This is a genomic window from Streptomyces scabichelini (genome assembly GCF_011045015.1).
Taxonomy (GTDB): Bacteria; Actinomycetota; Actinomycetes; order Streptomycetales; family Streptomycetaceae; genus Streptomyces; species Streptomyces scabichelini.
On record NZ_JAAKZY010000046.1, the window covers coordinates 1 to 56,078 of the forward strand.

Sequence of the window (56,078 nt, forward strand, 5' to 3'; positions counted from 1 at the left end):
CGCCCTCTTCACCGAGGGTCACAGCTCCGCAGACCGCGCTTCCCGTGCCGACCCGGCCGCACCCCTCGAAGGCGGCCGGTACGCCGAGCCGGAAGCCGAAAGTGTTGAAGCGGGCGGCGCAGACCCCGCAGCCCGTCACGCACCGGGCGTACCAGGCCCCGCCGCGCAGAGCGAAACGCGACGGGATGCCGTTGATGACCCTGGCCCTGCTCCTCATGGCTCCGGCGGTACTGGCCGCGGCGGCCCTGCGCACACGTTCCTCGTCCCGGGGCGGCGGGTCCGGCCGTTAGACGCCCACCCGGGTCGCGCCCCCTCACCACCGCCACGGATTGAGACGCAGCGACCGGACCAGGCCCCGACTGCAAGTCCCAAACCCCCAAAGCCCCAAAGCCCCAAAGTCCCAAAGTTCCACCGACCCTGCCGCTTTACGGAGGCTCCATGTCGCAATGGCTGGTCCTGGTTCTGGTGATGGCCTCGGCCTGCGTGGTGGTTGTGGCCATCACCGTGTTCAGGCACCGGCGTATCGGTGACGACGACGATCCCAGCGAGACCCCCGACGTCATCGAGTACATGACCATGATGATCGGTGTTGTCTACGCGATCGTGCTCGGACTGGCCATCGCCGGTGGCTGGGAGGCTCGCAGTGCCGCGCAGGACAGCGTACGCGTCGAGGCCCAGGCCCTGCACGAGGTCAACGAGCGTGCTCAGGCGTACCCGGCGGCCGTACGGGACCGCATCAAGAAGGACATCGACGCCTACGTGCACCACGTGGTCGACGAGGAGTGGCAGGTCATGGCCGATCACGGCGAACTGTCCGACCGGGGAACCGAACTGTTCAAGCAGGTACGCAAGGACGTCGCGGGCTACGAACCGCGGACCGACCAGGAGGACCGGGCCTACCAGCCGATGGTCGACCAGGTCGCCGTTGCCGATGACGCCCGGGGTTCGCGGGGCGACAGCGCGGGTGGGGCGATGCCGGGCGTGGTCTGGTTCGGTCTCATCGCGGGGGCGCTGGTGACGATCGGCATGATCTTCACCCTGCAGATCCGCAGCTCTCCACCGGAGTTGCTGCTCGCCGGCCTGTTCAGCGCCCTGATCGCCTTCCTGCTCTTCTTGGTCTGGGAATTCGACTCCCCCTTCAGCCGGGACGCCGGCACGGCGGTCGGTCCCTTCCTCGACCTCTTCCCCGCCGTCGACTCAGCCGCACCCTGACCGCCGTCGGCGGCGACGCCGTTCCGGACAGCCCGTCGTGCGAAAGAGCGACGCATCCGGAAAGCAGCACCTCCACAGAGAGGAACGAGAGGCAGACCATGTCACAGCCCTTCAAGCTTCCGGAGTTCTACGAGCCGTACCCGGCACGGCTCAGCCCTCACCTGGAGACGGTGCGGAAGGACTCCAAGACCTGGGCCCGCAGGATGGGGATGATCGAGGGATCGGAGGTCTGGGACAGCAGTGACTTCGACTCCCACGACTACGCCCTGTTGTGCTCGTACACCCATCCCGATGCCCCGGCCGCCGAGCTGTCCTTGGTCACCGAGTGGTACGTGTGGGTGTTCTTCTTCGACGACGACTTCCTGCGGCGTTTCAAGCGCAGCCAGGACCTTCCCGGAGCCCGCGCCTACCTCGACCGGTTGCCGGCCTTCATGCCGATGGAGCCCGGGGGTACGCCCGCGGAGCCGGAAAGCGCGGTCGAGCGCGGCCTGGCCGACCTGTGGGCCCGCACCGTGCCGGCCATGTCCCAGGACTGGCGCCGCCGGTTCGCGACGAGCACCAAAGCCCTGCTCGAGGAATCCCTGTGGGAGCTGCGAAACATCTCCGACGGCCGTGTCGCCAATCCGCTGGAGTACATCGAGATGCGGCGCAAGGTGGGCGGTGCCCCCTGGTCCGCGGGTCTCGTCGAGTACGCCGCGGGCGCCGAGGTGCCGGAGCCGATCGCGGCCAGCCGTCCCATGCTCGTGCTCCGCGACACCTTCTCCGACGCGGTGCACCTGCGGAACGACCTGTTCTCCTACCAGCGAGAGACCGAGGACGAGGGCGAACTCGCCAACGGCGTGCTGGTCTTCGAACGGTTCCTGGGCTGCGACACCCAGCAGGCCGCCGACGCCGTCAACGAGCTGCTCACCTCTCGGCTCCAGCAGTTCGAGCACACCGCGCTGACCGAGCTGGCACCGCTGTTCGCCGAGCACGGCCTGCCCCCGCAGTCCTGCGCCGACGTCCTGGCCTACGTCAAGGGACTCCAGGACTGGCAGGCCGGCGGCCACGAATGGCACATGCGCTCCAGCCGCTATATGAACGGCGCGGCCGGGGGCTCAGCGGCCGCAGGCTCATCGGTCACGGAGGGCGCATCAGCCATCCCGGGCGGCCTGGCGGGTGTCCTGCACGGTCCGACCGGTCTGGGCACCTCCGCGGCCCGCATCACGGCCTCGGTGGCGGCGACGATGCCGAAGCGGCTGCGCAGCCACGCGCATGTGCCGTTCCAGCGGGTCGGGCCGGTGCCCGTCCCCGAGCTGTACATGCCGTTCACCACACAGCTGAGCCCTCATCTGGACGGCTCACGCGAGCACGTCGTCGGCTGGGCCCGCACGATGGGCATGCTGGAACCGCTGCCCGGCGTGCCCGGTCCCGGCCTCTGGGACGAACACAAGCTGCGGGCCTTCGACTTCGCCCTGTGCGCGGCGGGCATCCATCCGGACGCGTCCCCCGAGGAGCTGGACCTGACGTCGCAGTGGCTCACCTGGGGAACGTACGGCGACGACTACTACCCCGCCGTGTTCCGGCCCAGGTCCGACATCACCGGCGCCAAGCTGTGCAACGAGCGGCTGTCCGCGTTCATGCCGGTGGACTCCACGGCGGTTCCCACTCCGGCGAACGCGCTGGAACGCGGGCTCGCGGACCTGTGGTCCCGTACGGCGGGCCCGATGACGACCGCCGCACGCCGCGCGTTCCGCGACACCATCGAGGACATGACCGGCAGTTGGGTGTGGGAACTGTGCAACGCGGCGGAGAACCGCATCCCCGACCCGGTCGACTACATCGAGATGCGGCGCAAGACCTTCGGGGCGGACCTCACGATGAGTCTGTGCCGCCTGTCCCACCGGCGCACGGTACCGCCGGAGGCGTACCGAAGCCGTCCCGTCCAGGCGATGCAGAACTCGGCGGCGGACTACGCGGCCCTGATCAACGACCTGCACTCGTACCAGAAGGAGATCGAGTTCGAGGGTGAGATCCACAACGCCGTCCTCGTCGTCCAGGACTTCTTCGACTGCGGCCTCACCGAAGCGCTCGGCATCGTCGCCGATCTGATGACCTCACGGATGCGGGAGTTCGAACGCGTGGTGTCCACCGAGCTGCCGGAGATGTTCGACGAGCTGGATCTCGACTCCGACGCACGGGCCACGCTCACCGGGTACGTACAGGAGCTCAAGCACTGGCTAGCCGGAATCCTCATCTGGCACCGGCAGTGCCACAGATACGAGGAGGCCGAGCTGCGCCGCCCGGTGGGCAGGGGAACCAGCCTGCCCACCGGTCCCACCGGTCTCGGCACATCAGCGGCTCGTGTCCCGGCGTTCGCACGCTTCCGCACTCCTGTCGCCGGCGGACCACCGTCCCGCGGACGGGGCCGCGCCTGAGAGCGCCTGGCACTCGGCTCATGACGGAACATTCAGCTGTCGCGTTCGGCCTGTCCTTCGCCCAGGACGACGGCGCTGGTGCGGTTGGTGTTGGCGTCCTGAAGGCAACCGCGCAGGCGCATCACGTCGTGCGACGGCAGGGCGGGGCGGATGACGCCGGTGTAGACGCCGTCGTTCATGCGGTTCAGTGTGGCGTTGTCGTTGGCGGCCGGGGTGGAGCGGCGGCAGGTCTCCCACAGGTCGGTCGCGGCGAGCTGGACGGCCTGGGCGCTCTGGTCGCCGTACGTCTCGACGCGGAAGACCATGGTGGTGCTTGCCGCGTCCGGGGCCTGCTCGGTCCGGGTCTGGGTCGCGTCCGCCAGGGCGGACCACAGCAAGGGCACCAGGAGCAGCCCGCCGACGGCCGCCGCGGCGGCGAGCGCCTTGCGGCCGGTGCGGGCAGGCGGTAGGGGCGGGCGGCTCTCCAAGGGAGCGGTCGCGGTGAGCGGCGGGGCGGTCAGGGAAGCGAGGCGTCCGGCCAGCCGGCGCTCCGCGCCCGGTCGCGTGGTGGCTCCGGCCACCTTCTGGATGACCAGGGCGAGCCCGGAGAGCGCCGCGCCGGCCACCATGAGTACGGGGACGAAGACGAACGTCCGGTGGGTGCCGTTCAGCTCCGTCCGGTCCACGGCGGCAAGCCAGTTGAAGTGGTTCGGCACCGGGTCACGGGTCTGTTCGAGGCGCTTGCGCACCTCCTCGACGCGGGCGTCGGACTGCTCCAGCCGGTCCTCGAGGCGGGTCAGGCGGGTGAACAGCAGGACGGTGGCGAGGAAGACCTCGATGACGATGAGCAGGGCGGCGGAGATCAGGGCTCGCTGCCATTCCCAGCGGGTCAGGTAGAGCACGGTGTAGTAGCCGGCGTAGGCGGCGGACAGTCCGCCGAAGGTGTAGCCGACCAGTCTGATGGCCTTCATGCCGCCGACTCCTCAGGTATCGATGTGGGTTCCGGCGCCGCGCCGGAGGTGTCGGCCATGTCTCCCACGGTGACCTCGCCTGTCCCGCCGTCCACGGTCAGCGGCGTTCCGGAGGGGAAGCGGTCGACCGCCTTCGGTACGCCGACCGCGGTGGGCACCCGGTATTCGCGGGCCAGCACGGCGAGGTGGGACAGGGCACTGCCGGTCTCCGCGACGAGTCCGGCCAGGCCCGGCAGCAGCGGTGCCAGGGCGGGGTCGAGGGAGCGGACCACGAGCACGGGCTGCTCGGGGCGCTCGCCGTGGCCGTCCCAGGCCGTGCCGAAGCCGCCACCGGCACCCTGCGCCTCGCCCAAGGCCCGGTGTCCGGGCGGGAGTTGGGCGACCGGTCGGCCCTCCGCCAGACGGAAGACGGCGGGCAGCGGACCGGTGTCCGGCCGGGGCAGCCGCTCGGCGAGATCGGCCGGCAGTCCGCCGCCGTCCGCAGCCTTGACCAGTTCGTCCCAGCGCAGCAGCACCAGACGGGAGGGTCCGAACCCGCACTCACCGGCGTCGACGCGCTGGGCGAGTTCCCGCACCATCTGCGCCTGCATTTCCTGCACCCAGCGGATGCGCAGCCGCAGTCCTTCCCGTACGGGCAGCGCGCCCACCCCGCGCGGTGCCGTGGTCCACCCGGTTTGCTGGGGCAGCGGCGGGCGGTCGCCGAGCGTCGGAGGCAGCAGGGCCAGCAGAACCGGGTGGCGTTCGATGAGCTGCTCGTCGCTCAGGCCCCGCCTGCGATCGCTGCCGCGCGAACGGTGTTCGCGCGTGACGGTCTGGGCGCCTCGATGGCCTCCGTGGCCCGTGAGGCCGGGGTGGGCATCGCCACCATGTTCCGTCGCTTCCCGAGCAAGGACGAGCTGGTCGACGCCGTCTTCTTCGACCGGATGGACGCCTTCGCAAATGCCGTTTCCGCAGGCCTCGACGACCCCGACCCCTGGCGCGGGTTCGTAGGCTACATCGAGACCGCCTGCGCGATGCAGGCCGCCGACTACGGCTTCGCCGACCTCCTGGCCATGACTTTCCCGACCGCCAAGGCTGTGGAGCGGCGCCGGAAAGAGGCGTACGAGGGCATGGTCGAGCTCATCGGCCGCGCCAAGGCGACGGGCCGGCTGCGCGAGGACTTCGACCCCTCGGACCTGGTTCTGATCCACATGGCCAACGCCGGGGTCGTCAACGCCACTGGCGACGCGACGCCCGACGCCTGGCGCCGCGTCGTCGCCCTGCTGATCCAGTCCCTCAAGGCTCCCTCCCACGGCCCCCTGCCGGACCCGGCCGGGCACGATGCCCTCTACCAGGCCATGCTCCGCGCCAGCGCGGTGGGCGGTCCCGGATCCCCGCGGGGCAAGAGCAGCTGACCGCCGGTACATCGAGGGGGCGGCGCACCGAGGCGCGGCGCACCGAGGCGCGGCACGCCGAGGCGTGGCGCAACGACGGCCCGGCGGGAGAGGCGCCGGGCAGGAGGGGCGGTCCGGGCAGAAGGCTTGGGTGCTGGTTTCGCAGGTCAAGGACCTGTGGTCGGGGAATCCCGAACCGCTGCGCCGCGCGCAGCGGATCAATCCACCGACGGTCGCCGTCGTCGGCAACGGCGCGGTCGGCCTGCTGCCCCTGCCTATGGTGGCGGCGGGTCCGCGCTTGGGTCTTCGGGAGCCGTCTCGACTTTGACCTGGGAAACCGATCCGTTTACGATGCGACTGAAACCGATCGGTTTCGCCTTGGGGGAGCCGTGACCGCGATCCGAGGACGTCGTCGGCATCGCGGGTGGAGTCAATTCGATGCCGTTCGGGACTTGACGGCGGAGCTCGGCCTGCAACGGTGCCGTCCGGTCTTCTCCTGATGCAGTCGTGTGTCGAGATCGGAGCAAGCCGTGCACCAAATTCACCCCTTCCGCGTCCTGCGCGCGAAACCCCTGTGGATCGCCAACGGTGTCATCACGGGGGTCCTGGCGCTGTTGTTCACCGTGTTCTATGTCGGCGCCAGCATCGATCCCGTCGATCACATGAAGAAGCTGCCCGTCGGTCTGGTCAACGCCGACAAGGGGGCCGCCGTCGATGGCAAGCAGGCCGACCTTGGGGCGCAGATTGCCGAGTCGATCAGGAAGTCCACCGCAGGCGGGGACAAGATCGACTGGAAGGTGATGGACGAGAAGGAGGTGAAGGAGGAACTCGGCGAGGGGAAGCTGTTCGGCGCGCTCGTCGTCCCTGCCGACTTCACCTCCTCTGTTACCGCACTGGCCGACACCTCGGCCACCGGGACCCCGGCCCGCCCGACGCTGACGGTGCTGACCAACCAGTCCGCCGGCAGCATGGGATCCAATCTGGCTCGGGCGGCGACGACGCAGGCGGCCGAGAACGCCTCGCTCCAGGTGGGCAGGCAACTGACCGTGCAGGGTGGGACCGGGCAGGCGAAGCAGCCCGCCGCCGCGCGCGTCCTGCTCGCCGATCCGGCCACCGTCACGGTCAAGGACGGACATCCGCTCGACTCGCACAGCGGCCTGGGCCTGACGGCGTTCTACTACGCCCTCGTCCTGGTGGTCTGCGGCATGCTCTCCGCCAACGTCATCAGCGGCCAGGTGGACCACGCCCTCGGCTACACCCACAACGACATGGGTCCGCTGCGCCTGCACCGCCCGCTCATCCGGGCCACCCGGGTGCAGACCCTCGCCATCAGCAGCACTCTGATGGCCGGTCTGTCCCTGCTGATGGGCACCCTGGTCATGGCGGGCGCGGTCGGCATCATGGGGATGGACGCCTCGCACCTGCCGCTGCTGTGGCTGTACTCGGTGGCCGCCATCGCGGTCTCCGGGATCGGTGCGCTCTCCCTCCTTGCCGTCTTCGGCACGCCCGGCATGCTGGTGGCCACGCTGGTCTATATCGGGATGGCGGTGCCGACGGCCGGTGCCACCACGCCGATCGAGGCGCTGCCCGGCTTCTACCGCTTCCTCGCGGAGTTCGAGCCGCTGCGGCAGCTCACCGGCGGTCTCCGCTCGATCCTGTACTACGACGCGCAGGCCGACGCGGGTCTGGCCCGGGGCTGGGTGATGATGGCCGTCGGTCTCGCGGCGGCCGCACTGTTCGGGTTCGGCGTGACGGGCTGGTACGACCGCAAGGGACTGCACCGCATCCCGACCGAGAAGAAGCCCGAGGGGACTGCCGTCGCGGTGTAGTGGACACGTCGCCGCCACCGGTAAACCGATCGGTTTCAATTTCGGGAAAACCGAGTTAGCCTCGCATTATGACCACACAGGCGAAGCCGACCTCCCGAGAGCGGCTGCTGGATGCAGCGGCCACGCTCGCCTACCGCGAGGGCGTCAGTATCGGCGTCGAGGCGTTGTGCAGGGCGGCGGGAGTGTCCAAGCGTTCGATGTACCAGCTGTTCGAGAGCAAGGACGAACTGCTGGCGGCGAGTCTGGAGCGACAAGCCGATTCCTACGCGGTCCGGTTCCTGCCTGCGGCGGGTGATGGCCGTTCGCCCCGCGAGCGGATCCTGCACGTCTTCGAGCAGGTGGAATCGCAGGCGGGTGGGCCCGAGTTCCGAGGCTGCCCGTACCTGGCTGTGCAGATCGAGCTCAAGGACCAGGGGCATCCCGCGAGTCGGGTGGCGCACCGGGTCAAAGAGAGTCTGACGGCCTTTTTCCGTGCCGAGGCCGAACAGGGCGAGGCGAGCGATCCGGACCTGCTGGCCCGCCAGCTCAGCCTGGTCTTCGACGGCGCCAGCGCCCGCGCGGGGATCGGGGCCGACAAGCTGACAGGGCTCATCGCGCCCACGGTGACCACCCTGCTCGATGCGGCAGGCATGCGCTGACGCATCGTCGTCTGGACTTGCGCATGGAAACTGATCGGTTTACTGTGGTGGAAACCGATCAGTTTCTCATGGTGGAGGCAGTCATGACCGCACTACAGGGCGCAAACATCTTCGTCACCGGCGGCAGCCGCGGGATAGGCAAGGCCCTGGTGGAAGAGCTCTATGCGCGCGGCGCAGGCAAGGTGTACGCCACGGCCCGCGACCCGCGCAGCGTGACGCATCCCGACGCCGTCCCGGTGGCGCTGGAAGTTACCGACCCGGCTTCCGTGGCGGCCGCCGTCGCACAGGCGGAAGACGTCACCGTACTGATCAACAACGCCGGCGCCGCGGTCGGCGCGTCCTTCCTCGAGTCCCCGGTCGACGACGTACGCCGGGAGTTCGAGACCAACTTCTACGGCCCGCTCCTGGTCGCCCGGGCCTTCGTGCCGGTCATCGAGCGCAACGGCGGAGGCCACATCCTCAACGTGCACTCCGTACTCTCCTGGTTGGCCCTCGGCGGCTCCTACAGCGCCTCCAAGGCCGCCCTGTGGTCGCAGACCAACTCCCTGCGCCTGGAACTGCAGCCGCGCGGCATCACTGTCACCGGACTGCACGTGGGGTACGTGGACACGGACTTGGCGACCGGCGTCGACGCACCCAAGTCCGACCCTCGTGACGTCGCCGCACTCGCCCTCGACGGCATCGAGGCGGGAGCGCACGAGGTGCTCGCCGACGACGTCTCGCGCGAGGTCAAGTTGGGCCTGGCCGGAGACTTGGCAGGGCTGTACCCCCAGCTGTCGAAGTAGGACCGAGGACGGATCGAGGGCCGTCGACCGCGGGCCACAGGCGTCACCACCCTCACTGCCAGGCCGTACCTTTGCCGGGGCCGTATACCGAAACATGCCCAGCCTCATCGCGGCCCGCTCGCGCTACCCCGGGTAGCCGGGTAGCCGGGTAGCCGGGCAAGCGGGCGGATCCCCGTTGAAATCGGCTTGAAGTCGGCGGCGTGATCGCTCCGAGACCGCCGCTGCCACACCCGTTTGGGTGTGGTGCCTGATGGAGATCGACTCCACCATGTCGTCCGCATGACGTCGTGGCAGGCAAAGGAGCAGCACATGGCGGAGATCCAGATCGAGTTCGATGTCCCGGCGGAGATGCGTGACGGCACGGTGCTGCGCGCGGATGTCTACCGGCCCGGCGGTACCGGCCCGTGGCCGGTGCTGCTGAGCCGGCTGCCGTACGGCAAGCAGACGCCCATGATGGCCGTCCGACTCGATCCCCTGGCGGCGGTTAGGCGCGGCTTCATGGTCGTCCTCCAGGACACCCGGGGCCGGTTCGCCTCCGACGGGGAGTGGGAGCCGTGGACGTACGAGGAGAGCGACGGTTACGACACCGTACGGTGGGCCGCCGCCCTGCCCGGCTCCAACGGCTCCGTCGGCATGATCGGCGGCAGCTACCTCGGCAACACCCAGTGGATGGCGGCGCTGTCGAAGCCGCCGGAGCTGAAGGCGATCGCCCCGTTGATCACGTGGTCCGATCCGGACGACGGGCTGTTCTCGCGCGGCGGTGCGATCGAGCTCGGCATCACCGTGCCGTGGTCGCTCATGCAGGGCGCCGACACCCTGATGCGCCGTCACCGCACCGACCTCGACGGACTCGTGAGCAGCATCACCGGGCTCGTACAGGATGTGGACGGCCTGGCGAGCGGTGGCTACGGCGAGCTGCCCGCCGGGCGGTTTCCCGCGTTCGCCCGGCACGACCTGCCCGAGGTGGGGTACGAGCGTTCCCGGCGGGAACCGGAGTGGGCACGGTCCTGCCGCGTCGCGGGCCGGCACGATGAGGTCGACCTGCCCACCTTCCAACTCGGCGGCTGGTACGACATCTTCAGCCAGGGCACGCTCGACAACTTCACCGCCATGCGCCGCGCGGGCCGGTCCGCCACGCTGGTCATGGGCCCGTGGGCCCACACCAACTGGCAGCACGTGGTCGGTGACGTCAACTTCGGGTTCGCCGCGCACTCCGAGTTCATGGGCATGCGGGGACGTGTGCACGACATGCAGTTCGACTGGTTCGCGCGCACCCTCGGCGAAGGCGACGGTGCGGCTCTGGAGCCGGACACGGGCAAGGTGCTGCTGTTCGTCATGGGCATCAACCAGTGGCGCGAGGAAACGGAATGGCCCCTGTCGCAGGCCGTGGACACCGACTTCCACCTGCGCGCGGACGGACGCCTGACGCAGGAGCCGCCGTCCACCGCCGAGCAGGCCGAGGAGTTCACCTACAACCCGATGGACCCGGTGCCCACCACCGGCGGCGCACTCCTCATGACCGACGACTTCCGTCCCGGGCCGCTCGACCAGACGGCCGTGGAGGCGCGCGAGGACGTCCTGGTCTTCACCACCGAACCGCTCACCGAGGACGTAGAAGTGACCGGCCGCGTCCGGGCGGTGCTCTTCGCGGCCACGGACGGACCCTCGACCGACTGGGTGGCCCGCCTGTGCGACGTCGACGAGAACGGTGTCTCCCGCAATGTGACCGACGGCATCGTGCGGGTGCGCGCGGCGACACCGGGCGAGGCAGCCGAGCACGTCGTGGACCTGTGGTCGACCAGCATCGTCTTCCGGGCGGGGCACCGGATACGGGTCCAGGTCACCTCCAGCAACTTCCCGCGCTGGGACCGCAATCTCAACACCGGTGAGCCGTAGGAGAGCGCGACCACGGCCCGAGTGGCCCGGCAGCAGGTCTTCCACGACGCCGCCCGCCCCTCCCACATCGTCCTGCCCGTGGTCCCGGCCTGACAGTAAACAAGGGAGATCCACAGGACGACGTCATCTGGCCCGAGGCGATCCTGCCCCAGGCCGCAGCACGCTTCGGGAACAATCCCGCACTGGTGACCTCGACGCGGACGATGACTTCCGCGAACTCGACACGGAGGCCGGACCGTGTCGCGGGGGCGCTGATCGCCCGCGGGTTGACGCAACGTGACGGTGTGGCGTCCCGTGGCAAGGAACCTTGAGCATGTGCCGTCGCAGGGTGCTGTCCGCAGGCTGCGGCCCGGATACTGGGGACATGCAATTCATCTTCTTCATGACCCTGCCCGGGCTGGTCATCGCGCTGACCCTGCTGGCCTTCGTCGACCAGCTGCTGTTGCGAGCGGGGCGGGCCGGAGTGCTGCCGTGGCGGAACAGCGCACACCAGGGGCAGATATCGGCGACCGGATTCGAACAACTGCATGCGAGCCTTTCCCCAGGCAAGCAGAACGAGCTGAAGGAGCGGCAGTCGTCACTGGTCATGCCGGACAACGAGGATGACGGGGCCCCGCCGAACAGGACGACGGTGGACCTGGCCGCAGGGATGGCGGTCGTACGGATGCCGCGCTCCAAGCGGTAGGAGTATCGCCCGACCATCGATGGCACACGCACCGGGCTCGTCGTCACAGGACATGTGGTGGATCGTCGTGCATGAGGCGGGCACAACTGACCGATGATGCGTGGCAATTCGTCGAGCCGTAACTGCCGATCGGCAGGTACGGTCCGTATCCCGAGCGGCTGCGCCAGCAGTTCGAGGACGTGATCTGGCGGTTTCGAACCGGCGGGCAGTACATGCTGTCGACCAGGACCGACGGGAAGAGCTGACGGAGTCCTATCAGGTACTCAGTCGCGATACGCGGCTGTCGCGATCTCGACGAACGATCGGATCAACGGGTTGGTGTCACCCTCGTTCCACACCGCCACCACTGGGCTTGGCGCCATGTCGATCAGTGGCACCGCGGCCAGCTCTGCGGGCAGGTCGTGGCTGAGCGGGGCCAGGCCGACCGTGCCGTTCCACAGCACGGCCTGCAGGCATTCCTGGACGACGCGTACCACTGGACCCTCGCGAGGCTCGCCGCCGTTCCAGTACGACTGCCAGATCGGGTCGGTTCCCTGCGGGAACTGCAACCAGCGGCGGGTGTGCTCAGCTCGAAGAAGCGGGATCCATGGATCCCGGGTAGGAGTCGCTGATGCGTCGGCGGACATGGCCCTCCGAATAGATCAGAAGACAACCGGGTCCGGGAAAAGCGGACCTGGCTGCTGCCCGAGACATCCCGTCAGCTCATGGGAGGCAGTCCGGCTTCCGGCAGCACCTGCAGGGAGTTCAGGGTGAAGGCCAGCAGATGGTAGTGGCCCACCAGCATCGGCAGTTCGATCAACTGGCGTTCCGTCAGGTGCTGGGCCAGCCCTTCCCACGTCGACTGGCCGATCCGGGCGCCGGAGTGCAACTCGTCCGTGGCCCGCAGCAGCAGCGACTGCCGTTCCGTCCAACCCGGCGCGTCGGGACCCGCAGCGACCCGCGCCATGTCGTCCGATGACAGACCGGCCTTCGCGGCGATCCTCACGTGTTGGCCCCACTCGTAGGGCGACTCGCAATTGCGCGCCACTCGAAGGATCACCAACTCGCGTTCAGCGAAGGGCAGATCGCCCGCAAGCAGCAACTGGCTGCTGAAGGGAAGCCAGGCGGCGAACAACTCCGGATGGCGAGCAAGCGTCGTAAACACATGTGCCTCACCGAGCGAAGACACGCCGAGGCCCAGTGAACCGATGTCGGCGGACAACGTCTCCCGCACGGATTCAGCCCATTCATCCGCGGGCTGCGGAGGAATGCGGGGCGCGGCGGGCGACAGCGGCGGCTCTGACACGCGGCCACGCTACGCCAAGGGCAGTCCGGCGAAAATGCCGACGACAAGCCATGTCGTTGAAGGACTTCAGGCCACGCGTCCCGCCAGTTCGCGCAGAACAAGGACGATCCGGACGCGAAGCACTGGCGCAAGAGGGCCAACACCGCGCACAACTCGCTGCGGCAACGCAAAGACGAGGCCGAAGCCGCCAACCCCCGTAACCGGCACAACGCAGAAGCCTCGGAACAGCGGGAACAGCGGGAACGGCGGCTGGAGGAATCCGCCGCAGAACGACGCCGTCGCGGTGAGGCCGGCCAACTCCGGTCCAGCGCCTGCGCGAAGCCCACCCGGAAGAGTCAGGCTCGCCGGACAGCAAGACACCGTCTCACGTACTCCGATTCGCCCGTACCGGGTGCTTGCTCATGATGGAGACCCGGTTGAACGCGTCGATGGTGACCGCCACCCAGATCGCAGCGGAGATCTGGTCATCGGTGAGTATCTGCCGGGCGGCCTCGTAGGCGGATTCCTGTGCGATGGCATCGGTGGGGTCGGCCGTGGCCTCGGCCAGTGCGAGGGCCGCACGCTCCACGGGAGTGAACACCTCGGTGTCCCGCCAGGCGGCCAGTACTCCCAGCCGCCGCGCCGACTCACCCGCGCGTACGGCCGCCTTGGTGTGGGTGTCGAGGCAGCTGGCGCAGCCGTTGATCTGCGACACGCGGAGGTTGATCAGTTCCACGACGGTGCGGTCGAGCCCCGCCTCGGCGGCGACCGCGCGCACCGCTGCCGATGTCTGCACCAGGGCGTGGAAGGCCGTGGGGCTCTGTTTGTCGATGAAGATCCGCATGTCTCCCGCTCGTTGTCTGCTCGTTGTCTGCTTGCTGTGGCCTTCGCTCTATGAGCATGGCATCATAGTTGATGTAACAACTAGGTTCCATGAGAGGTGGTCTCGGTGAGCAATGTCGAAGCCGAGCCGGCAGTGATGAGATGCGGGTCGCCGGTCGACGACGTGCGCCCTGCCGGCGCGCCACGGGTCGACGTGCTGCCCGCGCGGGACGTACCTCTGGGCGGGCCGCGTTCGATGACGGTGCGGCGGACGCTGCCGCAGCGGGACAGGACGCTGATCGGCGCCTGGTGCTTCGCCGACCACTACGGTCCCGACGAGGTCGCCGACAGGGGCGGCATGGCGCTGGGCCCGCATCCGCACACCGGACTGCAGACGGTGACCTGGCTGTTCAGCGGGGAGGTCGAGCACCGCGACACACTCGGCACGCACGCCTTCGTACGCCCCGGGGAGATCAACCTCATGACGGGTGGGTACGGCATCGCCCACTCGGAGGTCTCCACCCCGCGCACGACCGTCGTCCACGGCGTCCAGCTGTGGGTGGCGCTGCCGGAGGAACACCGCAACGCCGAACGGGACTTCCAGCACCACGCTCCCCAGCCCGTGCGGATGGAAGGGGCCGAGATCAGGGTGTTCCTCGGCTCGCTGGCCGGTGACGTCTCTCCGGTACGGACGTTCACGCCGCTGCTCGGTGCCGAGATCGTCCTCCAGCCGCGTATGACGGTCGCCCTCTCCCTGGACACCGGCTTCGAGCACGGCCTTCTCGTGGACAGCGGGGACGTCCGCGTGGCCGACACCCTGCTGCACCGGGCGGAGCTGGGCTATGTCCCGCCGGGTGCCGACGCGTTGACGCTGACGAACGAGTCGGACGGTCCGGCGCGGACGATTCTGCTCGGCGGCACCCCCTTCGAGGAGGAGATCGTCATGTGGTGGAACTTCATCGGCCGCACGCACCAGGACATCGTCAAGGCCCGCGAGGACTGGGAGACCTCCTCCGAGCGCTTCGGCACCATCGGGGACTTTCCCGGGGGCCGGATTCCCGCGCCCGCCCTGCCCAACGCCACCATCAGGCCGCGCCGCAACCCTCCGCGTCGCTGACCTCACTCAGAAAGGCCCCCCATGAGCCAGCCTTCCGCCGCCCCGGTCGTCGAGCGGGCGGACGCACACCATCGGTACGAGATCGTGGTCGACGGCAAGCGCGCCGGCGTGACGGAGTACCGCGACCACGGTGCGCAGCGCGTGTTCTTCCATACCGAGGTCGGCGACGCCTACGCCGGGCAGGGCCTGGCCGCACAGCTGGTGCAGCAGGCGCTCACCGACACGCGTGCCTCCGGGAAGCGGATCGTGCCCGCCTGCCCGTACGTGGCCAAGTTCCTGAAGAGGCATGACGAGTTCGCCGACATCACCGATCCCGTGACCCCTGAAGTCGTGCGGTGGCTGGAGGCGCAGCTGGGCTGACTGGTCGCCGCCGGCTGACATCGGCGGCGCGTACGGCCGGCCGCAGCTGTCACGCACGCACTGGGCGTCGACGGGTCACTCGGCATCCTGGCAGGTGACCCGTCAACGGCCACTTACACTCGTCTCCATGAAGGAGACGGTGCGGTGGTTGACCCCGGAAGAGCAGCACGCGTGGCGGAGCTTTGTGCGGTTGCATGAGCGGCTCATGGGTCGGCTGTCGCGTACGTTGCAGGCCGAGTCAAAGCTGTCGGGCCCGGACTTCGCGGTCCTGGTCCATCTGACGGACGTGCCGGAGGGGCGACAGCGTTATCAGGACCTGTGCCGTGCTCTGGAGTGGGAGAAGAGCCGGATGTCCCATCACATCGCGCGGATGGCCGGCCGGGGTCTTGTGGTGCGGGAGGAAGCCCTTGACGACGCGCGGGGGGCGTTCGTGGTGATCACCCCGGCGGGGCGGGAGGCGATCGAGGCGGCGGCTCCGCTCCATGTGGAGGCGGTGCGGCAGTTGTTCCTGGACCATGTCACGCCGGCCGAGCTGCGGATGCTGGGCGAGATCTCCAGTCGTGTGGTGGCGAAACTGGACGAAGACCCGTCCTGACCAACTGATACGCGCGCTCGCCACCGCGCCACCGCGCCACCGCGCCACCGCGCCACCGCGCCACCGTGGCGAGGCGAGCGGTGAGCCGAGCGGTCCCCTGGGGGAGTAGCTCCTGGGCGCAGGATCTGGTTCACGGACGCCTCCGCAAGATGTCGAGTGCCGTCAGCGCCACATGGAGTTCGGTGCGCTCTTCGCCGGACTCGAGGTCGCAGGCCAGCAGGCGCCCGATGGTGCGCAGGCGTTGGTAGACGGTTTCCCGGGACAGTCCGCCGCGGCGTGCGGTGGTGGTCTTGTTGCCGGCCGCGTCGAGGTAGTGCCGCAGGGTCGTCAGCAGGTCGGTGCCGTGGCGGGTGTCGTGGTCGATGAGCGGGCTGAGCCGGCGTTCGGCGTACTCCTGGATGCGGGGGTCCTCGCGGAACGCGTACAACAGGCGGCGCAGTCCGATGTCGGGCAGTTCGTGGAAGGAACGGTCCGGGGGGAGGGGCTGGCCGGGCGGTGTCGCCTCGGCGACGCGGGCCGCCGCACGGAACGAGCGGGCGGTGTCGCGGAGGTCCGTGACCTCCGAACCGACGCTCACGACCGCCGGTGAGGCGACGTCCAGCGCGGCGCGGCTCAGCTGCTCGGCGACTGGTCGCCAGGGCTGGGCCGGGCGCAGGGCCAGGAGGACGCCGAGACGGCCGGGAGCCAGCTCACCGACGAGTGCCGGGATCCCTGTCGTCCGCGCCTCCTGGGAGAGGCGGGCCTCCAGGACCGCGGCCTCGTCCGAGTCCGATGTACGGAGGTCCGCCGTACCGAGATCCATGAGGATCGCGAGGAACCGGCTGTCCTCGGTGGGCAGGCCCAGCGCGGCGAAGCGGGCGCGGGCGTCCTCGGGGGAGTGGTGGCGCTGTTCGGCCAGGTCCCGCAGGGCGTCCCGGTGTGCTGTGCGCTCCCAGGGCGTGGGGTGGATGAGACGGGCCACGGCCAGGGCCATCGCCGTACGCTCCAGCACGGTGATGTGCTCCGGGCCGAAAGCCGGCTCGCCCGCCCGGACCGGGAGCATGACCACGCGACCCCAGCGTTCGCCCCGGTACTCGACGGGTGCGCTGAGCCAGCCCTCCGGGCCGCCCACGCCCGGGTGGTCACCGGTCGGCGTGGCCCTGGAGCGCTGTTCCCAGTCGGTGAGCGCCTCCTCCAGGGTGCTGCCGGAGACCTCGTACGTCAGCGCCTGGTGCACCAGGTTCTCCAGTACGACCGTGTGGCCGCTCAGCTGCGCCGCCACGCGCACCACGTCCTCCGGTCCCGCACCGCGCAGCGTCAGGGCGGTGAACGCCTCGTGGATGCGCTGGGTCCTGCGCATCGCCTCCGCCTGGCTGCCGAGGATGAGTGCGTGGACGACCTGGGTGACCTCCAGGAAGTTGACGTCCTTGGCGAGGGTGATCAGCGGAAGCCCGCGGGCCCGGCAGGCCTGGACGAGTGCGTCGGGCGGGCGGTGGTAGCGCCGTACGAGTTCGATGACCAGGGCCGCGGCTTCGACGCCGGCGAGTTCGTCGACGTAGCGGCGCACGCCCGCCGGGTCCTCGGGCAGGGGCATGCCGGTGGTCAGGACGAGTTCGCCGCCCTTGAGGAAGGAGGCGGGATCCGTGAGCTCGGTGATGTGGACCCAGCGCACCGGTCGGTCGAGGTGAGTCACACCGGTCACCACCTCAGGTCGTCCGGCGGCCATGACGGGGAGGGCGAGGACGTCGGCGACGGTGGGCGCGCGGCCGGCCGCGGCGGTGTCCCGGTCGTCGGTGGCCGGCGGACGATCTGTCGGGTGCTTGTCGTTCACGGTGTCCACGGTGTCTCAGTAGGGGCCCCTGCTCGACCGGAGCCGAGCGCTCGGGGGAGTGCCCGGTCACTGTGGCAAGCGGCGCTGACCTGCGCAAGAGCTGTCCGTCGGCGCACGCCCCGGCGCCTGGCGGCTCCACGGTTGACACAACGTCCGATCACCGTGCTCCGGCCGGACGGATCGCGCGTTGTAGCCCTCCCCGACCGCGGAAATACTCGGGATGCAGGAGTAAGCAGACCACGCAGATCACGACGTACGGCCGGGAGACGAACATGACCGCACTGTCGCCGCACCTTCGCCAGGCCACCCCCGTGACGGCGGTCCGGGGCGAGGGCGTCCACCTCTACGGCGAGGACGGCCGCCGTTACCTCGACTTCACCGCCGGCATCGGCGTCACCAGCACCGGGCACTGCCACCCCAGGGTTGTGGCGGCAGCCCAGGAGCAGGTGGGCACGCTGATCCACGGCCAGTACACGACCGTCATGCACCAGCCGCTGCAGCGACTGGTCGAAAAGCTCGGCGAGGTGCTGCCGTCCGGCCTGGACAGCCTGTTCTTCACCAACTCCGGCAGCGAGGCCGTCGAGTCGGCGCTGCGGCTGGCCCGCCAGGCCACCGGCCGCCCCAACGTCGTTGTCTGCCACGGCGGTTTCCACGGCCGTACGGTGGCCGCCGCCTCCATGACCACCTCCGGCACCCGTTTCCGCTCCGGCTTCTCCCCGCTGATGAGCGGCGTGGTCGTCACCCCCTTCCCGAGCGCCTACCGCTACGGCTGGGACGAGGACACCGCCACCCGCTTCGCCCTCCAGGAGCTCGACTACACCCTCCAGACGATCTCCTCGCCCGCCGACACGGCCGCGATCATCGTCGAGCCGGTGCTCGGCGAGGGCGGATACGTGCCCGCGACCCGCGCCTTCATGGAGGGCCTGCGGGAACGGGCGGACCGGCACGGCTTCCTGCTCATCCTCGACGAGGTGCAGACCGGCGTGGGACGCACCGGCCGGTTCTGGGGCCATGACCACTTCGGCGTCACCCCGGACATCCTGATCACCGCGAAGGGCCTGGCCAGCGGCTTCCCGATCTCTGGCATCGCCGCCTCCGAAGAGCTGATGACCAAGGCGTGGCCGGGCTCGCAGGGCGGCACGTACGGCGCCAACGCCGTCGCCTGCGCCGCGGCCTGCGCCACCCTCGACGTCGTACGCGACGAGAAGCTGGTCGAGAACGCGGAGGCGATGGGCAAGCGGCTGCGCCAGGGGCTGGAGGCGGTCGCGGACCGTACGCCCGGCATCGGCGACGTACGTGGCCTGGGGCTCATGCTGGCCAGCGAGTTCGTCACCGAGGACGGCAGCCCCGACCCCGAGACGGCCGCCCGTGTGCAGCGCGCCGCCATCGACGAGGGCCTGCTCCTGCTCCTGTGCGGCGCCTGGAACCAGGCCGTACGGATGATCCCGGCTCTCGTCATCGACGAGAAGGCGGTGGACGAGGGCCTCCAGGCGTGGACGGCCGCGGTGGAGGCCGGTACCGCAGGGGCGTCGCAGCGATGACGGACTCCCTCGCGCGCCTGGTCGACGAGCTCGCCCGCACTGCTCCCGGCCTGCGGATCGAGACCGGTGCGGGAGGGACCGGCGCATACGCCTACGACGCCTCGAACTACCGGGTCCCGCCGCAGGCGGTGGCCTTCCCCCGCAGCGCCGACGACGTCTGCGCGGTGCTGCGGGCCTGCCGCGATGCGGGTGTCCCGGTCACCGCGCGCGGCGGGGGTACCAGCATGGCGGGCAACGCCGTGGGACCGGGCGTCGTCCTGGAGTTCTCCCGTTACCTGAACCGGATCCTGGACATCGACCCGCAGGCGCGTACCGCGCGCGTCGAGGCCGGAGTCGTGCTCGACGCGCTGCGTGACGCGACCGCTCCGCACGGGCTCACCTTCGGGCCCGACCCCTCCTCGCACAGCCGCTGCACCCTCGGCGGCATGATCGGCAACGACGCGTGCGGCAATCGGTCCGTGCGGGACGGGCGGACCAGCGGCCACATCGAGGCCCTGGAGATCGTGACGGCCGACGGCGTGCGGGCCGTCGCCGACCATTCCGGGCTGCATGCCGCCGAGCCGGGCGACGCGGACGCCGTACGGAGCGTCGCCCGGCTCGAAGCGGACGTACGGCGCCTGATCAGCGACGATCTGGCGCTGATCCGTACCGAACTGGGCCGCATCCCCCGCCAGGTCTCCGGCTACCAGCTGCACCACCTGCTGCCCGAGAACGGCTTCGACGTGGCCCGCGCCCTGGTAGGCACCGAGGGCACGTGCGCGGTCGTGACGGCCGCGAAGGTCCGCCTGATCGCCACCGCGCCGGCCTCGGCGCTGCTGACCCTCGGCTACGACGACGTCGTCGACGCGGCCGAGGACGTGCCGGAGATCCTGCGCTGGTCGCCCGCCGCGGTGGAGGGCATGGACGAGGCGATCGTCGCGACGATGCGCGCCCGTCGTGGGCCGGACTCCGTCACCGGCCTGCCCGAGGGGCGTGCCTGGCTGTACGTCGAACTCGACGGCGACGAGGAGGCAGCGGTGAACGCCCGCGCCGCCGAACTGCTGGACGTGCTCAAGGCCCGGGGCCGGATGACCGGCGGCCGGGTCGTTGAGAGCGCGGCCGAGCGGCGCTCGCTGTGGCGGGTCCGCGAGGACGGGGCAGGGCTCGCCGCCCGTCTCGTCGACGGCAGGGAGTCCTGGCCCGGCTGGGAGGACGCGGCGGTCGCCCCGGAGCAACTCGCCGCCTACCTAAGGGACTTCCGCGGCCTGCTGGCCGCCCATGGGCTCACCGGTGTGCTGTACGGGCACTTCGGCGCCGGCTGTGTCCACGTACGCATCGACTTCGATCTCGCCACGGACACCGGGCGGGCCGCCACCCGCAGGTTCCTCTCCGAAGCGGCCGCTCTGGTCGTCGAGCACGGCGGAACGCTGTCGGGTGAGCACGGCGACGGGCGGGCGCGCGGTGAGCTCCTTGAGGTCATGTACAGCCACCGGATGATCCGGACGTTCGGCGCCTTCAAGAAGACCTTCGACCCTCAGGGGCTTCTGAACCCCGGTGTCATCGTCGACCCGGCTCCCCTGGACGCCGATCTGGCCCTGCACACGCCCTCTGTCGTGGTGCCCGTCGAGACCCTCTTCGCCTTCCCGCACGACGAGGACGGCTTCGAGGGAGCCGTGCGCCGCTGTGTCGGCGTCGGCCGTTGCCGCAGCGACGCGGGCGGTGTGATGTGTCCCAGCTACCGGGCGACGGGGGAGGAGAACCACTCCACGCGGGGCCGGGCACGACTGCTCCAGGAGATGGTGCGGGGCGGGACCGTCCAGGACGGCTGGCGCTCGACCGAGGTCAAGGACGCCCTCGACCTGTGCCTGTCCTGCAAGGCGTGCTCCAGCGACTGCCCGGTCGGCGTCGACATGGCCACGTACAAGGCGGAGTTCCTGCACCACCACTACAAGGGCAGGCTCCGGCCCCGCTCCCACTACTCGCTGGGCTGGCTGCCCCTGACCTCGGCCCTGGCCGGATACGCCGCCCGGCCGGTCAACGCGCTGCTGCGCGGGCCGGTCGGCAGGGCGCTCGCCCGGCTCGGAGGCGTGACCACGAAGCGCAGCATCCCGGCCTTCGCCTCCCGCCGCGCCCTGCGCAAGGCCCTGCGCGCGACGAAGACCGACGAACAGTCGAAGGCCCTGCTCTTCGTCGACAGCTTCACACGCGCATTCCGCCCCGAGGTCGCGGGCGCCACGAGCCGCGTGCTCGCCGACGCCGGAATCCCCTGCACGACCAGGGACGACCTGTGCTGCGGACTGACCTGGGTCAGCACCGGCCAGCTGTCCGTCGCCCGCCGCATCATGGCCCGTACGGTCGCCCGCCTGGACAACGGCGACGACCGCCCCGTCATCGTGGCCGAGCCCAGCTGTGCGGCGGCGTTGAAGCGTGACGTACCCGAACTCCTCGATACCGACGCCGCCCGCCGCGTCGCGGCCCGCGTCCACACCCTCACCGGCGCCCTGACCGACCTGGCCGCCCCCGGCTGGACGCCTCCCGACCTGCCGGGCAACGTCGTCCTGCAGACCCACTGCCACGAATACGCCACCTTCACCGGCCGGCGCCCGCGCGATCTGCTGCGCAAACTCGGCGTACGCAAGGTCGACGAGGCCGAGGGCTGCTGCGGACTCGCCGGCAACTTCGGCTTCGAGGAGCAGCACTACGACACCTCGATGGCCGTCGCCGAACTGGCTCTGAAGCCACGCCTCGACGGCGTCGGCCCGGACGCACCGGCCGTCGTCGTGGCCGATGGGTTCAGCTGCGCCACCCAGATCGACCACCTCGCCGGAGACCGGGACATCCGCGCCCTGCACCTCGCGGAACTGCTCGACCCCGCCGCCGATCGATCCGATCAACCAGGAGAGACCAAATGACCGACACACTCACGCAGTTGTTCATCGGCGGCGCCTGGGTGGATGCCGCGGACGGCGCCACCCTGCCCGTGGACGACCCGGCGACCGGCGAGATCATCGCGCACGTCGCTGACGCGGGCCCCAAGGACGCCCGGCTCGCGGAGGACGCGGCCGTGCAGGCACAGGAGGAGTGGGCCCGTACGGCACCGCGGGCGCGCAGCGAGATCCTGCGCCGCGCCTACGAGATCATCATCGAGCGCACCGACGAGCTCGCTCACTTGATGACGGCCGAGATGGGCAAGCCGCTCGCCGAGGCCAGGGGAGAGGTGGCGTACGCGGCGGAGTTCTTCCGCTGGTTCTCCGAGGAGGCCGTACGCATCGACGGCGGTGCCGGTGTTCTGCCCGACGGCCGCAACCGCATGCTGCTCTCCCGTCGCCCGGTCGGTCCCTGCCTGCTGATCACCCCGTGGAACTTCCCGCTGGCCATGGGCACTCGCAAGATCGGCCCGGCGATCGCCGCCGGCTGCACGATGATCCTCAAGCCGGCCCCGCAGACCCCGCTCTCCAGCCTGGCCCTCGCCGCGATCCTCAAGGAGGCCGGGCTGCCGGACGGCGTGCTGAACGTCGTCCCCACCTCCCGTGCGGGGGAAGTGTGCGAACCGCTCCTTCGCGGCGGGCGGGTTCGCAAGCTTTCTTTCACCGGCTCCACGCAGGTCGGGCGGCTGCTGCTCGCGCAGTGCGCCGACACCGTCGTACGTACGTCGATGGAGCTGGGTGGCAACGCGCCGTTCGTCGTCTTTGAAGACGCCGACCTGGACAAGGCCGTGGACGGCGCGATGGTCGCCAAGATGCGCAACATGGGCGAGGCGTGCACGGCCGCGAACCGCTTCTTCGTGCACCGGTCGGTGGCGGAGGAGTTCGGGCGGCGGCTCGCCGAGCGCATGGGCGCGCTCGTGGTCGGTCCCGGCACCCGGGACGGGGTCGACGTCGGCCCGCTGATCGACGCGACCGGGCGGGCCAAGGTCGAGGAGCTGGTCGCCGACGCGGTGGAGCGCGGCGCGCAGGTGCTCGTCGGCGGCCGTACGCCTCAGGGCCCCGGCTGCTTCTACCCGCCGACCGTGCTCGCGGATGTCGATCCCGAGAGCCGCCTGATGGACACGGAGATCTTCGGTCCCGTGGCGGCGATCCTCACCTTCGACGACGAGGACGAGGTCGTACGCCGCGCCAACGACACCCCGTGGGGCCTGGTCGGCTACGTCTTCACGGACGGCCTGGACCGCGCCCTGCGGGTCAGCGAACGCCTGGAGGTGGGCATGGTCGGCCTCAACACGGGCCTCGTCTCCAACCCGGCCGCCCCCTTCGGCGGCGTCAAGCAGTCCGGGCTCGGTCGGGAGGGCGGCCGAGTCGGGATCGACGAGTTCCTGGAGTACCAGTACCTCGCGATGCCCGTGGGATGACGGTGGTGGCCTGTCCTCCCGGCCAGGGGCCGCCGCCCCTCAGTGCAGGTGGCGGGTGGTGATTTCCGCCGCGGTGTCGGTCACCAGTTTCCCCAGCTCGGCGAGTCGGCCGGGCTCGAAGCGGGAGTCGGGCAGGGAGACGGCCACGGCGGCCAGCGGCACGCCTTCACCGTCCAGGACGGGTGCCGCGATGGCGCAGATGCCCTGGAGGTACTGGTTGTGGTTGACGGCGTACCCACGGTCTCTGACCCGGTTCAGCTCCGCGCGCAGCTGAACCGGGTCGGTGATGGTCTCCTCGCCGTACCCCTCGAGTGTGCCCGTCGCGAACTCGTCGACCTCGGACTTCGGAAGATGGGCGAGGACCGCGTGCCCGGTGGCCGTGGCGTGCAGGGGTGAGGTGTCGCCGATGGTGTGGAAGGTCCGTACGGCCTGGTCGCAGTCGACGCGGTCGACGACGACCATGCCGTGCAGGGCGTCGGGTACCGACAGGTGGATGGTCTCGTTGAGCGCGTCGCGGAGCCGGATCATCGGGTCCCGCGCGGCGGCGAACAGGCTGGAGCCCTGAAGGGCCGCGGGCCGTACGGCCAGGACGCGGGCGCCGATCTCCCAGCGCGTGGTGTCCTTGCGGTTCGCCCGCAGCCAGCCGGCCTCGTTGAGCGTGACCAGGGTCCGTTGCACCGTCGACTTGGGCAGGCCGAAGAGCTTCGTCAGCTCCCCCACGGTCACGGGCTGATGGCGGGCAACCGCCTCCAGGATGCGCAGTGACCTGGTGACGCTCTTCATTTCCATCGGGGCCCCCGTCAATCGCGTTGCTTCGTCATGGTCACCTCTTGACTCTCGTCATGGAGTCATGAGCATGATCCGTGCCGGATTCTAGCACGGCGTTCCACGATATGGCATGGGGGTGGAGTGGGTCCGATGGTCTTCGCGGCGATGAACGGCCTGGCGCACGAGGCGGTCGGTGTTCGCGCAGGCGCAGGGGTGTTCAGAAGGCGGTGTACCCGCCGTCGACGGGGAGGACCGCTCCGGTGATGTACGACGACTCCGACGATGCGAAGAAGAGGACCGCGTCGGCGACCTCCTCGGGTGTGGCGAGGCGTTGGAGCGGGATCTGGGTCTCGCGCTCGCGGCGGTAGGCCTCCGGGTCGGGGCTGCGCTGGATCGATGCTTCGATGGTCGGGGTGGCGGTCAGACCTGGAGCGACGACGTTGACACGGATGTTGCGCGGGGCCCATTCGATCGCCGCGCCCTTGGCGAGCATGATGAGGCCTCCCTTGGCGGCGGAGTACAGGACTTCCCCGGGCTTGCCGACCATGCCGAGCCGTGAACTGACGCAGACGAACGAGCCCCCTCCTGGTGGCATCAGCGGCGCGAAGTGCTTCATCACCAGGAACGCGCTGAGCAGGTTGCTGTCGAGCACGTTCTTCGCGTCGGCGTAGGGCATTTCGGTGAGCGGGCTGCTGGCCTGGAGGCCGTGGTTGAGCACGACGACGTCGACGGTGCCGAGGGACTCGGCGGCCTGGTGGGCCAAGTCCACGACGAATGCCTCGTCATTGAGGTCTCCGGGAACGTACAGGTCGTCGGGCTGGGCGGTGTCGAGTTGCTCCTTGCGGCCGGTGAGCAGCAGTCGCGCCCCCTCGCGGCGGAAGTGGGAACTCACCGCCTGCCCGATGCCACTGCTCGCGCCGGTCACCAGGGCCGCGACGTTCTTGAGTCTCATGTCAGACATTCCTTTACGGGGGGGAGAGGGGGAGAGGCCGGTCGGGTTGTGCTCGGCCAGGGGGCTCGTCCTTGGGCCAGGTCAGCTGAGGAATCCGCGGGCGTCGACCGGCCATCGCTGCAGCGACGTGCCCGTGCTGTCGGTGACGATCAGTTCCTCGAAACCGAGGACGACCGGGCATACGTGGTTCGGCACCACCGGTACTACGGTGCCGACGCTGGGGCGGGACTCGCCTGCGGGCAGCGCGAGGAATCCGTGGTACTCGTTGAGCTTGGCCAGGAAGGCCTTCGTGCCGGCGACACGGCCGTAGCCGCGCTCAAGGTCGCCTTCGCGGCTGAGGGCTTTGGTGCCCGCGTCGAGGATGACCTGGTCGGGGACCCAGTCGCTGACCACGGTGGCGGCGACGAACAGCGCGATCTGGTCGTCCGTGCAGGCGCCGAGCCGGGTGTTGTTCAGATCGCCGAAGACGTACTCGCCGGGACGGATTTCGGTGATCACGCTGCTGGTCGAGAACTCGACGGTGGGGGTGGAGCCGGCGCTGACCACCTCTGCGGGGATTCCGACGCCCTCCATGCTGCGTACCGCGGTGCTGAGCGCTACGTCCTGGTCCTGCGCGGCGCGCCTGCGAGCGTCGCGACCCGAACTGCCGTGACCTGGATAGGTGAAGACGCCCACCGGCACCAGACCGCGTTTGCGGGCGGCGAGCGCGAGGTCGCCCGCAAACTCGGGCGGCGCCCCGGAACGACGGGCGCCGCAGTCGACCTCGATCACGACTTGCAGGCGGCCCGGTTCATCTCCCATCGCGTCGGCGATGGCCTCGATCGCCGCGACGTTGTCGACGCCGACCCGCAGGCGGGCGGACTCGGCGAGCCGGCGGATCCGGGCGCCTTTCGTCCCCGAGGGCCAGATCGGGTAGGCGAGGAAGATGTCGTCGAACCCGGCCGCGGCGAAGACCTCGGCCTCACCGACATTTCCCGCGGTGATTCCCACCGCGCCGGCCTCGATCTGGCGTCGGCCGATCTCCACACACTTGTGCGTCTTGACGTGCGGCCTGACGTCGAGGTTGTGCCGGTCGGCGAAGCCCTGCATGCGGTCGATGTTGCCCTGCATGACGTCGACAAGGATGATCGGCGCGGGGGTGTCGATTCGCTCGACCAGGGTGTCGAGTGCTCGCTGGAGCCGGTTCACGCTGCACTCCTCGGGGTTGTGACTGGGGATGATCGGGGCGCGAATGCCGACGCCCGCGGATGCCGAACGTGCGCGGCGCGCGACATCGCGCGCGCTCGCGCCACACCACCGTTGTGCTCGCTCTACACCGCGGTGCAGACCATCTGGATCTCGACCGGACTGTTGAGCGGCAACCCGGCGACACCGATCGCGGTGCGAGCGTGCCGTCCGTTCTCGCCCAACACCTCGATGAGTAGTTCACTGGCCGCGTCGGCGACCCGCGACTGCAGTCCGAAGTCCGGCGTACTGGCCACGAAGACCAGCATCTGCACGATCCGGACACGGTCCAGCTTGCCCACCGCCTGCACGGCGGCAGCGAGTGCGTTGAGCGCGGCATGGCGCGCGAGCTCCCGCGCCGTCTCCAGCTCGACCTCCCGGCCGACGGTGCCCTGACCCAGCAGCTCACCGTCTTTGTAAGGCAGTTGGCCCGAGATGTAGATGCTGGATCCCAGCGTCCGGTGGTTCACGTAGTGCGGGCTACTGGCGAGGACGGGCAGGTTCAGGCCGAGGGCCTCGAGTCGATCCGGCGCCGAGGCGAAGGATTGTCGTTTGTCGACCATACGAGACAAGCTCCTGTCGAGCGACGATTGAAATAAAGGGTCCGTCCGCGCGGGTACAGCCCTCAGCCGTCCCGGAACGCTTCACGCAGGCGGCATGACCTCATACGCCGGGGTGCGCGTCCCCTTGGTCTGCCGTCTGGGCTCGCAGCGCCGATTGGAAATGGTCGGCCAGTTCCTGGCGGAACGCGTCGATGTCGCCTTCCAGCGCGACCGTGGCCAACTTCTCGTGCTCTACGGCCAATTCGTGCGGGTCGCTGTAACTGCGGTGATCGGCGCTGAGGTAGAGGCGCAGCTTGGTCTCCCAGCCACTCCAGAGACTCTGCAGAATGCTGTGCCCCGAGAGATCGTAGAAGAGCCTGTGGAAGCGGAGGTGCGCGTCGATGCTGGCGGGGATGTCGTTCTTCTCGGTGGCCCGGTGGAGATCCTCGACGGTCTGCAGCAACTGAGGCCGCTGAGGACCGCGCAGTGCTTCGGCCGCGAGCTCGGCGGCGTACGGCTCGACACGTAGGCGGACCGAGGCGATCTCGGCGACATCGCGAGCGCTGACCTCTACGACGAACGCCCCGCGGAAGGGGATCTTCACGATCAGCCCCTCCTCCTCCAGCTTGGTCAGCGCCTCGCGCAGCGGGGACCGGCTGATCCCGAGGTCTGCGGCGATGTGCGCCTCGCGCAGCTGTCCACCAGGAGGTACGGTCCCGTCGAGGATGGCGGCACGCAGCACGCGATAGACGCCGTCCGGCGTCGTCGTCCGGTGCTCCTGCCACTCGAATTTGTGGGCCATCCCTCGCCTTCCTTTGGTCGTTTGTCGACTATATAAGGTTCTCCGGCGTGTCGAGTCGTCCATGCCTCGGGAGCGGTCCCGGCCGACCGGGGTGGGGTCCGGTGAGGGGCGATCCGGTCCATCGATGAGCCATGCCCGGTGGTCGTGCACCATGTCCCACGCGGGTCACGAGACGGCTTCCCCTCTCCGGATCTCGGCGATCCGGAGACCGGCTCCCGTGACCCACAGCCGCACGTGGGCGTCAAGGGCGCGGCAGGCCGAGAAGGACGGGGAGGTCGGCGATGTCGGTGATCCGCCTGTAGCCGAGCCAGTGCTCGTCGTGCTCGAAGCCGCGGTCCATGTACACCTTGTTCTTGATGCCCATGTCGGCCGCGGAGCGCAGGTCGTACTTCGGGCTCGCCGAGACCCACACGATTTCGTCGGGTGTAACGCCGAGCTTGTCCAGCGTGTACTCGAAGGAGCGGAGCCGTGGCTTGTAGACCCGCATCTCCTCGGCGCTGATCACGACCTCGACCGGGGCCTGGAGGTTCTCCGCGAGGCGCTTCGCATGGACGTCGTCGGAGTTCGTCACGATCACCAGTGGGTACTCCTCGGCCAGGCGCCGCAGCGCCTCGCTGACGCCGGGGTACGGGCCCCACGTGGGGATCTCCTCGTACACCGCCGGACCGTCGCTCTCCCGGTACTCCACGCCGAACCTTGCGCAGGTCCGCTCCAGCGAGTGGGCCACGACCTGGTGGAACGGCTTGTACTCGCCGAGGCACTCGTCGATCCGGTACTGATTGCCGGTCCGCACGAACTCGTCGGCGATCTCGGCCGGGAGCCGGTCGCCCAGGACCCGGCGGATCACCTCATTGATGCGGAAGCGGATCAGCGTCCCGTTCATGTCGAACGCGACGAACTTCGGCTTGCTCTCGAACTCCATGGGTCTCTCCAGTTGCCGATCGAAAGAGTCAGGGATTGTCGCTTGTCGATTGTCGACCATATGAGTATGGTCGACAACTGTCAACGGGCCCCGAACCTCCCCCCTCGCCCGCTCTGCCGGTGTCCGAGGGGGCAGCGAGCAGCCTTCCGGCGGCGGACCTCAAAAGGGCCTGACCCATGTGCGTTCACAGCGAACGGCACTGGCAGGAGAGAGCAGCGACATGAAGTTCACTCCCTACTGGCTCGACACCGCTCCCCAGGGGCCGGACCGATCCCGGACCGAGATCGGTGGGCGCGTCGACGTGGCGATCATCGGTGCCGGCCTGACCGGCCTCTCGACGGCACTGCACCTGGCGCGCAAGGGCGCCCACGTGCATGTCTTCGAGAAGGAAACGGTCGGATTCGGCGCATCCGGACGCAACGGAGGCATGGCCACCACGGGCTTGTCGATCGGGTTCCACGACGCGATCTCCCGCTACGGCTTCGACACCGCCAAACAGCATCTGATGACCTATCACGACGCGGTCGACACCCTTGAGAAGCTCATCGCCGAAGAGGGGATCGACTGCGACTTCGCCCGCACGGGAAAGCTGGTCCTGGCGTCCAAACCGGCTCACTTCGGGGGCCTGCGCAAGACCCACGAGATCATGTCCGGCCGGCTCGGGGTCGAGACCCGGCTGATCCCCAGGAGCGAGATCCACTCCGAGATCGGCTCCGACCGCTTCCACGGCGGGATGGTCGACGCCAAGAGCGCGGGGCTGCACGTCGGCAAGTTCACCAAGGGTCTCGCCGAGGCGGCCGCGAGGATCGGCGTCACCATTCACGAGAAGGCACCGGTCGAGAGGGTCGAGCGGCTGGGCGGCACGCGGCACGAGCTGGTCACTCCGCGCGGGGCCGTCGAGGCCGACCAGGTGCTCGTCGCGACCAGCGGCCACACCCGCCGGCCGTTCCGCTGGCAGCAGGTCAGGATCGCGCCCGTCGGCAGCTTCATCATCGTGACCGAGCCGCTCGGCAAGGACGTCTGCGACATGCTGCTGCCGAACCGGCGGATGGCATCGAACACGTTGAACCTGCTGAACTACTTCCGGATCACTCCGGACCACCGGCTGCTGTTCGGTGGACGCGCCCGGTTCGCCATGTCCAACCAGCAGTCGGACGCGAAGAGCGGGCGCATCCTGCACAAGGCAATGACCGAGGTCTTCCCGCAGCTCACGAACGCGCGCGTCGACTACTGCTGGGGCGGCCTGGTCGACATGAGCATGGACCGCATGGTGCACGCGGGCGAGCAGGACGGACTGTTCTACTCGCTCGGCTACTCCGGCCACGGCGTGCAGATGGCGACGCACATGGGCAGGCAGATGGCCGAGTACATGAACGGGACGCCGACCGCCAACCCCTGGCGAGACCTGCCCTTCCGACGGATCCCGGGCCACTTCGGCCCGCCCTGGTTCCTGCCCTTCGCGGGCGCCTACTACAAGTTCAAGGACCTCATCAAGTAGGCGTGAGACAAGGACCGGACAGATGGGCGGTGCTTGCCGGTCCGGGGTCCTTCTGGGCCACCGCCTTCCGTCAGGGGCCCAGCAGGCGCCCGCTGATCTCCGCTGCTGTGCCGGCGACGAGGCCGCCCCACTCGGGCACCCGGTCCGCGTCGTACCGGGAGTCGGGCATCGAGACCGCCACGGCGGCGAGCGGTGTCCCGCTTTCGTCGAGCACGGGTGCGGCGAGGGCGCAGACGCCCGGCCGGAACTGGTTCTGGTTGATCGCGTAGCCGTCGGTGCGGATCCGGTCCAGCTCGGCGCCCAGTTCGTCGGGGTCGGCGGGGGTCGTGTCGCTGAAACGCTCCAGTCCCCGCGTGACGAGCTCGTCGACGTCCCGCTGCGGGGCGTGGGCGAGGACGGCGCGCCCGACGGCGGTGGCGTGCAGCGGAGAGGTGTCGCCGATGGTGTGGAAGGTCCGTACGGGGTGGTCGCAGTCGACGCGGTCCACCACGACCATGCACTGCAGTGCGTCGGGCACCGACAGGTGGATGGTCTCGTTCACCGCGTCCCGGAGCCGGATCATGGGTTCGCGGGCGGCGGCGAACAGACTGGAACCCTGGAGGGCGGCGGGTCGTACGGCCAGCACCCGGGCGCCGATCTCCCAGCGGGTGGTGTCCTTGCGGTTCGCGCGCAGCCAGCCTGCCTCGGCCAGTGTGACCAGGGTGCGCTGCACGGTCGACTTGGGGAGACCGAAGAGTTTCGTCAACTCCCCGACGGTGACCGGCTGATGCTGGGCGACCGCCTCCAGGATTCGCAGCGACCTGGTCACGCTCTTCATTTCCATCCGATTTCCCCCTGTTAATCCTCGGAATTTCCGATGAACACCCTCTTGACTCCCGTCCGAGCCACTGTCATTGTCTGTGCCAGATTCTAGCACAGCGTTCCACAATGTGGCACGGCCTAGGCGGGAGGAAATCCCGAAGAAGCGGGCCGATACCGCGGAGACACGGCGGCTGTGAGCCGAGGGTCCGAAGAAAGGGCCCGGCCCCGTCCAAACCACCTGGAAATCGAAAAGCCTCACGTCGGGCGCCCAGCATGCGCCTCGGCGATACGAAAGGAAAGTCCAGTGTCAGCTGCCAGGAAGCGCGTCGCCGTCGTCGGCGTCGGAACGATGGGCAGCCAGGCCGCCTGGCGGCTGGCGGCGCGAGGCGCCGAGGTCGTCGGATACGACCGTTTCGCCCCCGGCCACGACCGCGGCGCCGCCGGCGGTGAGACCCGGATCTTCCGCAGCGCGCACTTCGAGGACTCCCGCTACGTCCCGCTGCTCAAGCACGCCGACGCCCTGTGGGAGCAGCTTCAGCAGGAGACCGGCCGCGAGCTGCGCCGGCTGACCGGGTGTGTGCTGATGGGGCCGACCGAGCACCACCAGATGGCCACCGTCCTGCAGTCCATCGCGGAGCACGACCTCGAACACGAAGTGCTGGATGCCGAGCTTCTGGCGAAACGATTCCCCCAATACCGCGTCGAAGACGACGATGCGGCCGTGCTCGACCGCCGCGCCGGATTCATCCGCCCGGAGCTGACCATCCAGACAGCCGCCCGCCGCGCCGAGCAACTGGGCGCCGTCATCCACCGCTACAGCGCGGTCCGCGAGATCGTCCCCGTCGCGAACGGCGTCGAGATCCGCACCGACGCCGGCAGCGAGCGCTTCGACACCGCCGTCGTCACCCCCGGCCCCTGGGTCAACGACCTGCTGCCCGACCTGCCGTGGGAGGTGGACGTCCGCCGCCTCGTCAGCGCCTGGTACGTGCCCACGACCCCCGAGGCCTGGTTCGGCGAGGAGCGCCCCGCCTTCATCCGTACGGCACCCACCCACTGCTACGGCCTGCCCTCCCCGGACGGCATCTCCGTCAAGCTCGGTCTCTCCCGCGCTCTGCACCGCCCTGCGGGCGACCCGAACCAGTTGGACAGGACGGTGCGGCCGGAAGAGCTGGAGATCTTCTCCGAGTTGATCGGGCGTTACATGCCTGACCTGCACCCGGACCCGACCCGGCTCTCCGTCTACATGGAGGGCTACACCGAGAGCAGCCGCCCGCTGGTCGGCCCGCTGCCCGGCACCGAGAACGTCATCTTGCTCGCCGGCTTCTCCGGCCACGGCTTCAAGCTCTCGCCCGCCTTCGGCGACATCGCCGCCGACCTCGCGCTGGACGGCACCTCGCCCCAGCCCATCGACTTCATCTCCACCGTCGGCCGCACGGAGGCATGACCATGACCGACGCCACCCTCTCCGTCGGCTCCCTGGAGGCCCGGCCCGGCACCAAGGCGCGCGGCACCGTCCGGGCCGACCTCGGCACCCTCACCGCGGACATCCCGCTGACCCTGGTCAACGGCACCCGCCCCGGCCCGCGGGTCGTCATCACCGCGGGAGTGCACGGCGGCGAGTTCACGCCGATCGACGCCACCGTCCGCCTGGCAGACCTGCTGGAACCCGGCGAGGTGCACGGACAGGTCATCGTCTGTCCGGTCGCCAACCCCAACGCGGTGTACCAGGGCCGGCTCAACGTCTCCCCGGTCGACGGCGTGAACATCAACCGTGTCTTTCCCGGCGACCCGGACGGCGGCCCCACCGAGCGGCTGGCCGCCTGGCTCTTCGCGAACCTGGTCGACGGTGCCGACGTGTACGTCGACCTGCACTGTGGCGGCATCGACCAGGTCCTGCGGGACTTCGTCGGCTACCGCCTCACCGGTGACCCGGACCTCGACAAGGCGACGGCCGGGCTGGCAGGCTCCTTCGGCATCGAGGACGTCATCCTCGGGCTGACGCCCGAGGGCGGCAACAGCCACGCGGCCGCCGCCCGCCGGGGCATCTCGGCGGTCCTCGTCGAGGTGGGCTCACTCGGGCAGCGGGACGAGCCCACGGCCCTGCGCCGCGTCGACGGTCTGCTGGGGGCACTGCGCCATCTGGGCGTCCTCGACCAGGCCGGCTCCGCTCCGGCGCCGATCCGCGAGTGGGTCTGGTCCGCCGGTGTCACCGCCGAGGCCACCGGCCTGTGGTACCCGGAGTTCTCCTTCGACGCCGACGTCATCGGCGAAGTGGCGGAGGGCGATGTCCTCGGCCGCATCGTCGACCCGGCCGACGGGACGGAGTACACGGTCCAGGCCCCGGCCGGCGGCCGGATCTTCTACGGCATGCACGGCCTCACCGTCGCCCCCGGCACCGAACTCGCCGCACTCGCCGTCCCGTGGGAGGCACACAATGAAAGATGCCCGTATAGACCGCAGACTGTTCCTGCGAGGAATAGGCGGAGCCACGGCGGGTCTCGCCGCCGCGACCGCCCTCAGCGCCTGCGGCACCGGTACCAGCCGCAGCGCTTCCACCGGCACCGGTGGGAAGGGCGGCAAGACGGTGATCGTCCGTGACAGCGGCGGTTCCTTCGGTGCGGCCCTGCAGAAGGCGATCTACACGCCGTTCACGCAGGAGACCGGCATCAGTGTCAAGGTGCTCAACGTGGACGACGCCCCGCTGCTCGCCCAGATCAAGCAGGGCCGCCCGCAGTGCGACCTCATCAACAACTCGATGATGTCTCACCACAAGTACGTGAAGCAGGACGCCCTGGAGACGCTGGACCCCGACCGGATCAAGAGCCTGAAGAGCGCGAAGATCCCCGACAACCAGATCACCGACCATGCCATCGGCTACGGCTTCTACGGCCAGTGCATCGCGTACCGCACCGATGCCTTCGGTGGCCGCAAGCCCGAGTCGTGGGAGGACTTCTGGGACACCAAGGCGTTCAAGGGCGGCCGTTCGATGGTCAGCCCGGACGGTGACCTGCCCGAGCTGGAGTTCGCGCTGCTGGCCGACGGCGTCCCGATGGACAAGCTGTACCCGCTCGATGTGGACCGCGCCTTCAAGGTGCTGACCCGGCTGCAGGCCGACATCAAGAAGTTCTGGGACAGCGGCCCGCTGCCCGGTGTGCTGCTGAGCCGTGAGGAGGTGACGATGTCGACCGTCTGGGACGGCCGGATCGCCGATCTGCAGAAGCAGGGCGTGCCGGTCGCACGGCAGCTCAACGGCATGCGCCGCCAGTTCTCGGGCTACGCCATCGCCAAGGGCGCGGCCAACGCGGACGCCGCCCACCAGCTCATGGACTTCGCGCTGCGCGCCGAGATCCAGGCCGGCCTGGCCAAGGCCTTCCCGTTGAACCCGGCTTCCCCGCTGGCCTACGCCAAGCTCACCGAGGACGAGCGCAACGCGCTCGCGGGTGCGCCGAAGTACTACGACAAGGGCTTCGACACGGACATCGACTGGTGGCTGAAGAACGAAGCGGCCGTCACCGAGCGCTGGTTGGAGTGGGCTCGTGACTGAATTCGGTGTGGTCACACCGTCGGTGAAGGTGGCCGGCGGCACGCCGGCCACCGCGACGGGCAAAGCGCTGTCGGTGGTGGCCCTGCGCAAGACGTACGGGGATGTCGTCGCGGTCGACGAGGCGTCCATGGAGATCGCGGCCGGGGAGTTCGTCACCTTCCTCGGCGCTTCGGGGTCGGGCAAGACCACGACCCTGATGATGATTGCCGGGTTCTGCGAACCGGACTCCGGCACCATCACCGTCGGGGACCGTGACGTGACCCGGCTCGCGCCGCAGAAGCGCGGCCTCGGGTTTGTCTTCCAGCAGTACCTGCTGTTCCCGCACATGACCGTGAGCGAGAACGTCGCCTTCCCGCTCACCCTGCGCGGCGTGTCGAAGGACGAGATCCGCAGGCGGGTCGGGGAGACGCTGGAGATCGCCGGTCTGTCCGGGTTCGGCGGCCGTAAGCCGCGCGAGCTGTCCGGTGGTCAGCAGCAGCGTGTCGCGTTGTGCCGGGCGCTGGTCTACCGCCCGCCGGTGATCTTGATGGACGAGCCGCTGGGCGCGCTGGACAAGAAGCTGCGTGACCAGCTGCAGGTCGAGATCAAGACCATCCAGCAGGAACTCGGCCTGACCGTCATCTATGTGACGCACGATCAGGAAGAGGCGCTGGTCCTCTCGGATCGCATCGCGGTGATGCGCAACGGATTGATCGAGCAGTTCGACACCCCCAGGGAGTTGTTCGAGCGGCCGAGGACTCCCTTCGTCGCGGACTTCCTCGGCGCGGCCAACTTCCTGCCCGGCCGCATCGAGCAGCACACCGACGAGCACACCCTGGTCCGCCTCGACGAAAGTGGCGGCCTGCTGAAGGCGCGCCGCCACCAGCTGGGCACCGGTGCGGCGGTCAAGGCCGCCGTGCAGCCGGGCCGGCTGCGGGCCTGTGCCACCGACGACGGTTTCTGTACCGGCACGGTGGAGACCGCCACGTATGTGGGCACTCTGGTCCGCGCGGGCGTGCGGGTCGACGGCGGGGAGACGCCGCTGCTGCGCCTGGAGGTACCGGCCGGCCGGGGCCCCGTCGCCGGCGAGCGGGTCGGGATCACCGCCGACCCCGAGGACGTCAACCTCTTCACCGGCGAACAGGGAGGGTGAGCCATGGCCGCCCTCACCGCCACCGCCCCCGCCCGTCCGCGCAAGCTGCTGGCTTCGCGCAAGACCCGGGTCGGGATCCTCTACGCGCTGCCGGTCGTCGTCTATCTGCTGGTGCTGTTCGTCTACCCGATCTTCAGCACGCTGTTCCTCAGTCTGAAGAACGCCGACGGATCGCTCACCCTGCACTGGTACGCCGAGGCGCTGACCGGGGTCAACCTGTCCGTCCTGTTCACCACGCTGCGGATCTCGGCGGAGACGGCACTGCTCAGCCTGGTCTTCGGGTTCCTCCTGGCCAATGCGATCTCCCGGCTCAAACCGATGTGGGCCGCGCTGGCCATGCTGATCGTGGTCGTCCCGCACTTCATCAGCGCCCTGGTGCGCACCTACGGCTGGATCATCCTGCTCGGCGACAAGGGCCTGGTGAACGAGACCCTGGCCGCCCTGTCGGTACCGGGGACGCCGCACCAGCTGCTCTACAACGAGCTCGGCGTGGTCATCGGCACCACCTCCATGATGCTGCCCTACACGGTGCTGCTGCTGTACGGGGTGATGCGCGGCGTGGACCGCCGCCTGCTCGCCGCGGCGGCCAGCATGGGCGCCGGACGCGTGACGATCTTCCGCCGCGTCTACCTGCCGCTGGTCGCCCCCGGCCTGGCCAGCGCCGGACTGCTCAGCTTCATCCTGTCGCTGGGCTACTACATCACCCCCGCCCTGATGGGCGGACCCAACCAGACGATGATCGCCACCCTCATCAACCAGCAGGTGACCAAGGAAAACCAGTGGAACCAGGCAGCCGCCCAGGGAGTCATCCTGCTGCTGCTCACCCTCGCCGGACTGCTGCTGGTCAAGCTCGTCAGCTCCCTCGGCGCCAGCCGTAAGAAGAGGAGCGCGTCATGATGGAGCTGCGCAGAACCCTCGCCGGGCGGATCGCCCTGACCGCCGTCGCCACCGTGATCCTGCTGTTCCTGGCACTGCCGATCGTCGTCATCCTCGTCACCTCCTTCAGCAACAACGCCTTCGCCGATTTCCCGCCCGACACCTGGACGCTGAACTGGTACAAGGCGCTGTTCGCCGACGGCAGCAAATGGCCGGCCGCGCTCTCCCTGAGTGCCCTGGTCGCCGCTATCAGCACCGTCTTCTCACTGATCATCGGGGTGACCGCGGCGACCGCCCTCACACGCAGCGAACTCCCGCTGCGCTCCGCGGTCTACGCCCTGGTCCTCGGACCGCTGGTCATCCCGCAGATCGTCACCGCGCTGGGCCTGTTCCTGCTCTTCGAGCCCGCCGCGATGCTGGGCAGCCCGATCGCCATCGCGCTGGGCCACACCGTGCTGGCCTCACCGATCGCGGTACTCATCCTCATCGCGACGTTGCGCGGCATCGACGAACGCCTCGAGGACGCCGCCGCCAGCATGGGTGCCGGCCGCCTGACCATAGCCCGGCGGATCACCTTCCCCCTCGCCGCGCCCGGAATGATCGCCGCGGCGATCTTCTCCTTCATCACCAGCTTCGACGAGTTCTACATCTCCCAGTTCCTCTCCTCCGTCGACACCGTCACCCTGCCCGTGCAGGTCTACAACTCCCTCACCTTCGAGATCGACCCCAGCGTCACCGCGATCAGCGCGATCCTCATCGCCTTCGCGATCCTCGCCCTCGGCCTGGTGGCCCTGGTGCGCTGGCTCGGCTCCGGACGGCAGGACTCCCTGCTGTCGGTCGAGAACACGGTCGGAGTCGCAGCTCCGGGAGGTGAGGCCGTATGACCGCCGCCACCGTTCAGCTGACCGCCGCCACCGCCCAGCGGCACCTGCTGCTGAACATGACTGCCAACGGCTCGCTCGGCCCCGAGGGCGAGGACCTTCTCGTCGTCCGGCGAGGGGAGGGCCCGTACGTCGACGACGCGGACGGCAGGCGCTACATCGACGGCCTGTCAGGGCTGTACTGCTGCCAGCTCGGCTACTCCTACGGCCCCGAGTTCGCCGAGGCCGCCGAGCGGCAACTGCGCGAGCTGTGCTACAGCCCGCTGTGGACCGGCTCCGCGCATCCGGCGGCGATCGAACTCGCCGAGCGGCTGTCCCGGATCGCCCCCGTGGACATCGAGCACACCTTCTTCTCGAGCGGCGGCGCCGAAGCCGTCGAGACCGCCTGGAAGATCGCCCGCCGCTACCACGCCCTGCGCGGCGAGCCGGGCCGCACCAAGGCGATCGCCCGGCGCGGCGCCTACCACGGGCTGACCATCGGCACCCTGTCGCTCACCGACGACCCCGGCCTGACGGAGCCGTACGGCCCGCCGGCGATCGACACCCGGTTCGTGTCCAACACCAACCGCCTCGGCCTCGCACCGGAGTACGCGGACGACGACCTGTACACGGCCCGGCTGCTCGCCGAGCTGGAGGCCGCGATCCTGGCCGAGGGCCCGGAGAACGTCGCCATGCTCATCGCCGAGCCGGTGCAGAACCGCGGCGGCTGCATCACCCCGCCCAAGGGGTACTGGCAGGGTCTGCGGGCCCTGGCCGACCGGTACGGCTTCCTGCTCGTCGCCGACGAGGTGATCACGGCCTTCGGCCGGGTCGGCGAGTGGTTCGGCGGCGACCGCTACGGCGCCCGCCCGGACATCGTCACCGTCGCCAAGGGCATCACCGCCGGATACGCCCCCATGGGAGCAACTCTCGTCAGCAACCGCGTCGTTGACGTCATCAACAGGCCCGGCGCGGTCCTCAACCACGGCTACACCTTCGCCGGTCACCCGCTGAGCGCGGCCATCGCCCTGCGCAACCTGGAGATCATGGAGCGCGACCGGATCCTGGAGAACGTCCGCGGCCTCCAGGACCACCTCGCGAAGCGCATGGAGTCCCTCACGGACCTGCCGATCGTCGGCGACGTCCGCGGCACCGGGTTCTTCTACTCCTGCGAACTCGTCGGCGACCTCGACGACGGCGGCTTCAGCGACCTTGCCCGCGCCGGCCTGATCGTCGACCTGATCCCGCGCCGACTGCGTGAGGCCGGCCTGCTGGCCCGCGTGTACAACCGGTCCGCGCCGCTGGTCCAGATCGCGCCCCCGCTGATCAGCGACCGCGCCCTCCTGGACCGTATCGCCGACATCCTCGCGGAGACCCTCGCCGAGGCGTCCGCCCGCGTCTGATCCATGTTCTTCGAAAGGAACCACATGTACTCCATCGGTCCGCTGACCGTCGCTCCAGGCGAGCGCGCCCAGGGCCTCATCCCGGTCGGCACCAGCAGCTACGGCGTGGAGCTCGGTATTCCGCTGATCGTCGTCAACGGCATGCAGGACGGCCCGGTCCTGTGTGTGGACGCGGGCGTGCACGGCGACGAGTACGACGGCCAGGAAGCCGTCCGCCGGGTCCTCGCCGAGATCGACCCGGCGACCCTGCGCGGCACCGTCGTCGGCATCCCCTGCCTGAACACCCCGGCCTTCGAGGCCGCCGCCCGCGCCAGCGGCATCGACCACCTCAACCTCAACCGCATCTTCCCCGGTGACGCGGAGGGCTCGTACTCCCAGCGCCTGGCCGCCACCTTCGTCGAGCAGGTCGTCCCCGCCGTCGACGCCGTGGTCGACCTGCACACCGGAGGCGCCTACGGCGAGATCGCCCCGCTGGTCATCCTCCAGGGCGGCTACGAGGACCTTGCGACGGACCTCGCCCTCGCCGCCGGTCACGAGCTGGTCTGGAAGGGCGGCAAGTGGGGCGGCACGGTCCGCCATCCCGCGCTCGCGGCCGGCAAGCCCGCCATCACCATCGAGGTCGGCGGCGGCACGTACCGCGAGACCAACGTCGAGACGCACATGAACTCGATCCGCAACGTCCTGCGCAGCCTCGGCCTGATCGACGGCGAGGCGGAGCTGCGAGACACCTACACCACCGTCTCCGGCACCTTCGCGCGCTCCGCCTCCGGCGGCTTCTTCGTCGCTCGCGCCGAGCCGGGGGAGACCTGCAAGGAAGGCGATCTGATCGCCACCATCGTCGACCACTACGGCAACAAGCTGGAAGAGGTCACCGCCCCGCAGGACGGCATCGTGCTCTGGGTCCGCCGGATCCGCACCGTCCGCCCCGGCGACGAGGTCGTCATCTTCGGCGAGGTCCTCGGGGAGATCCGGCCATGACCGGCGAACCGCAGGTGACCGAACTGCTCATCGACGGCAAGCACGTCCCCGCCGCCGACGGCCGCTTCTTCACGGTCCTCGACCCCTCCGACGGGACGGCCATCGCCCAGGTGGCGCTGGCCGGCAAGGCGGACGTGGACCAGGCGGTGGCGGCGGCGAGAGCGGCCTTCGCCTCTCCCGAGTGGGCCCGCATGCGTGCCGCCGACCGGGGGCGGATCCTGTACCGGATCGCCGAAGCCATCCGCTACCAGGGCGAACGGCTGGCCCGCCTGGAGAGCCAGGACGTCGGCAAGCCGCTCAGCCAGGCCAAGGCCGATGTCGAAGCGGCGGCCCGCTACTTCGAGTTCTACGCGGGCGCCGCCGACAAGCTCGGCGGCACGACGATCCCGCTCGGCCCCGGCCTGATCGACTACACCGTCCGTGAGCCGATCGGTGTCTCCGGCCAGATCATCCCGTTCAACTACCCGCTGCAGAACACCGCTCGGGGCTCGGCTCCGGCACTGGCGGCGGGCTGCACGGTGGTGCTCAAGCCTTCCCCAGAGGCGCCGCTCACCCCCCTGGAGATCGGCCGGATCGCCCTGGAGTGCGGTCTTCCGCCGGGCGTCCTGAACGTCGTCCCCGGTGACGGCGAGACCGGCGCGGCCCTCGCCGGGCACCCGGACATCAACCAGGTCACCTTCACCGGCTCGGTACCCACCGGCATCAAGGTCGCCCAGGCGGCCGCCGCCAACGTGGTGCCCTCCGTCACGGAGCTGGGCGGCAAGTCCCCGGTCGTCGTCTTCGCCGACGCCGACTTCGACCTGGCGCTCGCTGCCGTCGCCGCCTCGGCGTTCGGCAACGCCGGCCAGACCTGCTCGGCCGGCACCCGGCTGCTGCTCCAGCGCGGCGCCGAGGAGTTCCTCGACAAGCTGGTCTCGCACGCCGCCTCACTGCGCGTCGGCCCGGGCCTCACCGACCCGGACGTCGGGCCGCTCGTCGCCGCCCGGCAGCGCGACCGGGTGCTGAGCTACCTGGACGTGGCCCGGCAGGAGGGCGGGACGGTCCGCGTCGGCGGTGCGCCGTCCGACCCGGCCCTGGCCGACGGCTACTACGTCGAGCCGACCGTCCTCACCGGCCTGACCAACGACGCCCGGTGCGCCCGCGAGGAGATCTTCGGCCCCGTCGTCACCGTCATCGAGTTCGACGACGCCGACGAGGCCCTGGACATCGCCAACGACAGCCCCTACGGCCTGGCTTCGTACGTCTGGACGCGTGACATCGACAAGGCGATGCGCCTGGCCGAAGGCATCCGGGCCGGCCAGGTCTACGTCAACGCCACCGGCGTCGGCACCGGCGTGGAACTCCCCTTCGGCGGCTACAAGCACAGCGGCTGGGGCCGGGAGAAGGGCCTCGAAGGCCTGGGCAGCTACCTGCAGACGAAGAACGTCTGCATCGGGTTCGGGAACCGGTCATGAGATACCGCACGCTCGGTGAACGCGGCCCGGCCGTCTCGGTGGTCGGGGTGGGCGGCAACAACTTCGGCGCCCGCCTCGACGAGGACGGAACGAAGGCCGTCGTCCACGCCGCCCTCGACGCCGGGATCACCCTCTTCGACACCGCCGACATGTACGGCGGGCGCGGGGAGAGCGGCACCGGGCGCGGTGACGGCGAACGGCTCCTCGGCGCCGCCCTCAAGGGGCGCCGCGACGAGGTCGTGCTCGCCACCAAGTTCGGTATGGAGATGGGCAGGGACGCGGACCTGTACGGGCCGCGCGGGGCACCTGCCTACCTCCGGCACGCGGTGGAGGCGTCACTGCGCCGGCTCGGGACCGACTGGATCGACCTGTACCAGTACCACGAGCCGGACGGCGTCACCTCGCTGGAGGAGACGGTGGCCGCGCTCCGGGAACTGGTCGACGAGGGCAAGATCCGGTACATCGGCTGCTCCAACCTCCCGGCCGAGGACCTCACCGACGCCTTCGTCTCCACCCAGGCCCGCTACCACCTGCTCGACCGAGGCGTGGAGCAGGAGCTGATCCCGGCCTGCCTGCGCCACGGCGTCGGACTGCTGCCCTACTACCCGCTGGCCAACGGCCTGCTCAGCGGCAAGTACCGGCGCGACGAGCAGCCCCCGCCCGGCAGCCGCCTGTCCTGGCGGCAGGGCTGGCTCACCGACGCGGCCCTCGACAAGGCCGAGGCGCTCACCGCGTACGGCGCCGAACGAGGACTCACCCTCCTCCAGGTCGCCGTGGGCGCACTGGCCGCGCTCCCCGCCGTCGGCTCCGTCATCTGTGGCGCCATGACCCCCGAACAGGTCACCGCCAACGCGGCGGCGGCCGGCTGGATCCCCGACCCGGCCGACCTGGCCGCACTCGACGCGATCGTCACCCCCGGCGAACGCGTCGTCTGAAGCCCCCCACTCCACCCCCTGGAAAATCCGGAAACCCGCGAGACTGAGGCGAACACCATGCGAGAGATCGTCACCTTCGACGCCTATGCGACCCTGATCGACTTCGAGCTCGGCCCCACGACCCTGAAGGTCATCGAGGACCGGCTGGACCTGGACAACCTGGACATCGACGAGTTCCTCGACGACTTCCGCGTCATGCGCTTCCAGGCCGTCCTGGAGGCCTACCGCCCGTACCACGAGATCCTGCACTCCAGTCTGCGCAACGCCATGCGTCTGCACGGCCTGGAGTACCGCGAGTCCGACGGTGACGCCCTGGTCGAGGCCGTCCCCACCTTCGGTCCCTGGCCGGAGGTCCCGGACGCGCTGCGTCGGCTGAAGACCAAGTACGAGATCGCCATCATCTCCAACACCGACGACAACATGATCGCGCGGAACGTCGAGAACATCGGCGTGGAGTTCGACTACGTCATCACCGCCCAGCAGGCCGGCGCCTACAAGCCGGACCGCCAGACCTTCGAGTACGCCTTCAAGACCATGGGCGTCGAGCCGTCCCAGGTCATCCACACCGCCCAGGGCTGGGAGTACGACCACATCCCGACCCGCGACCTCGGCCTGAAGCGCCGGGTGTGGATCAACCGCTACGGCCGCCTCGGCAGCGCCGACTACCAGCCGTACGACGAGCTGCCCGACCTGTCGGGTCTGCCGAAGCTCCTCGGCTGCTGACCGACAGCGCACCGGCGAAACAGACCGAGAACACAGAGGACGCACGCCATGAAGCAGATCCCCTACTGGCTGGACACAGCCCCCGCCCTGCCCGACCGTTCCGGAAAGGACCTGCCCGACGAGGCGGATGTGGTGGTGATCGGCGGCGGCCTCACCGGCCTGTCCACCGCCTACCACACCGCCCGCAAGGGAGCCAGGGTCGTCCTGGTCGAGAAGGACAAGGTGGGCTCGGGCGCCTCCGGGCGCAACGGCAGCATGTGCACCCAGGGCATCACCATCAGCCCCGCCGAGGCGCGCAAGCGTTTCGGGCAGGAGCGGGCCCGTGAGCTGTACGACGCCTTCCGCGAGGCGGTCGACGTCGTCGAGGAGCTCACCCGCACCGAGAACATCGACTGCGACTTCAACCGCTCAGGGCGCCTCGGCGCGGTCTGCAAGCCCGGGCACTTCGAGGGCCTGCGGGCCAAGCAGCGCGACCTGGCCGACAACTTCGGCCACGAGACGGTCGTCCTGAGCAAGAGCGAACTGCGGGCCGAGCTCGGCACCGACTACTACCACGGTGCCCTGCTCGACCCGCTCAGCGCGGGTCTGCACGTGGGCAAGTTCGTCGGCGGCCTGGCAGACGCCGCCGAGCGTGCCGGCGCCGTGATCCACGAGCGCAACGCGGCCACCGGCCTCACCCGCCTCCCCGGCGGAGGCTTCCTGGTCGAGACCCTGCACGGCACCATCCGTGCCAAGCAGGTCATGGCGGCGACGGACGCCTACACCGACAAGTCGATGCCGTGGTTCCGCAAGCGGCTGATCAACGTCGGCAGCTTCATCATCGTCACCGAGCCGCTGGGGGACGAGCGAGCCAAGGAGCTCATCCCCAACGGCCGCCTGCTGGTCGCCCACAAGAACGTCGGCCACTACGTCCGCCTCACCCCCGACAACCGCCTCGCCTTCGGCGGCCGAGCCCGCTTCGCCCCCTCCGACCCGGCCTCCGACATCAAGAGCGGAGACATCCTGAAGCGGGAGATGACGGAGATCTTCCCGCAGCTCGCCGGGGTGCGGATCGACTATGTGTGGGGCGGCATGGTCGGCTTCTCCTGGGACCGCATCCCGCACGCCGGTGACGTCAACGGCCTGTACTACTCCATGGGTTACTGCGGCCACGGCGTCCAGATGGCCACCTACATGGGCCGCGCGGTCGCCGAGATGATGGACGGCAAGCCCGAGGCCAACCCGCTGCGCGGATTCGGCTTCCCCAAGGTCCCCGTCCCCTTCTACAACGGCACGCCCTGGTTCCTGCCGTTCGGCGGCGCCTACTACAAAGCCAAGGACCGGTTCAGCTGAGCCGACGGGCGGCAGCGGTGACACTGCGGGGGCCTTCGCGAGGTGGTCGCGGAGGCCCCCACAGTTTCGGGACACGGCGTACTTCGAGGCCTTCCTGCGAGCCACTTGCCTTCACGCAGGTTCGGCCGTCGTGCCCCGCACGACGAGGCGTGGGGTGAGGACGACCTCGCGAGGTTCGGTGCGGTCCTGGTCGAGGCGCTCGACCGCGGCGGTCACCGCGTGCCGGGCCTGTTCCTGGGCGCTCTGGCTGACGGTGGTCAGGTTGAAGCAGCTCAGCCGGGAGAGCGTGTCGTCGTCGTAGCCGACGACGGAGACCCGGCCCGGGACGGCGACGCCGGCACGGGTCAGGGCGGTCAGCACTCCGATGGCGGACTGATCGTTGAACGCGACGACCGCGGTGGGCAGTTGAGGACCGTGGAGGAGGTGGCGGGCGGCGTGCTCGCCGGCCGCCTCGGTCTGGTCTCCGGTGAGAACCCGAATGTGCTCGCCCAGTCCGTGGCGGCGCATGGCAGTGCGGTAGCCGCGGCGCCGGTCGGTGGCGATGACGCCCTTGCCGCCGTCGACGTACGTGATCGCACGGTGTCCGAGGCCCACCAGATGGTCGACGATCTGGCCCACGCCGTCGTCGTCCGCGGTGCGTACGACGTCCAGGGTGGCGTCGGCGATGCGGCGGCCGACGGCGATGACGGGGGCCTTGTTGTCGAGGGTGGCGAGCATGTCGGCGGGCGAGGTCGGGCCGAGCAGGATCAGTGCCTCGCTGCGGAAGGCCAGCAGTGTCTCCACCGCGGTCTGTTCGTCGCGGGTGCGGGTGAGCGTGCTCAGGACGAGGTCGTAGCCCACCTCCTCGGCCGCGGTGTGCAGATGCTCGACCAGTTCGGCGTGGAACGGGCTGCGGATGTCGACCATGACACCGAGGAGCCGGCTGCGCCTGCTGGCCAGCGTGCTGGCGGTGCGGTCCACCTGGTAGCCGAGGTCGGCAGCCGCCTTGAGCACACGCTGCCGGGTCCGCTCGCTGGGGCCGGGCACGCCGCGCAGCACCAGGGACACCGACGCCGTGGACACGCCCACCTGCGCGGCCACGTCCTCCAGCCGAGGGCGCTTGTTCCCGCTGTTGCGGTGACGCATGAAACCACTGTCGTCCACTTGTTCCTCCGCGCGGCAAATCTCCTCGTGCAACGCCCTTGACACGATCGCGAAACAAGGCTGATAGTACCAGGACTTAAAGCGCTTTAAATTGTCCTGTTGTTCTAATGAACTCAGCCAGTGAGCGCGAGGCCCTACAACGGCCTCGCGCCTGGACATCGGCCTCCTCGCTCCGCCACCCGCTCCCGAGGCCTTGATCGCCGCCTTGATCGCCACTCCTCTCCAGCGGCCCACCCGAAATCCGCGGATCCCCCTCTCCACTCCAGCTCCATGCACAGTGAGGTGCACGCCCATGACCCGCACACCGCTTCCCCGCTCGCGCAGAATCGTCCCTGCAGTGGCCGTGGCCGCCGTGGCCGCCCTGACCCTCGCGGGCTGTTCCAGCGACTCGGGCGGGAAGAAGGCCGAGGAGAGCGCCGGCAACATCTCCGCCGGCAAGGCCTCCACACCGCGCATGACGATCGCGATGGTCACCCACGCGCCCTCCGGCGACACCTTCTGGGACATCATCCGCAAGGGCGCCCAGGCGGCCGCCGCCAAGGACAACGTCAAGCTCATCTACTCCAACGACGAGAACGCCGCCAACCAGGCCAACCTCGTGCAGAACGCGATCGACCAGAAGGTCGACGGCATCGCGGTCACCCTGGCCAAGCCGGACGCCATGAAGAGCGTGGTGGCCAAGGCGGTGAAGGCGGGCATCCCGGTGGTGGGCTTCAACTCCGGCATGGACCAGTGGAAGGCACAGAACCTGCTGTCGTTCTTCGGCCAGGACGAGGGAGTCGCCGGTGAGGCCTTCGGCGAGAAGCTGAACGAGACCGGCGCGAAGAAGGCCGTCTGTGTGGTCCAGGTCCAGGGGCACGTGGGCCTGGAGGCGCGCTGTGCCGGGGTGAAGAAGACCTTCAAGGGCAAGACGGAGAACCTGTACGTCAACGGCAACGACATGCCGTCCGTGAAGTCGACCATCACCGCCAAGCTCAAGCAGGACACCTCCATCGACCAGGTGGTCACCCTCGGCGCCCCCTTCGCGCTGACGGCCGTACAGTCAGCCTCCGACGCGGGCAGCGAGGCCAAGGTCGCCACCTTCGACCTCAACAAGGACCTCACCGGCGCCATCGAGAAGGGCGACATCGAGTTCGCCGTCGACCAGCAGCCCTACCTCCAGGGCTACCTCGCGATCGACACCATGTGGCTCTACAAGAACAACGGCAACTTCCCCGGCGGCGGTGAGCAGCCGGTGCTGACCGGCCCGGCCTTCGTCGACAAGTCCAACGTCGAGACCGTCGCCAAGTTCGCCGCGAAGGGCACCCGGTGATGAGCGTGACCCAACAGGCTGAGCCGGCGGTGGACACACCGCCGGCTCCCGGCCCGAAGGAGACCGACGGCCGGACCGCGCAACGTCCCCTGGCCGTCCGGCTGTTGGCCCGGCCCGAGGTGGGCGTCTTCCTCGGGGCCGTCGCGGTGTTCGTGTTCTTCCTCGTCGCGGCGCCGCCGGTGCGCGACGGCAGCTCGATGGCCAACATCCTCTACCAGTCGTCGACGATCGGGATCGTGGCCCTGCCGGTGGCCCTGCTGATGATCGGCGGAGAGTTCGACCTGTCGTCCGGCGTCGCGGTGATCACCTCGGCGCTCACCGCGGCCATGCTCAGCTACCAGCTGACCACGAACGTCTGGGTGGGCGTGATCGCCGCGCTCCTGGTGTCGCTGGGGATCGGCTTCTTCAACGGCTGGTTGCTGGTCAGGACCGGGCTCCCCAGCTTCCTGGTCACCCTCGGCACATTCCTGATCCTGCAAGGCGCCAACCTCGCGGTGACCAAGCTGGTCACCGGCAATGTCGCGACCGACGGCATCAGCGACATGGACGGCTTCGACCAGGCCAAGGCACTCTTCTCCTCGACCTTCGACGTCGGCGACGTCGAGGTGAAGATCACGGTGGTGTGGTGGCTGGCCTTCGCAGCCCTCGCCACGTGGGTGCTGCTGCGCACCAAGTACGGCAACTGGATCTTCGCGGTCGGCGGCAACAAGGACTCCGCCCGCGCGGTCGGTGTGCCGGTGACCTTCACCAAGATCTCCCTGTTCATGCTGGTGGGCTTCGGTGCCTGGTTCGTCGGCATGCACCAGCTGTTCTCCTTCAGCACCGTGCAGTCCGGCGAGGGCGTCGGCCAGGAGCTGATCTACATCGCCGCGGCCGTCATCGGCGGCTGTCTCCTGACCGGCGGTTCCGGCTCCGCGATCGGCCCGGTCTTCGGCGCCTTCATGTTCGGCATGGTGCAGCAGGGCATCGTCTACGCCGGCTGGAACCCCGACTGGTTCATGGCCTTCCTCGGCGTGATGCTGCTCGGCGCCACCCTCGTCAATCTGTGGGTCCGCAACGCGGCGACCCGGAGGTGACCCACCCCATGACAACGACCCACGACAACACCCTCACCAAGGACACGGAAGCCCCGGACGACGCCCCGGTCGTCGAACTGAAGGCCGCGGGCAAGTCGTACGGCAACATCCGCGCCCTGCACGGCGTCGACCTCGAAGTCCACCCCGGCAAGGTCACCTGCGTGCTGGGCGACAACGGCGCCGGCAAGTCCACCCTCATCAAAATCATCTCCGGCCTGCACCAACACAGCGAGGGCGAGTTCCTCGTCGACGGCCAGGCGGTGCGCTTCTCCACTCCCCGCGAGGCCCTGGACGCCGGTATCGCCACGGTCTACCAGGACCTGGCGACCGTCCCGCTGATGCCGGTGTGGCGCAACTTCTTCCTCGGCTCCGAGATGACCAAGGGCCCCTGGCCGATCCGCCGCCTCGACATCAACCGCATGAAGAAGACCGCGGACGAGGAACTGCGCGCCATGGGCATCGTCCTCGACGACCTCGAACAGCCCCTGGGCACCCTGTCGGGCGGCCAGCGCCAGTCGGTGGCCATCGCCCGCGCCGTCTACTTCGGCGCCCGCGTCCTCATCCTGGACGAGCCCACCGCCGCCCTCGGCGTCAAGCAGTCCGGCGTCGTGCTCAAGTACATCGCCGCCGCCCGCGACCGCGGCCTCGGCGTCATCTTCATCACCCACAACCCCCACCACGCCTACATGGTCGGCGACCACTTCAGCGTCCTGCGCCTGGGCACCATGGAACTCTCCGCCTCCCGCGACCAGGTCAGCCTCGAAGAACTCACCAACCACATGGCCGGCGGCGCCGAACTGGCCGCGCTCAAGCACGAGTTGGCACAGGTCCGCGGCGTCGACGTCGAGAAACTCCCCGAGGAGAAGGACCTCACCGCATCGGTCGCGGCCTCGTCCGAGGTCTCACCTTCCTGACAACGGCGTCGCCGCATGCGTACGGCGACAGCGACACTCCACCCCCGTCACCCTGATCCGAAGGCATGTCCCCATGAAGATCGCCCTCGACCCGTACATGATCCGTCACGTGCCTCTCCTCGAACTGCCTTCTGTGGTGGCCGAGTTGGGCTACGAGTGGATCGAATTGTCTCCCCGGGAGGACTTCATTCCCTTCTTCCGCCATCCGCGCGTGGATGACGCGACGGTCCGGAAGTTCCGTAAGGCGCTGGACGCGGCGGGCGTCGGCCTCTCCTCGTTGCTGCCGCTGTTCCGCTGGTCCGGCCCGGACGAGGACGCCAGGCAGGCCGCCGTACGGTACTGGAAGCGCTCGATCCAGATCGCCGTCGACCTCGGCGTGGACAGCATGATCTCGGAGTTCAACGGCCGCCCGGAGGACCCCGACCGCAGTGAGGCGCAGTTCTGGAAGTCGCTGGACGAGCTGCTGCCGGTGTTCGAGCGCGAGGGCGTCAAGCTGGCGCTGGAGCCGCACCCGGACGACTTCATCGAGAACGGCTACGACGCGATCAACCTGATCCGAGGCATCAACAACCCCAACGTCACGTTCCTCTACTGCGCCCCGCACACCTTCCACATCGGCAACGACGCTCCCGGCATCATCAAGTACGCGGGTGACCTGCTCACCCACGTCCACCTGGCCGACGCCCTCGACCACACGGCGTCCTCGGGCAACCGCTACATCCTCAACCCGCCCGGCACACCGGCCCGTATCCACCAGCACCTCGACATGGGACAGGGCGAGGTGGACTTCGACGAGCTCTTCCGTGAGCTGCGCGCGAACGGCTTCGACGGCACCCTCACCGCCTGCGTGTTCGCCTGGGAAGAACGCGCCAAGGAGTCCTCGCTGTTCATGCGCAAGAAGATCGACGAGTACCTGACCACCTCCAACTGAGAGACCGCACCGGCAGTTCGCCGCCTGATCACTACTTCCTTGAAGGGCATCGCCATGACCACGTCCGCCAAACCCCTCTCCGTCGCGGTGATCGGCGCCGGCATGGCCGGTCGCAGTCACGCTGCGGGATACCGCAACGTCAACACGGTCTTCGGGGCCGGGCTGCCGCCGGTCCGGCTGGCCGCGATCGCCGATGTCAACGTCGAACTCGGTGCGGACGCCGCCCGCCGCTACGGCTACGAGAAGGCGCTGCCGAGCTGGCAGGCCGTCGCCGAGGACCCGACGATCGACGCCGTCTCCATCGTCGTAGGGAATGATCTGCACCGTCCGATCGCGGAGGCGCTGATCGCCGCCGGAAAGCATGTGCTGTGCGAGAAGCCGCTGGCCGGGTCGCTCGAAGACGCCCGTGCCATGGCCGAGTTGGAGCGGGGTGCCGAGGTGGTGACGGCCGTTGGGTACTCCTTCCGGCGTTCGCCCGGCATCGCCGCGATCCGTGAGCATGTGCGTGCCGGTGAGCTGGGCGATCCGACGCTGTTCAGCGGCCGTTACTGGTGCGACTACGCGACCGACCCGAACGGGCCGCTGACCTGGCGGTTCAAGGGCGGCCCCGGTTCCGGTGCGCTCGGCGACGTCGGCTCGCACGTGATCGACGCCGCCGAGTACGTTGCCGGGCCCATCACCTCGGTCTCCGGTGCCTCGCTGTCGACGCAGATCACCAAGCGGCCGTTGCCGCTGGGCGCGGTCGTCGGGCACAACGCCGCTCCCGTCTCGGACGAGGTGGGCGAGGTCGAGAACGAGGACACCGCGTCCTTCACCGCCCGCTTCGAGTCCGGTCTGGTCGGCACCTTCTCGGTGACGCGCACCGGCTTCGGCCTGCCCAACGGGCTCGCCTTCGACGTTCTGGGCGTGGGCGGGCGCGCCGCGTTCGACCAGCTCCGGCCCGCCGAGTACCTCTTCGACGACGCGCAGCCCGAGGCCCGTACCCGGGGCGCACGGCAGATCATCGCCGGACCGCAAATGCCGTATTTCGCGGGCGGTGTCCCGATGGAGGCGCCGGGCGTGGGCGTCAGCAACGCCGACAACTTCACCTACCAGGCACGGGCCTTCCTCGACCAGGTCGCGGGGGTCGCCGAGCCGTTGCCGGCCTGCGCCACGTTCGCCGACGCGCTGCGGACCATGGAGATCATCCGGGCCGTCGTCAAGTCCTCGCGCAACGGCGGTGCCGCCGTCGACGTCCCGCCCGCCGCCTGACCTCCGCACATATCCACGGAGCACGCACATGGCCCTCAGGCTCGGTGCCTACACCGCCTGTCTGCACGACCGCACCCTCACCGAGGCGCTCGACATCCTCAAGGGGAACGGTCTGACCTCCGTCGAGGTCAACACCGGCGGCTTCATCCCTTCCCCGCACTGCCCGGTCGACCTGCTGCTGTCCTCGGCCACCGCCCGGGAGGAGTACCTGGCCACCTTCGCCGACCGCGGGATGGAGCTCACCGGCCTCAACTGCAACGGCAATCCGCTCAATCCGCTCCCCGGCGTCGGCCCCAAGCACGCCGACGACCTGCGCCGCACCATCCGTCTCGCGGGCCTGCTCGGCGTGCAGCACGTCGTGACCATGTCCGGTACGCCAGGTTCGGACCCGGATGCCAAGTACCCCTCCTGGGTCGTCAATCCCTGGGACGGCGTGTACATGGACGTACTGGACTACCAGTGGGGCGTGGCCGTCGAGTTCTGGAAGGAGATCGACACGCTGGCCCGCGAGAACGACGTCCGGGTCGCCATCGAGATGCACCCGCACAATCTCGTTTTCTCGCCCGTCACGCTGAAGCGGCTCGTCGATGAGACGGGCGCGACGAACATCGGCGCCGAGATGGACCCCTCCCACCTGATGTGGCAGGGCATGGACGTCATCGCCTGCGTCAAGTGGCTCGGCCCGCTGGTCTTCCACGCCGCCGCCAAGGACGCGACGCTCTGCCCGGGCGCCGACATCCGCGGCGTGCTCGACACGTCGTTCACCCGCGTGCCGGCCGACGCGCCCGGCAAGGTGCCCACCGGTTACGGCTTCTGGTGCAACGCCTGGCCGGAGAACCCGGCCTGGAAGTTCGTCGCGGTCGGTCTCGGCAACGACATCCCCTTCTGGACCGAGTTCCTGCGCGCCCTCGCCGAGATCGATCCCGACATGGCTGTCAACATCGAGCACGAGGACGCCGCCTACTCCCAGACCGAAGGGCTCGCCCTGGCCGCCAAGAACCTGCACAGCGCCGCGGCGGCCTTCTGAACGCCCGCTGATGCGACGTCATCGGTACTGCAACCGGGCCTGGCGCGGGACGGCGCCGAACCCGCCGGTGTGGAAGTCGCGGAACGCCTGCTCGATCTCGGCCCGGGTGTTCATGACCATGGGTCCGCCCATCGCGACGGGCTGTCGGATGGGTGGACCACTGAAGGTCAGGACCTTGCTGGGGGCGTCGCCGTCATCGGTCCGCAGGCCGATGACGGACAGGTCCGCGTCCGGCAGAGGATCGGACCAGGCCGTCTGCCCCGCGGTCACGGTGCGGCCGGCGATGCTCACGGCGCCGGCGAGCACGGTGAAGAACGCCCGGTCCTGGCCGGGCAGGACGTGATCGAGGCTCCGGCCGGGCTCCACGGTGATCACCGAGCCGGAGATCGGCCAATGGGTGAGCGCCGGGCCGGTCAGGCCGCCGGTGGCGCCGGAGATGAGGTCGATGTGGGCACCGTCGTGGTCGATGGCCGGCCGGCCGGTGGCAAGCAGGTCCTGGTAGCGGCTGTCGACCATCTTTGTGTCAGCCGGCAGGTTGACCCACAACTGCAGTATGTGCGCGCGTTCATTGCGGAAGGCGAGCTCGCGGTGGATGATCCCGCGACCGGCGGTCATCCACTGGATGTCTCCAGCGGTCAGTGTGCCGCTGTTCCCGATGCTGTCGCCATGCTCCAGCACCCCGTCCAGTACCAGCGTCACCGTCTCCAGGCCCCGGTGCGGGTGCCACTCGAAGCCGGGCTGCGAGAACAGGTCCTCGACCAGCACGAGGAAAGGGTCGGTCAGCGCCGGGGCCTGCGGAGAGAACATCAGGCTCTTGTCGTCGACCTGAGCGTCCGGACCGAGGTGAATCCTGTCCTCGATCCGGGCGACGGTTCGGCGCGAGATCTGCTGCTGTGCCTGCATCATGTGCCTCCGCACAACCGCGTGGTGTTGATGTGTAAGGGAAGCACCTTCTTGGTGACGTGTCAACATCTTGCCCAAGGTATGTTGGGAGTCGTGGGAGACGCGTCAACAACATCAGGGGACTTCCGTCCGGCTGTGGACCGCAGTTGTACGCGGCTGATAGGCCGACGCCGTGAGCGCGAGGCCCTCGGCGCCCTCGTTGACGCCGTTCGCGCGGGGGAGAGCCGGGCCCTCGTCGTCAGCGGTGAGCCGGGCGTCGGCAAGACGGCGCTGTTGGACTGGCTGGTCGACGAAACATCGGGTGCAGACGAGACATCGGGTGTACGCATCGTGCGCGCCACCGGTGTCCAGGCGGAGATCGATCTGCCGTTCGCCGCGCTGCACCAGCTGTTGGCGCCCATGCTGGACCGGCTGGACCGCCTCCCGGCTCCGCAGCGCGACGCCCTGCGCACGTTCTTCGGTATCAGCCCGGGGACGGCGCCGAATCGCTTCTTCGGAGGCCTGGCCGTCCTGGGCCTGCTTGCCGATGTAGCCGAGGAACAACCGCTGATCTGCGTCATCGACGACGAGCAGTGGCTCGATCGCGCCTCGGCGCAGGTGCTCGCGTTCGTCGCCCGTCGCCTGGAAAGGGAATCGGTCGGACTCGTCTTCGCCACCCGGCGGCCGAGCCGGGACCTCGCGGATCTGCCGCAACTCGTAGTCGAAGGCCTGGAGGACGAGGACGCCCGCACGCTGCTCGACTCGCTGGGTACCGGACCGCTGGACGAACGGATCCGCGACCAGATCATCAGCGAGACCCGCGGCAATCCGCTGGCCCTGCTGGAACTGTTGCGGGGAATGTCGCCGGCGGAGATCGCCGGCGGCCTGGGGATACAGCGCGGTGCCAGGCCCCTGTCGAAGAAGATCGAGGAGAGCTTCCGGCGCCGGATCGACGCGCTCCCGGCCGAGCCCCGGCGTCTGCTGCTCCTCGCGGCCGTCGACCCCGTCGGCGATCTGACGTTGCTGTACCGGGTGGCTGCGCTGCTCGGCATATCGTGCGAGACGGCAACCGCCGCGATGGAGACCGGCCTGATCGAGGTCCGCCCCCATGTACGGTTCCGGCACCCGCTGGTCCGCTCGGCGCTGATGAACTCCTCCTCACCGCAGGAAATCCGGGAGGCACACCGCGCACTGGCGGAGGCCACCGATCCGGAGCAGGATCCCGACCGCCGCGCCTGGCATCGCGCCCTGGCCGCGACGGGGCCCGACGAGGACGTCGCCGAGGAGCTCGAGCGCTCCGCCGACCGCGCGCTGGCCCGCGGTGGCCTCACCGCGACGGCGGCGTTCCTCGAACAGGCCGCGACCCTGACACCGGATCCCGCGCGCCGCGCGCAGCGCATGCTCACGGCGGCCTGCGCCAAGCTCGACGCCGACGCCCCCGACGACGCGTTGCGGCTGCTGGAGGCAGCCGAGGCGGGTCCGGCAGACGCCCTGCGGACGGCCGAGGCGGAGCACCTGCGCGGCCGGATCACGCTGGAGCGGCAACGCAATGCCGAGGCGGCCCGGATCCTCCTCGGCGCGGCCCAGCGCATGGAGCCGTTCGATCCCGCCCTGACGCGCGAGATCTACCTGGAGGCGCTCATGGCGGCCGTGCTGAGCGCCACTCTGAACGGCTCGAACAACTTCCTTACGGTCGCGGAGGCATCGCGCAACGCGCCCGCCGCTCCCGAACTGCGGCGCGCGGTCGACGTGTTGCTCGACGGCTGGGTGGCGTGGGCCACCAAAGGGTACGCGGCGGCGGGGCCGCTGCTGGCCGAGGCACTGCGCATGATGAGCGACCCGGACGACGATTCAGGGCGGCTCGTGGGCGGCAGGGCGGCGCCCGTCCTCGCCATGGAACTGTGGGACGCGGACGCGTCGTTCACGATCGCCACGCGCCAGGCCCGGGTCGCTCGCGGGACGGGTGCGATGGGGCAGTTGCGGATGGCGGTGAACGTCCTGGGTCTTGGGCGCGTTCTCGCCGGGGAGTTCGCGAGCGCGGGGGAGTTGATCGCGGAGTACTGCATTCTCACCGAGGCGACGGGTAACCCGTACTGTCCGTTCCCCGAGATGATGCTGGCGGCGTGGCGCGGGCAGGAAGCAAGGGTGCGGGAGCTGGCCGAGGCGAGCCGTCGGGCGACGCCCGGGCAGGGGACCGACGCGGTCATGCCGTACGCGGGCTGTATGAGCGCGGTGCTCCACAACGGCCTCGGCCGGCACGGTGAGGCGCTCGTCGCCGCCCGGGAGGTGTTCGAGCACGACCCGTGCGGACTGGGACCGTTCGTCGTGCCCGAGCTGGCGGAGGCGGCGGCCCGCACCGGTGACCGAGAGGCCGTCGACGACGCGCTCGAGTGGCTGTCCGAGCGCACACGTACCGTGCCGACGGACTGGTCGCTCGGGATCGAGGCCCGACTGCGCGCCTTCCTCGCGCATGGGAGCGACGCCGAGGGCCTCTACCAGAAGTCGATCGAACACCTCGGCCGTACCCGCGTCCGGGTGGAACTCGCCCGAGCGCACCTGCTGTACGGCGAATGGCTGCGCCGAGAGAAGCGGCGGGCCGATGCGCGGGAGCAACTGTCCACCGCCCACGACATGCTGGCGGCGATGGGCGCCGACGCCTATGCCGACCGTGCACGGCGCGAGTTGCTCGCCACCGGGGCCACCGCTCGCAAGCGCACCGAGGACACCAGGAAAGAACTCACGCCGCAGGAGACCCAGATCGCCCGGCTCGCCCGTGCGGGCCTGTCGAACGCGGAGATCGGTGCGCGGTTGTTCATCAGCGCGCGTACCGTGCAGTACCACCTGCGCAAGGTCTTCATGAAGCTCGGCATCAGCGCACGCGGTCAGCTCGACGCCGTACTGCCGGACGACGGGAACTAGAGCCGCGGCAGGCAACGTTCGCCCGGCGCCTGCTGGTCGGAGGTGCCCCGCAGTTGCGGCGGCGGTCCCTTGATCATGACTGGCCATCCGTACTGTGCGTCGGCTGATACGAGTGCTGCGCGGCGCGGCGACACTTTTCGAGAGGACGGCCCCCACCCGTCCGCGAGGAGAGCGATGCGCGCAGTGATCGTGAACAACTACGGACCTGTGTCTTATACACATCTGCAGCTGCCGACGAGAAGGTTAGTGAGTATGA

The 56,078-nt window shown here is 69.5% G+C and carries 50 protein-coding genes and 1 pseudogene; 35 read left to right on the top strand and 16 right to left on the bottom strand.

What is annotated here, in order from left to right; genetic code table 11:
* On the bottom strand, positions 1-217 hold a 217-nt coding region (locus tag G5C60_RS16695; protein ID WP_165259922.1), incomplete at its 3' end, for a hypothetical protein.
* A 221-nt stretch (positions 218-438) separates the two neighbouring features.
* Between G5C60_RS16695 and G5C60_RS16700 the strand changes: the two genes are divergently transcribed.
* Complete coding sequence (locus G5C60_RS16700; protein WP_165259924.1) at positions 439-1,212, top strand: bestrophin-like domain; 774 nt, start codon at positions 439-441, stop codon at positions 1,210-1,212.
* A gap of 98 nt (positions 1,213-1,310) precedes the next feature.
* Positions 1,311-3,629, top strand: a complete 2,319-nt coding sequence (locus tag G5C60_RS16705) for a family 2 encapsulin nanocompartment cargo protein terpene cyclase (protein ID WP_165259926.1) — start codon at positions 1,311-1,313, stop codon at positions 3,627-3,629.
* Positions 3,630-3,661: 32 nt separating this feature from the next.
* On the opposite strand, the gene G5C60_RS16710 is transcribed toward G5C60_RS16705, so the two are convergent.
* Both G5C60_RS16710 and G5C60_RS53190 read right to left on the bottom strand, forming a co-directional pair.
* Positions 3,662-4,579 (bottom strand): hypothetical protein, encoded by a 918-nt coding sequence (locus tag G5C60_RS16710; RefSeq protein WP_206439622.1) that lies wholly within the window; start codon positions 4,577-4,579, stop codon positions 3,662-3,664.
* Positions 4,576-5,226, bottom strand: coding sequence for a PEP-utilizing enzyme (locus G5C60_RS53190; RefSeq protein ID WP_338145839.1), 651 nt, complete (start codon positions 5,224-5,226; stop codon positions 4,576-4,578). Before G5C60_RS53190 ends, G5C60_RS16710 begins: the two co-directional genes overlap by 4 nt.
* Before the next feature lie 87 nt (positions 5,227-5,313).
* Between G5C60_RS53190 and G5C60_RS51140 the strand changes: the two genes are divergently transcribed.
* The 7 genes from G5C60_RS51140 to G5C60_RS16745 all read left to right on the top strand — a co-directional run bounded on the left by G5C60_RS51140 (position 5,314) and on the right by G5C60_RS16745 (position 11,785).
* Positions 5,314-5,973 (top strand): TetR/AcrR family transcriptional regulator, encoded by a 660-nt coding sequence (locus G5C60_RS51140; protein WP_338145840.1) that lies wholly within the window; start codon positions 5,314-5,316, stop codon positions 5,971-5,973.
* A 130-nt stretch (positions 5,974-6,103) separates the two neighbouring features.
* A complete protein-coding gene (locus G5C60_RS16720) occupies positions 6,104-6,280 on the top strand; it encodes a hypothetical protein (RefSeq protein WP_165259930.1) in 177 nt (58 codons plus the stop codon).
* 202 nt (positions 6,281-6,482) lie between these two features.
* The gene (locus G5C60_RS16725) at positions 6,483-7,781 is read left to right on the top strand and encodes a DUF3533 domain-containing protein (protein ID WP_165259932.1); all 1,299 of its coding nucleotides are present in this window, start codon (positions 6,483-6,485) and stop codon (positions 7,779-7,781) included.
* A gap of 68 nt (positions 7,782-7,849) precedes the next feature.
* The gene (locus tag G5C60_RS16730) at positions 7,850-8,419 is read left to right on the top strand and encodes a TetR/AcrR family transcriptional regulator (protein ID WP_165259934.1); all 570 of its coding nucleotides are present in this window, start codon (positions 7,850-7,852) and stop codon (positions 8,417-8,419) included.
* 83 nt (positions 8,420-8,502) lie between these two features.
* Positions 8,503-9,204 carry an SDR family oxidoreductase gene (locus G5C60_RS16735; RefSeq protein ID WP_165259936.1) on the top strand — a complete coding sequence of 234 codons (702 nt, stop codon included), beginning with the start codon at positions 8,503-8,505 and terminating at the stop codon, positions 9,202-9,204.
* 309 nt (positions 9,205-9,513) lie between these two features.
* The gene (locus G5C60_RS16740; protein WP_241266854.1) at positions 9,514-11,100 is read left to right on the top strand and encodes a CocE/NonD family hydrolase; all 1,587 of its coding nucleotides are present in this window, start codon (positions 9,514-9,516) and stop codon (positions 11,098-11,100) included.
* Positions 11,101-11,464: 364 nt separating this feature from the next.
* Complete coding sequence (locus G5C60_RS16745) at positions 11,465-11,785, top strand: DUF6191 domain-containing protein (protein WP_165259938.1); 321 nt, start codon at positions 11,465-11,467, stop codon at positions 11,783-11,785.
* A gap of 263 nt (positions 11,786-12,048) precedes the next feature.
* On the opposite strand, the pseudogene G5C60_RS16750 reads toward G5C60_RS16745, so the two are convergent.
* From G5C60_RS16750 to G5C60_RS16760, 3 genes and pseudogenes are all read right to left on the bottom strand, one after another.
* Positions 12,049-12,342 (bottom strand): annotated as a pseudogene (locus G5C60_RS16750) (LysR family transcriptional regulator); the annotation flags it as partial.
* 140 nt (positions 12,343-12,482) lie between these two features.
* A complete protein-coding gene (locus tag G5C60_RS16755) occupies positions 12,483-13,070 on the bottom strand; it encodes a carboxymuconolactone decarboxylase family protein (protein WP_165259940.1) in 588 nt (195 codons plus the stop codon).
* 364 nt (positions 13,071-13,434) lie between these two features.
* On the bottom strand, positions 13,435-13,893 hold the full coding sequence (locus G5C60_RS16760) for a carboxymuconolactone decarboxylase family protein (RefSeq protein ID WP_165259942.1): 459 nt from the start codon (positions 13,891-13,893) through the stop codon (positions 13,435-13,437).
* 105 nt (positions 13,894-13,998) lie between these two features.
* On the opposite strand from G5C60_RS16760, the gene G5C60_RS16765 reads away from it, so the two are divergent.
* From G5C60_RS16765 to G5C60_RS16775, 3 genes are all read left to right on the top strand, one after another.
* Positions 13,999-14,988, top strand: a complete 990-nt coding sequence (locus tag G5C60_RS16765; protein WP_165259944.1) for a pirin family protein — start codon at positions 13,999-14,001, stop codon at positions 14,986-14,988.
* 21 nt (positions 14,989-15,009) lie between these two features.
* Positions 15,010-15,348, top strand: coding sequence for a GNAT family N-acetyltransferase (locus tag G5C60_RS16770; RefSeq protein ID WP_165259946.1), 339 nt, complete (start codon positions 15,010-15,012; stop codon positions 15,346-15,348).
* Positions 15,349-15,475: 127 nt separating this feature from the next.
* Positions 15,476-15,943, top strand: coding sequence for a MarR family winged helix-turn-helix transcriptional regulator (locus tag G5C60_RS16775; protein ID WP_165259948.1), 468 nt, complete (start codon positions 15,476-15,478; stop codon positions 15,941-15,943).
* A 130-nt stretch (positions 15,944-16,073) separates the two neighbouring features.
* Here G5C60_RS16775 and G5C60_RS16780 read toward each other — a convergent pair whose 3' ends face one another.
* On the bottom strand, positions 16,074-17,753 hold the full coding sequence (locus tag G5C60_RS16780; protein WP_165259950.1) for a PucR family transcriptional regulator ligand-binding domain-containing protein: 1,680 nt from the start codon (positions 17,751-17,753) through the stop codon (positions 16,074-16,076).
* Between the two features lie 272 nt (positions 17,754-18,025).
* Between G5C60_RS16780 and G5C60_RS16785 the strand changes: the two genes are divergently transcribed.
* From G5C60_RS16785 to G5C60_RS16795, 3 genes are read left to right on the top strand one after another with little or no spacing between them, the layout of a single operon-like run.
* Positions 18,026-19,294 carry an aspartate aminotransferase family protein gene (locus tag G5C60_RS16785; protein WP_165259952.1) on the top strand — a complete coding sequence of 423 codons (1,269 nt, stop codon included), beginning with the start codon at positions 18,026-18,028 and terminating at the stop codon, positions 19,292-19,294.
* Complete coding sequence (locus tag G5C60_RS16790; protein WP_165259954.1) at positions 19,291-22,185, top strand: FAD-binding and (Fe-S)-binding domain-containing protein; 2,895 nt, start codon at positions 19,291-19,293, stop codon at positions 22,183-22,185. The genes G5C60_RS16785 and G5C60_RS16790 overlap by 4 nt, the downstream gene beginning before the upstream one ends.
* A complete protein-coding gene (locus G5C60_RS16795; RefSeq protein ID WP_165259956.1) occupies positions 22,182-23,621 on the top strand; it encodes an NAD-dependent succinate-semialdehyde dehydrogenase in 1,440 nt (479 codons plus the stop codon). Before G5C60_RS16790 ends, G5C60_RS16795 begins: the two co-directional genes overlap by 4 nt.
* A 39-nt stretch (positions 23,622-23,660) precedes the next feature.
* Here G5C60_RS16795 and G5C60_RS16800 read toward each other — a convergent pair whose 3' ends face one another.
* The 6 genes from G5C60_RS16800 to G5C60_RS16825 form a co-directional block, all read right to left on the bottom strand.
* Positions 23,661-24,404, bottom strand: coding sequence for an IclR family transcriptional regulator (locus tag G5C60_RS16800; protein WP_165260015.1), 744 nt, complete (start codon positions 24,402-24,404; stop codon positions 23,661-23,663).
* A 202-nt stretch (positions 24,405-24,606) separates the two neighbouring features.
* Complete coding sequence (locus G5C60_RS16805; protein ID WP_165259958.1) at positions 24,607-25,341, bottom strand: SDR family NAD(P)-dependent oxidoreductase; 735 nt, start codon at positions 25,339-25,341, stop codon at positions 24,607-24,609.
* Between the two features lie 81 nt (positions 25,342-25,422).
* Positions 25,423-26,529, bottom strand: coding sequence for an alanine racemase (locus G5C60_RS16810; protein WP_165259960.1), 1,107 nt, complete (start codon positions 26,527-26,529; stop codon positions 25,423-25,425).
* Between the two features lie 122 nt (positions 26,530-26,651).
* Entirely contained in the window at positions 26,652-27,128 is a 477-nt protein-coding gene (locus G5C60_RS16815; RefSeq protein ID WP_165259962.1) for a RidA family protein, read from the bottom strand.
* Between the two features lie 100 nt (positions 27,129-27,228).
* Positions 27,229-27,909 (bottom strand): GntR family transcriptional regulator, encoded by a 681-nt coding sequence (locus G5C60_RS16820; RefSeq protein ID WP_165259964.1) that lies wholly within the window; start codon positions 27,907-27,909, stop codon positions 27,229-27,231.
* A 241-nt stretch (positions 27,910-28,150) separates the two neighbouring features.
* Positions 28,151-28,831, bottom strand: coding sequence for a haloacid dehalogenase type II (locus G5C60_RS16825; RefSeq protein ID WP_165259966.1), 681 nt, complete (start codon positions 28,829-28,831; stop codon positions 28,151-28,153).
* A gap of 220 nt (positions 28,832-29,051) precedes the next feature.
* On the opposite strand from G5C60_RS16825, the gene G5C60_RS16830 reads away from it, so the two are divergent.
* On the top strand, positions 29,052-30,329 hold the full coding sequence (locus G5C60_RS16830; protein ID WP_165259968.1) for an NAD(P)/FAD-dependent oxidoreductase: 1,278 nt from the start codon (positions 29,052-29,054) through the stop codon (positions 30,327-30,329).
* Positions 30,330-30,399: 70 nt separating this feature from the next.
* On the opposite strand, the gene G5C60_RS16835 is transcribed toward G5C60_RS16830, so the two are convergent.
* A complete protein-coding gene (locus G5C60_RS16835) occupies positions 30,400-31,146 on the bottom strand; it encodes an IclR family transcriptional regulator (protein ID WP_165260017.1) in 747 nt (248 codons plus the stop codon).
* Positions 31,147-31,434: 288 nt separating this feature from the next.
* Here G5C60_RS16835 and solA point away from each other — a divergent pair, with 288 nt between their 5' ends.
* Genes solA through G5C60_RS16895 form a run of 12 tightly spaced genes read left to right on the top strand, consistent with a single transcriptional unit; the run spans position 31,435 to position 44,367 of the window.
* Positions 31,435-32,574, top strand: coding sequence for an N-methyl-L-tryptophan oxidase (gene solA / locus G5C60_RS16840; protein ID WP_165259970.1), 1,140 nt, complete (start codon positions 31,435-31,437; stop codon positions 32,572-32,574).
* A 2-nt stretch (positions 32,575-32,576) separates the two neighbouring features.
* Positions 32,577-33,728: a M14 family metallopeptidase gene (locus tag G5C60_RS16845; RefSeq protein WP_241266855.1), complete on the top strand. Its 1,152-nt coding sequence runs from the start codon at positions 32,577-32,579 to the stop codon at positions 33,726-33,728.
* The gene (locus G5C60_RS16850; RefSeq protein WP_338145841.1) at positions 33,715-34,674 is read left to right on the top strand and encodes an extracellular solute-binding protein; all 960 of its coding nucleotides are present in this window, start codon (positions 33,715-33,717) and stop codon (positions 34,672-34,674) included. The genes G5C60_RS16845 and G5C60_RS16850 overlap by 14 nt, the downstream gene beginning before the upstream one ends.
* Positions 34,667-35,806, top strand: a complete 1,140-nt coding sequence (locus tag G5C60_RS16855) for an ATP-binding cassette domain-containing protein (protein WP_165259974.1) — start codon at positions 34,667-34,669, stop codon at positions 35,804-35,806. Before G5C60_RS16850 ends, G5C60_RS16855 begins: the two co-directional genes overlap by 8 nt.
* A gap of 3 nt (positions 35,807-35,809) precedes the next feature.
* Positions 35,810-36,703 (top strand): ABC transporter permease, encoded by an 894-nt coding sequence (locus tag G5C60_RS16860; RefSeq protein ID WP_165259981.1) that lies wholly within the window; start codon positions 35,810-35,812, stop codon positions 36,701-36,703.
* Positions 36,700-37,566 carry an ABC transporter permease gene (locus G5C60_RS16865; RefSeq protein WP_165259983.1) on the top strand — a complete coding sequence of 289 codons (867 nt, stop codon included), beginning with the start codon at positions 36,700-36,702 and terminating at the stop codon, positions 37,564-37,566. Before G5C60_RS16860 ends, G5C60_RS16865 begins: the two co-directional genes overlap by 4 nt.
* Positions 37,563-38,945 (top strand): aminotransferase class III-fold pyridoxal phosphate-dependent enzyme, encoded by a 1,383-nt coding sequence (locus G5C60_RS16870; RefSeq protein WP_165259985.1) that lies wholly within the window; start codon positions 37,563-37,565, stop codon positions 38,943-38,945. The genes G5C60_RS16865 and G5C60_RS16870 overlap by 4 nt, the downstream gene beginning before the upstream one ends.
* 24 nt (positions 38,946-38,969) lie before the next feature.
* Positions 38,970-39,923, top strand: coding sequence for a succinylglutamate desuccinylase/aspartoacylase family protein (locus G5C60_RS16875; RefSeq protein WP_165259987.1), 954 nt, complete (start codon positions 38,970-38,972; stop codon positions 39,921-39,923).
* Positions 39,920-41,377: an aldehyde dehydrogenase family protein gene (locus G5C60_RS16880; RefSeq protein WP_165259989.1), complete on the top strand. Its 1,458-nt coding sequence runs from the start codon at positions 39,920-39,922 to the stop codon at positions 41,375-41,377. The genes G5C60_RS16875 and G5C60_RS16880 overlap by 4 nt, the downstream gene beginning before the upstream one ends.
* On the top strand, positions 41,374-42,312 hold the full coding sequence (locus G5C60_RS16885) for an aldo/keto reductase (RefSeq protein WP_165259991.1): 939 nt from the start codon (positions 41,374-41,376) through the stop codon (positions 42,310-42,312). The genes G5C60_RS16880 and G5C60_RS16885 overlap by 4 nt, the downstream gene beginning before the upstream one ends.
* A 57-nt stretch (positions 42,313-42,369) precedes the next feature.
* Positions 42,370-43,035, top strand: coding sequence for a haloacid dehalogenase type II (locus G5C60_RS16890; protein ID WP_165259993.1), 666 nt, complete (start codon positions 42,370-42,372; stop codon positions 43,033-43,035).
* Between the two features lie 48 nt (positions 43,036-43,083).
* Positions 43,084-44,367, top strand: coding sequence for an NAD(P)/FAD-dependent oxidoreductase (locus G5C60_RS16895; protein WP_165259995.1), 1,284 nt, complete (start codon positions 43,084-43,086; stop codon positions 44,365-44,367).
* A 111-nt stretch (positions 44,368-44,478) separates the two neighbouring features.
* Here the strand turns inward: G5C60_RS16895 and G5C60_RS16900 are convergent, their stop codons facing one another.
* On the bottom strand, positions 44,479-45,492 hold the full coding sequence (locus G5C60_RS16900) for a LacI family DNA-binding transcriptional regulator (protein WP_165259997.1): 1,014 nt from the start codon (positions 45,490-45,492) through the stop codon (positions 44,479-44,481).
* A 310-nt stretch (positions 45,493-45,802) separates the two neighbouring features.
* Here G5C60_RS16900 and G5C60_RS16905 point away from each other — a divergent pair, with 310 nt between their 5' ends.
* The 6 genes from G5C60_RS16905 to G5C60_RS16930 all read left to right on the top strand — a co-directional run bounded on the left by G5C60_RS16905 (position 45,803) and on the right by G5C60_RS16930 (position 52,021).
* Positions 45,803-46,822, top strand: a complete 1,020-nt coding sequence (locus G5C60_RS16905) for a sugar ABC transporter substrate-binding protein (protein ID WP_165259999.1) — start codon at positions 45,803-45,805, stop codon at positions 46,820-46,822.
* Positions 46,822-47,898 carry an ABC transporter permease gene (locus G5C60_RS16910; protein WP_165260001.1) on the top strand — a complete coding sequence of 359 codons (1,077 nt, stop codon included), beginning with the start codon at positions 46,822-46,824 and terminating at the stop codon, positions 47,896-47,898. The genes G5C60_RS16905 and G5C60_RS16910 overlap by 1 nt, the downstream gene beginning before the upstream one ends.
* Positions 47,899-47,906: 8 nt before the next feature.
* Positions 47,907-48,812 carry an ATP-binding cassette domain-containing protein gene (locus tag G5C60_RS16915; RefSeq protein WP_165260003.1) on the top strand — a complete coding sequence of 302 codons (906 nt, stop codon included), beginning with the start codon at positions 47,907-47,909 and terminating at the stop codon, positions 48,810-48,812.
* A gap of 73 nt (positions 48,813-48,885) precedes the next feature.
* Entirely contained in the window at positions 48,886-49,743 is an 858-nt protein-coding gene (locus G5C60_RS16920; RefSeq protein ID WP_165260005.1) for a sugar phosphate isomerase/epimerase family protein, read from the top strand.
* A gap of 54 nt (positions 49,744-49,797) precedes the next feature.
* Positions 49,798-50,994: a Gfo/Idh/MocA family protein gene (locus G5C60_RS16925; RefSeq protein ID WP_165260007.1), complete on the top strand. Its 1,197-nt coding sequence runs from the start codon at positions 49,798-49,800 to the stop codon at positions 50,992-50,994.
* A 28-nt stretch (positions 50,995-51,022) separates the two neighbouring features.
* Positions 51,023-52,021, top strand: coding sequence for a sugar phosphate isomerase/epimerase family protein (locus tag G5C60_RS16930; protein WP_165260009.1), 999 nt, complete (start codon positions 51,023-51,025; stop codon positions 52,019-52,021).
* An 18-nt stretch (positions 52,022-52,039) separates the two neighbouring features.
* Here the strand turns inward: G5C60_RS16930 and G5C60_RS16935 are convergent, their stop codons facing one another.
* Positions 52,040-52,927: a pirin family protein gene (locus G5C60_RS16935; protein WP_241266856.1), complete on the bottom strand. Its 888-nt coding sequence runs from the start codon at positions 52,925-52,927 to the stop codon at positions 52,040-52,042.
* A gap of 132 nt (positions 52,928-53,059) precedes the next feature.
* Between G5C60_RS16935 and G5C60_RS16940 the strand changes: the two genes are divergently transcribed.
* Positions 53,060-55,822: an ATP-binding protein gene (locus G5C60_RS16940; protein ID WP_338145842.1), complete on the top strand. Its 2,763-nt coding sequence runs from the start codon at positions 53,060-53,062 to the stop codon at positions 55,820-55,822.
* Positions 55,823-56,078: the final 256 nt, after the last annotated feature.

Coding starts and splice junctions, on each gene's coding strand:
- G5C60_RS16915 (WP_165260003.1), top strand. CDS start 47,907: ATGACAACGACCCACGACAACACCCTCACCAAGGACACGGAAGCCCCG.
- G5C60_RS16875 (WP_165259987.1), top strand. CDS start 38,970: ATGTACTCCATCGGTCCGCTGACCGTCGCTCCAGGCGAGCGCGCCCAG.
- G5C60_RS16835 (WP_165260017.1), bottom strand. CDS start 31,146: ATGAAGAGCGTGACCAGGTCGCTGCGAATCCTGGAGGCGGTCGCCCAG.
- G5C60_RS16910 (WP_165260001.1), top strand. CDS start 46,822: ATGAGCGTGACCCAACAGGCTGAGCCGGCGGTGGACACACCGCCGGCT.
- G5C60_RS16770 (WP_165259946.1), top strand. CDS start 15,010: ATGAGCCAGCCTTCCGCCGCCCCGGTCGTCGAGCGGGCGGACGCACAC.
- G5C60_RS16800 (WP_165260015.1), bottom strand. CDS start 24,404: ATGAAGAGCGTCACCAGGTCACTGCGCATCCTGGAGGCGGTTGCCCGC.
- G5C60_RS16785 (WP_165259952.1), top strand. CDS start 18,026: ATGACCGCACTGTCGCCGCACCTTCGCCAGGCCACCCCCGTGACGGCG.
- G5C60_RS16870 (WP_165259985.1), top strand. CDS start 37,563: ATGACCGCCGCCACCGTTCAGCTGACCGCCGCCACCGCCCAGCGGCAC.
- G5C60_RS16795 (WP_165259956.1), top strand. CDS start 22,182: ATGACCGACACACTCACGCAGTTGTTCATCGGCGGCGCCTGGGTGGAT.
- G5C60_RS16845 (WP_241266855.1), top strand. CDS start 32,577: ATGACCGACGCCACCCTCTCCGTCGGCTCCCTGGAGGCCCGGCCCGGC.
- G5C60_RS16700 (WP_165259924.1), top strand. CDS start 439: ATGTCGCAATGGCTGGTCCTGGTTCTGGTGATGGCCTCGGCCTGCGTG.
- G5C60_RS16760 (WP_165259942.1), bottom strand. CDS start 13,893: ATGCGGATCTTCATCGACAAACAGAGCCCCACGGCCTTCCACGCCCTG.
- G5C60_RS16935 (WP_241266856.1), bottom strand. CDS start 52,927: ATGATGCAGGCACAGCAGCAGATCTCGCGCCGAACCGTCGCCCGGATC.
- G5C60_RS16740 (WP_241266854.1), top strand. CDS start 9,514: ATGGCGGAGATCCAGATCGAGTTCGATGTCCCGGCGGAGATGCGTGAC.
- G5C60_RS16900 (WP_165259997.1), bottom strand. CDS start 45,492: ATGCGTCACCGCAACAGCGGGAACAAGCGCCCTCGGCTGGAGGACGTG.
- G5C60_RS16885 (WP_165259991.1), top strand. CDS start 41,374: ATGAGATACCGCACGCTCGGTGAACGCGGCCCGGCCGTCTCGGTGGTC.
- G5C60_RS16925 (WP_165260007.1), top strand. CDS start 49,798: ATGACCACGTCCGCCAAACCCCTCTCCGTCGCGGTGATCGGCGCCGGC.
- G5C60_RS16920 (WP_165260005.1), top strand. CDS start 48,886: ATGAAGATCGCCCTCGACCCGTACATGATCCGTCACGTGCCTCTCCTC.
- G5C60_RS16730 (WP_165259934.1), top strand. CDS start 7,850: ATGACCACACAGGCGAAGCCGACCTCCCGAGAGCGGCTGCTGGATGCA.
- G5C60_RS16895 (WP_165259995.1), top strand. CDS start 43,084: ATGAAGCAGATCCCCTACTGGCTGGACACAGCCCCCGCCCTGCCCGAC.
- G5C60_RS16735 (WP_165259936.1), top strand. CDS start 8,503: ATGACCGCACTACAGGGCGCAAACATCTTCGTCACCGGCGGCAGCCGC.
- G5C60_RS16710 (WP_206439622.1), bottom strand. CDS start 4,579: ATGAAGGCCATCAGACTGGTCGGCTACACCTTCGGCGGACTGTCCGCC.
- G5C60_RS16890 (WP_165259993.1), top strand. CDS start 42,370: ATGCGAGAGATCGTCACCTTCGACGCCTATGCGACCCTGATCGACTTC.
- G5C60_RS16705 (WP_165259926.1), top strand. CDS start 1,311: ATGTCACAGCCCTTCAAGCTTCCGGAGTTCTACGAGCCGTACCCGGCA.
- G5C60_RS16905 (WP_165259999.1), top strand. CDS start 45,803: ATGACCCGCACACCGCTTCCCCGCTCGCGCAGAATCGTCCCTGCAGTG.
- G5C60_RS16930 (WP_165260009.1), top strand. CDS start 51,023: ATGGCCCTCAGGCTCGGTGCCTACACCGCCTGTCTGCACGACCGCACC.
- G5C60_RS16820 (WP_165259964.1), bottom strand. CDS start 27,909: ATGGCCCACAAATTCGAGTGGCAGGAGCACCGGACGACGACGCCGGAC.
- G5C60_RS16880 (WP_165259989.1), top strand. CDS start 39,920: ATGACCGGCGAACCGCAGGTGACCGAACTGCTCATCGACGGCAAGCAC.
- G5C60_RS16865 (WP_165259983.1), top strand. CDS start 36,700: ATGATGGAGCTGCGCAGAACCCTCGCCGGGCGGATCGCCCTGACCGCC.
- G5C60_RS16830 (WP_165259968.1), top strand. CDS start 29,052: ATGAAGTTCACTCCCTACTGGCTCGACACCGCTCCCCAGGGGCCGGAC.
- G5C60_RS16790 (WP_165259954.1), top strand. CDS start 19,291: ATGACGGACTCCCTCGCGCGCCTGGTCGACGAGCTCGCCCGCACTGCT.
- G5C60_RS16745 (WP_165259938.1), top strand. CDS start 11,465: ATGCAATTCATCTTCTTCATGACCCTGCCCGGGCTGGTCATCGCGCTG.
- G5C60_RS16805 (WP_165259958.1), bottom strand. CDS start 25,341: ATGAGACTCAAGAACGTCGCGGCCCTGGTGACCGGCGCGAGCAGTGGC.
- G5C60_RS16825 (WP_165259966.1), bottom strand. CDS start 28,831: ATGGAGTTCGAGAGCAAGCCGAAGTTCGTCGCGTTCGACATGAACGGG.
- G5C60_RS16860 (WP_165259981.1), top strand. CDS start 35,810: ATGGCCGCCCTCACCGCCACCGCCCCCGCCCGTCCGCGCAAGCTGCTG.
- G5C60_RS16775 (WP_165259948.1), top strand. CDS start 15,476: ATGAAGGAGACGGTGCGGTGGTTGACCCCGGAAGAGCAGCACGCGTGG.
- G5C60_RS16815 (WP_165259962.1), bottom strand. CDS start 27,128: ATGGTCGACAAACGACAATCCTTCGCCTCGGCGCCGGATCGACTCGAG.